The sequence below is a fragment of the Amedibacillus dolichus DSM 3991 genome (assembly GCF_000154285.1).
GTDB classification, from domain to species: Bacteria; Bacillota_I; Bacilli_A; order Erysipelotrichales; family Erysipelotrichaceae; genus Amedibacillus; species Amedibacillus dolichus.
The window spans coordinates 288357-345092 of sequence record NZ_DS483474.1 but is presented as its reverse complement, the minus strand read 5'-3'; the positions used below and the strand labels follow the sequence as shown (position 1 = coordinate 345092).

At 36.8% G+C, this 56736-nt stretch carries 64 protein-coding genes (1 of these 64 cut by a window edge); 21 read left to right on the top strand and 43 right to left on the bottom strand.

Features of this window, described 5'->3' with window-relative positions:
• The 5 genes from brnQ to EUBDOL_RS04690 form a co-directional block, all read left to right on the top strand.
• Positions 1 to 932, top strand: the 3' portion of a protein-coding gene (gene brnQ / locus EUBDOL_RS04705; RefSeq protein ID WP_004799028.1) for a branched-chain amino acid transport system II carrier protein. It extends 391 nt beyond the left edge of the window; 932 of the gene's 1323 nt are visible here — the last part of the coding sequence; its start codon lies beyond the left edge, outside the window; the stop codon is at positions 930 to 932.
• Between the two features lie 51 nt (positions 933 to 983).
• Entirely contained in the window at positions 984 to 1346 is a 363-nt protein-coding gene (gene crcB, locus EUBDOL_RS04700; RefSeq protein WP_004799025.1) for a fluoride efflux transporter CrcB, read from the top strand.
• A 107-nt stretch (positions 1347 to 1453) separates the two neighbouring features.
• A complete protein-coding gene (locus EUBDOL_RS11720) occupies positions 1454 to 2011 on the top strand; it encodes a helix-turn-helix domain-containing protein (protein ID WP_235713691.1) in 558 nt (185 codons plus the stop codon).
• Positions 1987 to 2664, top strand: a complete 678-nt coding sequence (locus EUBDOL_RS11715; protein ID WP_004799020.1) for a hypothetical protein — start codon at positions 1987 to 1989, stop codon at positions 2662 to 2664. The genes EUBDOL_RS11720 and EUBDOL_RS11715 overlap by 25 nt, the downstream gene beginning before the upstream one ends.
• 124 nt (positions 2665 to 2788) lie before the next feature.
• Positions 2789 to 3553 (top strand): class I SAM-dependent methyltransferase, encoded by a 765-nt coding sequence (locus tag EUBDOL_RS04690; RefSeq protein WP_022420002.1) that lies wholly within the window; start codon positions 2789 to 2791, stop codon positions 3551 to 3553.
• Positions 3554 to 3647: 94 nt separating this feature from the next.
• On the opposite strand, the gene rbr is transcribed toward EUBDOL_RS04690, so the two are convergent.
• From rbr to EUBDOL_RS10945, 4 genes are all read right to left on the bottom strand, one after another.
• Entirely contained in the window at positions 3648 to 4187 is a 540-nt protein-coding gene (gene rbr, locus EUBDOL_RS04685) for a rubrerythrin (RefSeq protein ID WP_022420003.1), read from the bottom strand.
• A gap of 18 nt (positions 4188 to 4205) precedes the next feature.
• The gene (locus tag EUBDOL_RS04680; RefSeq protein ID WP_004799013.1) at positions 4206 to 4592 is read right to left on the bottom strand and encodes a Fur family transcriptional regulator; all 387 of its coding nucleotides are present in this window, start codon (positions 4590 to 4592) and stop codon (positions 4206 to 4208) included.
• 70 nt (positions 4593 to 4662) lie between these two features.
• On the bottom strand, positions 4663 to 5148 hold the full coding sequence (gene ispF / locus EUBDOL_RS04675; protein ID WP_004799012.1) for a 2-C-methyl-D-erythritol 2,4-cyclodiphosphate synthase: 486 nt from the start codon (positions 5146 to 5148) through the stop codon (positions 4663 to 4665).
• A gap of 4 nt (positions 5149 to 5152) precedes the next feature.
• A complete protein-coding gene (locus EUBDOL_RS10945) occupies positions 5153 to 5824 on the bottom strand; it encodes a DJ-1/PfpI family protein (RefSeq protein ID WP_004799010.1) in 672 nt (223 codons plus the stop codon).
• 210 nt (positions 5825 to 6034) lie between these two features.
• Here EUBDOL_RS10945 and EUBDOL_RS04665 point away from each other — a divergent pair, with 210 nt between their 5' ends.
• Together EUBDOL_RS04665 and EUBDOL_RS04660 are read left to right on the top strand one after the other, a co-directional pair.
• Positions 6035 to 6805 carry an LptM family lipoprotein gene (locus EUBDOL_RS04665; protein WP_004799008.1) on the top strand — a complete coding sequence of 257 codons (771 nt, stop codon included), beginning with the start codon at positions 6035 to 6037 and terminating at the stop codon, positions 6803 to 6805.
• A gap of 193 nt (positions 6806 to 6998) precedes the next feature.
• Positions 6999 to 7559 (top strand): manganese efflux pump MntP, encoded by a 561-nt coding sequence (locus EUBDOL_RS04660; RefSeq protein ID WP_040463078.1) that lies wholly within the window; start codon positions 6999 to 7001, stop codon positions 7557 to 7559.
• A gap of 45 nt (positions 7560 to 7604) precedes the next feature.
• Here the strand turns inward: EUBDOL_RS04660 and EUBDOL_RS04655 are convergent, their stop codons facing one another.
• On the bottom strand, positions 7605 to 8051 hold the full coding sequence (locus tag EUBDOL_RS04655) for a hypothetical protein (RefSeq protein WP_004799006.1): 447 nt from the start codon (positions 8049 to 8051) through the stop codon (positions 7605 to 7607).
• Positions 8052 to 8080: 29 nt separating this feature from the next.
• Positions 8081 to 8461: a hypothetical protein gene (locus tag EUBDOL_RS04650; protein WP_004799004.1), complete on the bottom strand. Its 381-nt coding sequence runs from the start codon at positions 8459 to 8461 to the stop codon at positions 8081 to 8083.
• Between the two features lie 300 nt (positions 8462 to 8761).
• On the opposite strand from EUBDOL_RS04650, the gene EUBDOL_RS04645 reads away from it, so the two are divergent.
• The 3 genes from EUBDOL_RS04645 (at position 8762) to EUBDOL_RS04635 (ending at position 10941) form a co-directional block, all read left to right on the top strand.
• Positions 8762 to 10051 carry a replication-associated recombination protein A gene (locus tag EUBDOL_RS04645; protein WP_004799003.1) on the top strand — a complete coding sequence of 430 codons (1290 nt, stop codon included), beginning with the start codon at positions 8762 to 8764 and terminating at the stop codon, positions 10049 to 10051.
• A 62-nt stretch (positions 10052 to 10113) separates the two neighbouring features.
• The gene (gene msrA / locus EUBDOL_RS04640; RefSeq protein WP_004799000.1) at positions 10114 to 10647 is read left to right on the top strand and encodes a peptide-methionine (S)-S-oxide reductase MsrA; all 534 of its coding nucleotides are present in this window, start codon (positions 10114 to 10116) and stop codon (positions 10645 to 10647) included.
• Positions 10648 to 10650: 3 nt separating this feature from the next.
• Positions 10651 to 10941, top strand: coding sequence for a Dabb family protein (locus EUBDOL_RS04635; RefSeq protein ID WP_004798998.1), 291 nt, complete (start codon positions 10651 to 10653; stop codon positions 10939 to 10941).
• A gap of 170 nt (positions 10942 to 11111) precedes the next feature.
• On the opposite strand, the gene gpmI is transcribed toward EUBDOL_RS04635, so the two are convergent.
• From gpmI to mnmE, 7 genes are all read right to left on the bottom strand, one after another.
• The gene (gene gpmI / locus EUBDOL_RS04630) at positions 11112 to 12689 is read right to left on the bottom strand and encodes a 2,3-bisphosphoglycerate-independent phosphoglycerate mutase (RefSeq protein WP_004798997.1); all 1578 of its coding nucleotides are present in this window, start codon (positions 12687 to 12689) and stop codon (positions 11112 to 11114) included.
• 129 nt (positions 12690 to 12818) lie between these two features.
• A complete protein-coding gene (locus EUBDOL_RS04625; RefSeq protein WP_040463075.1) occupies positions 12819 to 13439 on the bottom strand; it encodes a manganese efflux pump in 621 nt (206 codons plus the stop codon).
• A gap of 233 nt (positions 13440 to 13672) precedes the next feature.
• Complete coding sequence (locus tag EUBDOL_RS04620) at positions 13673 to 14308, bottom strand: hypothetical protein (protein ID WP_235713690.1); 636 nt, start codon at positions 14306 to 14308, stop codon at positions 13673 to 13675.
• Positions 14250 to 14645 carry a hypothetical protein gene (locus EUBDOL_RS04615; protein ID WP_004798991.1) on the bottom strand — a complete coding sequence of 132 codons (396 nt, stop codon included), beginning with the start codon at positions 14643 to 14645 and terminating at the stop codon, positions 14250 to 14252. The genes EUBDOL_RS04620 and EUBDOL_RS04615 overlap by 59 nt, the downstream gene beginning before the upstream one ends.
• 359 nt (positions 14646 to 15004) lie before the next feature.
• Entirely contained in the window at positions 15005 to 15448 is a 444-nt protein-coding gene (rpiB, locus tag EUBDOL_RS04605) for a ribose 5-phosphate isomerase B (RefSeq protein ID WP_040463072.1), read from the bottom strand.
• A 62-nt stretch (positions 15449 to 15510) separates the two neighbouring features.
• Positions 15511 to 16278, bottom strand: coding sequence for a TatD family hydrolase (locus tag EUBDOL_RS04600; protein WP_040463070.1), 768 nt, complete (start codon positions 16276 to 16278; stop codon positions 15511 to 15513).
• A 117-nt stretch (positions 16279 to 16395) separates the two neighbouring features.
• Entirely contained in the window at positions 16396 to 17724 is a 1329-nt protein-coding gene (gene mnmE / locus EUBDOL_RS04595) for a tRNA uridine-5-carboxymethylaminomethyl(34) synthesis GTPase MnmE (protein ID WP_004798984.1), read from the bottom strand.
• A gap of 127 nt (positions 17725 to 17851) precedes the next feature.
• Between mnmE and EUBDOL_RS04590 the strand changes: the two genes are divergently transcribed.
• From EUBDOL_RS04590 to EUBDOL_RS04575, 4 genes are all read left to right on the top strand, one after another.
• The gene (locus tag EUBDOL_RS04590; protein WP_022419697.1) at positions 17852 to 18259 is read left to right on the top strand and encodes a hypothetical protein; all 408 of its coding nucleotides are present in this window, start codon (positions 17852 to 17854) and stop codon (positions 18257 to 18259) included.
• Positions 18260 to 18555: 296 nt separating this feature from the next.
• A complete protein-coding gene (locus EUBDOL_RS04585) occupies positions 18556 to 18861 on the top strand; it encodes a hypothetical protein (RefSeq protein WP_004798979.1) in 306 nt (101 codons plus the stop codon).
• Between the two features lie 124 nt (positions 18862 to 18985).
• Positions 18986 to 19366 carry a DUF3592 domain-containing protein gene (locus EUBDOL_RS04580; protein WP_004798976.1) on the top strand — a complete coding sequence of 127 codons (381 nt, stop codon included), beginning with the start codon at positions 18986 to 18988 and terminating at the stop codon, positions 19364 to 19366.
• Positions 19367 to 19420: 54 nt separating this feature from the next.
• Positions 19421 to 19894 carry a peptidylprolyl isomerase PrsA family protein gene (locus tag EUBDOL_RS04575; protein ID WP_004798974.1) on the top strand — a complete coding sequence of 158 codons (474 nt, stop codon included), beginning with the start codon at positions 19421 to 19423 and terminating at the stop codon, positions 19892 to 19894.
• A gap of 174 nt (positions 19895 to 20068) precedes the next feature.
• On the opposite strand, the gene EUBDOL_RS04570 is transcribed toward EUBDOL_RS04575, so the two are convergent.
• Genes EUBDOL_RS04570 through glmU form a run of 3 tightly spaced genes read right to left on the bottom strand, consistent with a single transcriptional unit; the run spans position 20069 to position 22774 of the window.
• The gene (locus EUBDOL_RS04570; protein ID WP_004798972.1) at positions 20069 to 20425 is read right to left on the bottom strand and encodes a DUF1622 domain-containing protein; all 357 of its coding nucleotides are present in this window, start codon (positions 20423 to 20425) and stop codon (positions 20069 to 20071) included.
• Positions 20426 to 20444: 19 nt separating this feature from the next.
• A complete protein-coding gene (locus EUBDOL_RS04565; RefSeq protein ID WP_022419698.1) occupies positions 20445 to 21398 on the bottom strand; it encodes a ribose-phosphate diphosphokinase in 954 nt (317 codons plus the stop codon).
• 20 nt (positions 21399 to 21418) lie between these two features.
• Positions 21419 to 22774, bottom strand: a complete 1356-nt coding sequence (gene glmU, locus EUBDOL_RS04560) for a bifunctional UDP-N-acetylglucosamine diphosphorylase/glucosamine-1-phosphate N-acetyltransferase GlmU (RefSeq protein WP_022419699.1) — start codon at positions 22772 to 22774, stop codon at positions 21419 to 21421.
• Between the two features lie 186 nt (positions 22775 to 22960).
• Between glmU and EUBDOL_RS04555 the strand changes: the two genes are divergently transcribed.
• The 3 genes from EUBDOL_RS04555 to EUBDOL_RS04545 all read left to right on the top strand — a co-directional run bounded on the left by EUBDOL_RS04555 (position 22961) and on the right by EUBDOL_RS04545 (position 26154).
• Positions 22961 to 23773 carry a Cof-type HAD-IIB family hydrolase gene (locus EUBDOL_RS04555; protein ID WP_004798966.1) on the top strand — a complete coding sequence of 271 codons (813 nt, stop codon included), beginning with the start codon at positions 22961 to 22963 and terminating at the stop codon, positions 23771 to 23773.
• Positions 23766 to 24983, top strand: coding sequence for an MFS transporter (locus tag EUBDOL_RS04550; protein ID WP_040463068.1), 1218 nt, complete (start codon positions 23766 to 23768; stop codon positions 24981 to 24983). The genes EUBDOL_RS04555 and EUBDOL_RS04550 overlap by 8 nt, the downstream gene beginning before the upstream one ends.
• Before the next feature lie 262 nt (positions 24984 to 25245).
• The gene (locus tag EUBDOL_RS04545) at positions 25246 to 26154 is read left to right on the top strand and encodes a PD-(D/E)XK nuclease family transposase (RefSeq protein WP_004798963.1); all 909 of its coding nucleotides are present in this window, start codon (positions 25246 to 25248) and stop codon (positions 26152 to 26154) included.
• Between the two features lie 61 nt (positions 26155 to 26215).
• Here the strand turns inward: EUBDOL_RS04545 and EUBDOL_RS04540 are convergent, their stop codons facing one another.
• Positions 26216 to 26596, bottom strand: coding sequence for a hypothetical protein (locus EUBDOL_RS04540; RefSeq protein ID WP_004798961.1), 381 nt, complete (start codon positions 26594 to 26596; stop codon positions 26216 to 26218).
• A gap of 185 nt (positions 26597 to 26781) precedes the next feature.
• On the opposite strand from EUBDOL_RS04540, the gene EUBDOL_RS04535 reads away from it, so the two are divergent.
• Together EUBDOL_RS04535 and EUBDOL_RS04530 are read left to right on the top strand one after the other, a co-directional pair.
• On the top strand, positions 26782 to 28149 hold the full coding sequence (locus EUBDOL_RS04535; protein WP_022420993.1) for an NAD(P)/FAD-dependent oxidoreductase: 1368 nt from the start codon (positions 26782 to 26784) through the stop codon (positions 28147 to 28149).
• A 167-nt stretch (positions 28150 to 28316) separates the two neighbouring features.
• Entirely contained in the window at positions 28317 to 28643 is a 327-nt protein-coding gene (locus tag EUBDOL_RS04530; protein WP_040463067.1) for a hypothetical protein, read from the top strand.
• A 65-nt stretch (positions 28644 to 28708) separates the two neighbouring features.
• On the opposite strand, the gene nrdG is transcribed toward EUBDOL_RS04530, so the two are convergent.
• The 9 genes from nrdG to EUBDOL_RS04485 form a co-directional block, all read right to left on the bottom strand.
• The gene (gene nrdG / locus EUBDOL_RS04525; RefSeq protein WP_004798957.1) at positions 28709 to 29242 is read right to left on the bottom strand and encodes an anaerobic ribonucleoside-triphosphate reductase activating protein; all 534 of its coding nucleotides are present in this window, start codon (positions 29240 to 29242) and stop codon (positions 28709 to 28711) included.
• On the bottom strand, positions 29235 to 31580 hold the full coding sequence (locus EUBDOL_RS04520) for an anaerobic ribonucleoside triphosphate reductase (protein WP_004798955.1): 2346 nt from the start codon (positions 31578 to 31580) through the stop codon (positions 29235 to 29237). The genes nrdG and EUBDOL_RS04520 overlap by 8 nt, the downstream gene beginning before the upstream one ends.
• 317 nt (positions 31581 to 31897) lie before the next feature.
• Positions 31898 to 33001 carry a redox-regulated ATPase YchF gene (ychF, locus tag EUBDOL_RS04515; RefSeq protein ID WP_022420996.1) on the bottom strand — a complete coding sequence of 368 codons (1104 nt, stop codon included), beginning with the start codon at positions 32999 to 33001 and terminating at the stop codon, positions 31898 to 31900.
• Positions 33002 to 33078: 77 nt separating this feature from the next.
• Positions 33079 to 33627, bottom strand: a complete 549-nt coding sequence (locus EUBDOL_RS04510) for a chromate transporter (RefSeq protein ID WP_004798949.1) — start codon at positions 33625 to 33627, stop codon at positions 33079 to 33081.
• The gene (locus tag EUBDOL_RS04505; RefSeq protein ID WP_004798947.1) at positions 33627 to 34166 is read right to left on the bottom strand and encodes a chromate transporter; all 540 of its coding nucleotides are present in this window, start codon (positions 34164 to 34166) and stop codon (positions 33627 to 33629) included. Before EUBDOL_RS04505 ends, EUBDOL_RS04510 begins: the two co-directional genes overlap by 1 nt.
• Positions 34167 to 34201: 35 nt before the next feature.
• Positions 34202 to 34414 carry a DUF951 domain-containing protein gene (locus EUBDOL_RS04500; protein ID WP_004798945.1) on the bottom strand — a complete coding sequence of 71 codons (213 nt, stop codon included), beginning with the start codon at positions 34412 to 34414 and terminating at the stop codon, positions 34202 to 34204.
• 6 nt (positions 34415 to 34420) lie between these two features.
• Complete coding sequence (gene folD / locus EUBDOL_RS04495; protein WP_004798943.1) at positions 34421 to 35275, bottom strand: bifunctional methylenetetrahydrofolate dehydrogenase/methenyltetrahydrofolate cyclohydrolase FolD; 855 nt, start codon at positions 35273 to 35275, stop codon at positions 34421 to 34423.
• Between the two features lie 12 nt (positions 35276 to 35287).
• Complete coding sequence (dtd, locus tag EUBDOL_RS04490) at positions 35288 to 35743, bottom strand: D-aminoacyl-tRNA deacylase (RefSeq protein WP_004798942.1); 456 nt, start codon at positions 35741 to 35743, stop codon at positions 35288 to 35290.
• Between the two features lie 9 nt (positions 35744 to 35752).
• Positions 35753 to 36622, bottom strand: a complete 870-nt coding sequence (locus EUBDOL_RS04485; protein WP_004798940.1) for a methionyl aminopeptidase — start codon at positions 36620 to 36622, stop codon at positions 35753 to 35755.
• Between the two features lie 148 nt (positions 36623 to 36770).
• Here EUBDOL_RS04485 and EUBDOL_RS04480 point away from each other — a divergent pair, with 148 nt between their 5' ends.
• Together EUBDOL_RS04480 and EUBDOL_RS04475 are read left to right on the top strand one after the other, a co-directional pair.
• A complete protein-coding gene (locus EUBDOL_RS04480) occupies positions 36771 to 38234 on the top strand; it encodes a sodium-dependent transporter (protein ID WP_004798938.1) in 1464 nt (487 codons plus the stop codon).
• A gap of 76 nt (positions 38235 to 38310) precedes the next feature.
• Positions 38311 to 38838 (top strand): DUF5662 family protein, encoded by a 528-nt coding sequence (locus tag EUBDOL_RS04475; RefSeq protein ID WP_004798003.1) that lies wholly within the window; start codon positions 38311 to 38313, stop codon positions 38836 to 38838.
• A gap of 132 nt (positions 38839 to 38970) precedes the next feature.
• On the opposite strand, the gene EUBDOL_RS04470 is transcribed toward EUBDOL_RS04475, so the two are convergent.
• From EUBDOL_RS04470 to EUBDOL_RS04390, 17 genes are all read right to left on the bottom strand, one after another.
• The gene (locus EUBDOL_RS04470) at positions 38971 to 39921 is read right to left on the bottom strand and encodes a carbohydrate kinase family protein (RefSeq protein ID WP_004798001.1); all 951 of its coding nucleotides are present in this window, start codon (positions 39919 to 39921) and stop codon (positions 38971 to 38973) included.
• Entirely contained in the window at positions 39918 to 41225 is a 1308-nt protein-coding gene (locus tag EUBDOL_RS04465) for a glycoside hydrolase family 32 protein (protein ID WP_004797999.1), read from the bottom strand. Before EUBDOL_RS04465 ends, EUBDOL_RS04470 begins: the two co-directional genes overlap by 4 nt.
• A gap of 1 nt (position 41226) precedes the next feature.
• Positions 41227 to 42123 (bottom strand): alpha/beta hydrolase, encoded by an 897-nt coding sequence (locus tag EUBDOL_RS04460; RefSeq protein ID WP_004797997.1) that lies wholly within the window; start codon positions 42121 to 42123, stop codon positions 41227 to 41229.
• A 1-nt stretch (position 42124) separates the two neighbouring features.
• Positions 42125 to 43012, bottom strand: coding sequence for an alpha/beta hydrolase (locus tag EUBDOL_RS04455; protein WP_004797996.1), 888 nt, complete (start codon positions 43010 to 43012; stop codon positions 42125 to 42127).
• Positions 43013 to 43067: 55 nt separating this feature from the next.
• Positions 43068 to 44465, bottom strand: coding sequence for a PTS transporter subunit EIIC (locus EUBDOL_RS04450; RefSeq protein WP_004798936.1), 1398 nt, complete (start codon positions 44463 to 44465; stop codon positions 43068 to 43070).
• Positions 44466 to 44559: 94 nt separating this feature from the next.
• A complete protein-coding gene (locus EUBDOL_RS04445) occupies positions 44560 to 45381 on the bottom strand; it encodes a PRD domain-containing protein (RefSeq protein WP_004798934.1) in 822 nt (273 codons plus the stop codon).
• A 9-nt stretch (positions 45382 to 45390) separates the two neighbouring features.
• Positions 45391 to 45873 (bottom strand): PTS sugar transporter subunit IIA, encoded by a 483-nt coding sequence (locus EUBDOL_RS04440; RefSeq protein ID WP_004798932.1) that lies wholly within the window; start codon positions 45871 to 45873, stop codon positions 45391 to 45393.
• Between the two features lie 232 nt (positions 45874 to 46105).
• Positions 46106 to 46402: a hypothetical protein gene (locus EUBDOL_RS04435; protein WP_004798931.1), complete on the bottom strand. Its 297-nt coding sequence runs from the start codon at positions 46400 to 46402 to the stop codon at positions 46106 to 46108.
• Positions 46402 to 47289, bottom strand: a complete 888-nt coding sequence (locus tag EUBDOL_RS04430) for a ParB/RepB/Spo0J family partition protein (RefSeq protein WP_004798929.1) — start codon at positions 47287 to 47289, stop codon at positions 46402 to 46404. Before EUBDOL_RS04430 ends, EUBDOL_RS04435 begins: the two co-directional genes overlap by 1 nt.
• An 11-nt stretch (positions 47290 to 47300) precedes the next feature.
• Positions 47301 to 48077, bottom strand: a complete 777-nt coding sequence (locus EUBDOL_RS04425; protein ID WP_022421008.1) for a ParA family protein — start codon at positions 48075 to 48077, stop codon at positions 47301 to 47303.
• A gap of 14 nt (positions 48078 to 48091) precedes the next feature.
• Positions 48092 to 48856, bottom strand: coding sequence for a nucleoid occlusion protein (noc, locus tag EUBDOL_RS04420; protein WP_004798926.1), 765 nt, complete (start codon positions 48854 to 48856; stop codon positions 48092 to 48094).
• Positions 48857 to 48867: 11 nt separating this feature from the next.
• Positions 48868 to 49578 (bottom strand): 16S rRNA (guanine(527)-N(7))-methyltransferase RsmG, encoded by a 711-nt coding sequence (rsmG, locus tag EUBDOL_RS04415; protein WP_004798923.1) that lies wholly within the window; start codon positions 49576 to 49578, stop codon positions 48868 to 48870.
• Between the two features lie 1047 nt (positions 49579 to 50625).
• Entirely contained in the window at positions 50626 to 51312 is a 687-nt protein-coding gene (locus tag EUBDOL_RS04410; RefSeq protein ID WP_040463065.1) for a LytTR family DNA-binding domain-containing protein, read from the bottom strand.
• A gap of 305 nt (positions 51313 to 51617) precedes the next feature.
• Positions 51618 to 52721: an ABC transporter permease gene (locus EUBDOL_RS04405; protein WP_022421013.1), complete on the bottom strand. Its 1104-nt coding sequence runs from the start codon at positions 52719 to 52721 to the stop codon at positions 51618 to 51620.
• Positions 52721 to 53623: an ABC transporter ATP-binding protein gene (locus EUBDOL_RS04400; RefSeq protein ID WP_004798914.1), complete on the bottom strand. Its 903-nt coding sequence runs from the start codon at positions 53621 to 53623 to the stop codon at positions 52721 to 52723. The genes EUBDOL_RS04405 and EUBDOL_RS04400 overlap by 1 nt, the downstream gene beginning before the upstream one ends.
• A 17-nt stretch (positions 53624 to 53640) precedes the next feature.
• The gene (locus EUBDOL_RS04395) at positions 53641 to 55248 is read right to left on the bottom strand and encodes an ABC transporter ATP-binding protein (protein ID WP_148495290.1); all 1608 of its coding nucleotides are present in this window, start codon (positions 55246 to 55248) and stop codon (positions 53641 to 53643) included.
• A 122-nt stretch (positions 55249 to 55370) separates the two neighbouring features.
• Positions 55371 to 56720: an ABC transporter permease gene (locus EUBDOL_RS04390; protein WP_004798909.1), complete on the bottom strand. Its 1350-nt coding sequence runs from the start codon at positions 56718 to 56720 to the stop codon at positions 55371 to 55373.
• Between the last annotated feature and the right edge of the window lie 16 nt (positions 56721 to 56736).

The window sequence follows — 56736 nt, the reverse complement described above, 5'->3', positions numbered from 1 at the left end:
TCGGAATTACATTACTTTTATCATTGCGAAAAGGAAAGGTTGTGGATATTGTCGGTAAGGTTTTAACCCCGATTTTATTACTATGTATCCTTACACTCTTTATCGGTGTCATCGTATCCCCACTAGGCGAGGTCGGTGTCCCTCGTGGTGATTATCAAAGCATTCCGTTTTTTAAGGGAGTCATTGAGGGCTACTTGGCACTTGATGGCTTTGCCGGCTTGGTATTTGCCATTTTGATCGTTCATTCCTTAAAAGCATTTCAAATCAGCGAACATAAACAGGTTGTAAAATATACGATTATCTGTACTTCGATTGCTGCTGTTTTACTCATTGCCGTATATACGATCTTACTAATCATCGGCATTCAAACCTCCTCCATGGAGCTTTTTGCTAACGGTGGTAATCTATTGACCTATGTAACAAACACCCTATTCGGCAAAACCGGTAATTTGATTTTAGCCTTAACCGTTACCTTAGCCTGCCTAACCACCTCCATTGGTTTATCCACTTCCTTTTCCGATTATCTATGCAATGAATATCCAAAGCTTAGCTATTTGCCAACTCTCATCGGTGTTTGCTTATTCTCCTTTATCATTGCCAATGTCGGTTTAAATCAATTGATTGTCATCGTTCAACCACTCTTGGTAACAATTTATCCGATCGTTACGATTCTGGCACTTGTTTCTTTGCTTACCCCTTATTTAAAGGAACATACAGCTAATGCCATGAAATGCGGAATGCTCTTTGTTTTACCGTTTTCCTTTATGGACGGCATGAAAACCGCCCATATCAATATTCCGTTCTTTTCCGATCTTATGAAAAATATGCCGCTGTTCTCTGTTGGTTTAGGTTGGCTGCTACCTGCCATCATCGGCTGTACGCTTGGATACTTCCTACATTATCGAGGGAACAAACGCACCCTTCCTCGATAATGATTTCTAACCTAATCATAAATATACTGTACAATAGTAGGAGAAATATCTATGATAGAATTTTTACTCGTTGGACTAGGAGGTGCCATCGGTGCAATGCTGCGCTATGGAATAACCTTGATTCCGATAAAATATGATTTTCCTTATATAACACTGCTCATTAACTTTATCGGAGCTTTGGCAATCGGTATGCTTGCGGCACTTGCCACAAAGCAAACGCTTTTATCCGATCACTGCTTATTGCTGCTAAAGAGTGGAGTATGCGGAGGCTTTACGACCTTCTCCACCTTTTCTTTAGAAGCTCTCACATTGCTGGAACAGCATAAAATACAAACAGGAATTGCTTATATCCTTACCTCTGTGCTATTATGCCTACTAGGTGTATATATGGGAAAGCATTTCATACACGCATAACAACATGAAAGAGTGATTCCTATAAACAGGCGGTAATCACTCTTTTTGTTTGTCCTATATAGTTTCTATGCTATATGAATACGAACACTACTTAAGGGAGAATGCTTATGCTATTAGATATATGCAAAACACACAGACAACGCTATGGCTATCTAATCCGACAAAAAAGAATAGCGCTTGGTATGACACAAAAGCGTTTGATTGAAAAAACAAATCATGCAATCTCGATAAGAAGTTATATTGCTTTGGAAAATGGCAAAGTCTTACAGGATATGGAAAATTATGACCTGCTCTTTGCTATTCTCCATATACAATATAACTACGAGTGCGATTTAGATCCTAAGTTAGAGCCGATATTATCCAAACTGTTTCATGGTTGGAATACCTATGACAAAGTTTTATGTGAAGCCTGTTATAAAAAACTTATTCAAATGCTAACTCCTTATCAACGATACAGCTGGGAAGCCGCCATGATTACCTGTTGTCAAATTCTACAACGAAATTTAAACAATGAGATTGAACTTTCTGCACAAGAATATGATTGGCTCTTATCCTTTTATTTGGCTTTCCCAAATACCATACAATCCATTCTTGCAACCGTTTTATATTCCTATCAGTATAATTTTCCTCATGATTCACAATGCTTGCACACCCCGATTCTGTAAGAAACTGCATCACCTTTGCTTTGCATCAAACCAATATTGAACATAACGATCTGCTCGCTTGGAAACAACTGCAAAAATTCAAAAAGCTGGCTTGGAAGGATAAGAATTGGACAGCTCTATTCGATATTTATCATTGGTTATGCTTAATCAGTGCCGATATCAATGTTCCGGAATTTGATACTTTACAGCTTACCTGCGAACAACTGTTAAACGAGCATGACATACCATTGGAACGAAGATCTACCTATTATTTTAATTTATCCATTGTTTATCATAGAAAGAAAGATTACAAAACAGAGGAGCGTTACTTGCAAGCATTTCTAAAGGAACGTAAACATGCCTTGCTTCCTTTCTTATTTTGGTATATCCACAACCAACGCCTACAAAATAAACCCATTGATACAATACTTGTGAAGAACTATCAGATAGACGATTGTAGTGAGCAGTTACAACATCTATGGAAATTTTATGAACTATTGCCTAACGCAGAAGCCAAAATCGCTCAACAATATCTAATGAAAACCTGTTTACCTATTCTTTCTACGCTCGCAGTGGAATTTCAAATAGTATTTCTACATGAATTACAGCTTTTAATTATCAAAACAAGAAATTACAAAGATTTACTGCTTTACATGAAATATTTAAAGCTATAAGCTGTTTTTCTTTGCAGCTTATAGCTTTTTTCCTGCTTTAAATTAGCTTTCTTATCCTATCTGCAAGATTTCCTTTTTTATCAGTTTTTCCTATACAATAATGGTAACTAATGGAGGAACTGATATGAATTTAGATGAACTTTATAATACTTTTCACGAGGAGGAACGACTGTTTCACGGATATGCCAGTCAAGTAGAATATTTAACCACATTACATTATATTTACACCTATGCAAAGCCCTCTATGCGTATTTTAGAAATCGGTGCAGGCTGTGGAGCATATTCTTTAAGGTTAGCTGAGGAAGGATTTCACATCACCGCAATGGATCCGGTAAAACGACATATCGAAATCATGAAAGCAAAGAAAAGAAAAGACACGGATATTACGATTATACAAGGAAATATCTTAGACCTACCACAAGCATGGAATGAAGTATTTGATATGGTACTTTGCCTTGGTCCGCTTTACCATATCGAAGATAACCAACAACAGTTTACTGCTATCGCAAACTGTTGTAGACTATGTAAAAAACAAGGTATTCTAATGTTTTCCTATATCCCTCATGATATGGTCATTGCCAGTGAAACCTTCCACGTTCCTAACTTTTTATTGAGTGAAGAGCTTTGCCAAGAAAGCTTACAGCTGAAAAACAACCCTTTCATCTTTCATGATGAACAACAAATAGAAGCCTTATTCCAAACATTCCCTTTGCGAAAAGAAAAGCATCTTGCTGCCGATGGACTTGCGGAGCTGATGCGAGAGCGTATAGATCGTTTTAGCAAACAGGAATTTGAAATATACATGAAGTATCATCTCCATACATGTGAAAAGCCTTCTTTTTTAGGTCATAGCAATCATAATCTGCTCATATTCAGCAAGACAGATTAAAAGAGGTAAACTTCTAAAAGCCTGCCTCTTATTTATATCTTACCATCGTGATTAAAAAAACTGTGGCTCTTTATCAACCACAGCTTTTTGCATCTTAGTAGTTTTTAGCTTCTTCAGCGAAGTGAGCTCCTGAATATCCGCATACAGGGCAAGCCTTAGGAGCTGATGTACCTTCATGACGATAACCGCAGATATCGCATACCCAAGTAGTAGCTTCTGCTTTTTCAAATACTTTACCGCTCTTAACATTTTCTAATAGAGCAAGGTAGCGTTCTTCGTGTGCTTTTTCGATTTTCGCAACCTGTTCCATCTGATAAGCGATTGCTGTGAAACCTTCTTCTTTTGCTGTTTCTGCAAATCCCTTATACATATCTGTCCATTCGTAGTTTTCACCAGCAGCTGCATCTTCTAGGTTTACTGCAGTTGTAGGAACTTTTCCACCATGTAGAGCCTTGAACCAAAGCTTTGCGTGTTCCTGTTCATTACGTGCAGTTTCTTCAAAGATATCTGCAATCTGTTCCATACCTTCTTCACGAGCCATCTGTGCATAGTATGTGTATTTGTTTCTTGCCTGTGATTCACCGGCGAATGCTGCCATCAAATTTTGTTCTGTTTTGCTTCCTTTTAATTCCATTTTCTTTTCCTCCATCTTTTACTTTTTCTTACCTGCACATTTTTCACATACACCTTCCGCCATAACGCTATGACTGGAAATAGCTAATCCGCTTTTAGCAATCAGCATTTTTTGTAATTCCTCATCGTAGGGAATCTCTAAATCCACGATGCGATCACACTTGATACAGTGCAAATGATAATGTGGTCGGCAAGTGATATCATAACGATATCCTTCATTAGAATGGGCAATCTTTTTAATTTCATTCATTTCCACAAGAATATTCAAATTGCGATAAACGGTTGCTAAACTGATTTTCTGACCACTGGCGTTTAAGTCTTTGAAAATCTGTTCCGCACTGACATGCTCACATGCTCCATACATGTAATTCATAATCATATCGCGTTGCTTTGAAGATTTTCGCATGGGATCACCCTTCCAAATTAAGAACCATTCTTATTATAGTTTCCTTGGGTTCATTTGTCAATCACAACACTCACGCATTTTCACTTTTTTGTAACAGGCAAATGCACTGTGCCAAAACACCTTCCTCACGTCCGACAAAACCCATCTTTTCCCCTCGTGTTGCCTTGATACTGACCTGCTCGATATCACAGCATAATGCCTGTGCAATATTGGCTCGCATGGTTGCAATATGCGGTGCCATTTTCGGTCGTTCAATCATGATCAAAGCATCTAAATTTCCGATGACATATCCTTTAGCAATCATCATATTATAAATTTCCTTTAGCATGTTCATCGAATCCATACCTTTATAAGTATCATCGGTATCCGGAAAATGCTTTCCTAAATCCCCCAATGCCAATGCTCCCAAAATACTTTCACCAATGGCATGAACCAAAACATCGGCATCGCTATGCCCATATGGACCTTTTTCATGTTCGATTTCCACACCGCCTAAAATCATTTTACGTCCTTCTTTTAGCTGATGAATATCTGTTGATTGTCCTATTCGAAACATTCTGTTATTCCTCCTGACCTTTTATCCTTTGATACTCTGCCTCAAACCAAGGGAGTATTTCATTTTCTAAGCAAAGTAAATCCTCTTTATCTCGTTTATACATAAAATCTTCTGGGCAATAATCATCGGAAAGCTCCTTCATTGCCTCATCTCGACAGGAAAAGCCACAAGCCCTTGCCATTGCAATCGCAAAACGACGAGGTGCTTCTCCTAGCGCTGTAATGATATTTCCATCACACACAACAGGTGCATACACAATATTTTCATATTCTACCCCATGAAAGCGTGCATTGAAATCATCACCCATGGAATTTATAAATTTCTTTCCTTTTAATAAGCCACTCATAGAAAGAAACAATGGTCCTGCACATATCGCACCGATAGGAAAATCTTTTTCTCCCTTAAATGAACGCAGAAATTGAAAAAGCTTCTCATCTGCAAAAGCATAGGCTAATTCCGCACCGCCTGGTATGATAAAACAGCAATATTCCTCTTTATGAAATTCCTCGAATGTTTTTTCCGGCTGAACCTGTATGCCCTCCTCCGAAACTACCGTCTTTTTAGAAGAAGCAAAGGTAACTGTCTGTATCTCATAAGACCAACGAAATAAATACATGAGATCCGCTACCTCACGCAGACTAAAATCGTCATATACCAATAATGCGACTTTTTTCATAGACAACCTCCTTTCACACTTTTGACTTTCTACTCATAGTATATCACAAGCAAATAAAACCATGGATAATTCAACATCAAAAATCAATTTCTTTTGCTTATAAAATCCTATCTTAATAAACTTACATATCCTGTTGTTAAGCGTTTACAACACTATGGAAGATATGTTACTATGATATTAACAAATGATACATAAAAGGAGGAAACAACGATGAAAAAGTTGATAAGTTTGGTTTTCTGTGTTGCGTTGCTATTTGGATTAACTGCCTGTGGTTCAAAGATTGAAGATGAGGCATTAGATGCTTTGGAAACTTCGATTGCCAATCTTCTTGAAATGAAGTCTTCAACATTCCATATCGACATGAAGGTAGATGCACCGGATATTACGGAGGAACAAGCAAATGCAAGTGTATTTGCGATTCATGGTGCTTATGATCTAAGAACCGCAAACCCGATGCTAAGTATGGAAATGGAAATGGAGGCAGAGGGAGAAAAGATTCCGTTCATGGCTATGTATCTTAAGGATAATACCTTATATATGAACATGATGGATATGATCAAGCAAAAACAATCGCTTGGCACTTCCGAAACTGCTCCACAGATTAGTCTTGAAAAGGATTCCTTCGAGCTTCCAAAGGAAGAAATGAAAGAATATTTGGAAAAGGCTTCCCTAGATGACAATGTCATTACGTTAGAATTTGATACAACGAAAATCGATCAGTCCGAGCTAAAGGAAATGGCAAAAGCCAATGGATTAGACAGTGTACGTCTTGGTAAGCTAGAGGTTGTGGTTACTTTAAAGGATAAGCACATTGAGAAAGCCGAGCTTACCCTTGGAATAAGTGCTACCTTAAAAGAAGAAACCGAAAGTGCAACCGTTACGATGAGCTTTGCTCTTGATAAGGTCAATACCGATCAGGAAATTGATTTCCCTGATTTCTCCGATTATACCGATGCCGCTGATACTGCTGTATTGGAATAACTCATTGCATCTTGCGAAAGACTAAAAAGTTTGTTAGAATAAGGACAATGTAAGGGAGTAGTCGGCTCTTTGGAGCTGCTAAGTCAACACAATGGTTCTTATTTGAATCTGGCTTATGCATGAAATGACGAGACTTGCATACGATGTTTTCGTATGTAGGTCTTTTTTATTCCTTTCCCTAGGAGGTACTGCAATGAATTTTCTTTCTTTGGTATTATTAGGTATCGGTCTTGCGATGGACGCATCTTGCGTTAGTATGGCAAAAGGTATGACGATGGAAAAATCACAGCGATTTCGCTATGCCCTTTCTTTAGGTTTAGCCTTTGGTTTTTTTCAAGGCTTTATGCCCTTTCTCGGTTGGTGGGCAGGCAGCTATTTTCAAGACTTTATTACCTCGATCGACCATTGGATTGCATTTTTGCTGCTTGGAATTATCGGCTTTCACATGATTAAGGAAGCCCTACACCCGGAAGAAAACGAAGAAGCCACTGTCTTGAATTTTAAAACCATTTTATTATTAAGCATTGCTACCAGCATTGATGCCTTAGCAGTTGGTATCAGCTTTGCCTTTTTAAAGGTAGATATTATGAGCGCCGTTAGTATTATCGGCATCACTACCTTTGTACTAAGCTTTATCAGTGTGTATATCGGCAATCGCTTAGGTGATATGTTAGAGAAATATGCCGGTATTCTCGGTGGAGCGATTCTTATTTTTATCGGTCTGAAAATACTAATTGAGCATCTGTTCGCATAAAACAGATGCTCTTTTCATATCCTATACATGATTATATGCCTACCATTATTCAACAATATATCCATATTCCGTATGTGGCAAATAGCGTACGGTTATCCGCTCTCCCACATCACTGCCACTCCCCCAATATTTCAAGGAATGCTCCTCACCTGTTCGATCATCTCTCACATGGATTCTTCTTTCACTACTTGAACCCTCCTGTGTCATAGCACCTTGTGTTACCTCGCCTGTAACCTCAATCAGATTATTCGATAACAAATAAGGAATATCTAAACAGCAAGGAATTGTTACCAAAACACCCATCACTACCAAACCTGCGATCACTATGACATTGATTCTTTTCTCCCACTTTTGATACTTACGCTTTTCTTCCTCATTAATAGCCTTTCGCTTAATAAATTTTCCGTTTTTCTTTCTATGCAAAAGATACATAACCAAAACAATCGCGAAGATAAGAATAATACCAAAAGTTCGAAACATTAACAGTGCCATAATAAGCCGCTCCTTTCTAATAAGACAAACTATTTGTTAATCGCTTTATCCACTAATCGTCTATCACCCCATGGTGATTTCAACAATGCTTCATGATCGATAATTCCCGCTCTTATAACTTCAATCGGTTTATCCAATTGAGAAATATGTTTGCCATCTATAAAAACGGCAGATTGAAATTCATCAAATTTTTTAAATACTCTATCCTGAAAGACAAAAGATATATTTTCTTTGCATTCCTCAGCATTCGCAGGCAACACACAAGAACCTATTGTATATTGTTTCCCATCATATAAAAATTCAATAAGTGCAAACGCCATATCCTCCTCATAATCGGACTTGATAATCTCTATAACATCGGTTCCCATTATCAATAAAGGCTTATTCTCCTTCTTTTTAAAACCAAACATAAAATTCCTCCTTTCCAACAAACAAAAAATTTAAAAGCTGTCTGACAATTTTATAAAACAATGATAGCATACTCCTTACCAATATTCATTACTTTTCACTCGTTATCCACATATTTCCGAAGTCAAAAAAAGGTTTGCTTATTTGAGAAGAATATCATTCCATAAAGCAATGTTGTGCTTTCATGCCTATATATCGTAGTAAAGAAAAAAGATAGCTCTATGTAAGCCATTTACGGCATACCATAGGGGATATACCACAATGTTATTTTCTTCGGTTAGGGATTATGCTAAAATAGAGTTATGGAAAAACGAGTAGAACCCCTAGCATTCTCGATGCGACCAAGTGTCTTAGATGAGATCATCGGTCAACAGCATTTAATCGGAGAAGGAAAAGTATTGCGTAAGTGCGTAGAAAATAATATGTTGTTTTCTATGATTTTTTACGGTCCTCCCGGAACCGGAAAAACAACCTTAGCTATGGTGCTTGCCAATACCTTAAACAAGCCCTATCGTCTATTCAATGCTGTGAGCGGAAACAAAAAGGATTTGGATCGTATCTTTGAAGAAGCCAAATATTTTCCCGGCTTAGTTGTCATTGTCGATGAGGTGCATCGTTTAAATAAGGATAAGCAGGATTTACTGCTGCCTCATATCGAAGATGGCTCTATCATTATGATTGGTGCAACCACCTCCAATCCCCTTCATGCCATTAACCCTGCAATTCGTTCCCGCTGTCATTTATTCGAAGTCAAGGCATTGACGCAAGAAGATATTAAGCAGGCTTTACGAAATGCCATACAATCTCCAAAGGGATTACAAAATGAAGTAAGCATTGAGGAAGATGCTTTGGACATTATTGCCCGTCATTGCAATGGGGATATCCGCTATGCTTTAAATATCTTGGAAATTTGTGCAATTGCCTGTGATGGCATAATCAGCAAGGATTTGGTTATGCAGTATTCCTCTATTCCGAATATGAGCATGGACCGTGATGGTGATGGCTATTACGATGTTTTAAGTGCCTTTCAAAAATCTATACGTGGCAGTGATGTCGATGCAGCTCTTTATTATTTAGGCATCATGATTGAAGCTAACGATATGGACAGCATTGAGCGAAGGCTCTTGGTTACTGCCTATGAGGATATCGGCTTAGGCAATCCTGCTGCGGTTGCACGCTGTGTTCAGGCGATTGATGCCGCTCGTCGTGTCGGATTTCCGGAAGGAAGAATTCCTTTAGCAGTTGCGATCATTGATCTATGCTTATCACCAAAATCCAAAAGCGGTGAAGCTGCGATTGATGCCGCTCTATCCACCATTCGTAAAAGCAGTTACAGTGTACCGGAATATTTGCGTTTAACTCCCGTTAATATGAAGGAAGAAGATCTTTATGACTATGATCGCTCAGATTTATGGGATAAAATCCAATACCTTCCAAATAAGCTGCGAAATGCACAATTTTATATTCCAAACACTAACAGCTCCTACGAAAAGGTCTTAGCTCAAAATCTTATGCGAATCAAAGCTCATACAAGAACCGACAATTTAGCCTCCTTGAAAAAGCACTACCCTCAGCCACCTAAAAAAAGCTAGGTATATGGCTGGAGTTTCCATAGGAAAGTCGCTATAATTGCCAATGAAACGGAGCTGATACTATGCGAAGACATGATATATATTTTGCCGGTGGCTGTTTTTGGGGCGTTGAAAAATATTTTTCTTTAATTCCCGGGGTAGTATCCACAAGAGTCGGCTATGCTAACGGAAGCGGAACTGCACCTACCTATGAAGAGGTCTGTGAAAATACCCGTGGCTTTGTGGAATGTGTGCATGTGATCTTTGATCCCGAGCAAGTTACCCTGCGTCATTTGTTAAATATGTTTTTTGCAATTATCGATCCGACAAGCATCAATAAGCAAGGAAACGACGAAGGGCTACAATATCGAAGCGGCATCTATTATACAACAAACATTGACTGCTTCATCATTCACGAAACATTGAACGAATTACAGAAGCAATACGAAGCAGCGATTGTGGTAGAGGCTCTTCCTTTGCAAAGCTTTTATCTTGCCGAGGAATATCATCAAAAATATTTAGATAAGAATCCAAATGGCTATTGCCACATTCCACAATTTCACTTCGAACAAGCAAAAAACAGTTGTGCTTTGAAAAAAAAGCAAAAGGAGGAATAAATAATGGTAAAACACGTATTATTTGTAAAATTAAAAGATAATAGTCCTGCCTCCTGTGAAGCAGTGAAAGAGCTTTTCTTATCTATGAAAGAACATATTGATTTCATTCGTGAGCTTCAAGTAGGAATTGACTATTTACACTCTGAACGCTCTTATGATGTCGTTCTTGAATTGGTGGTGGATAGTCCTGAGGATCTAGAACGCTATCAAAGCAATGACTATCACGTTCATAAAGTAAAATCCTATATTCATAAGGTACGCAGTGCTTCTGCTACGGTTGATTATATTTATTAAAAACTCAACACGCTAGATCAGCGTGTTTTATCTTTTAGCTATGCAATCACTGTAACATATAGATTATTTTAAAACATATAGATAAAGTATCCAATAGCCTATAATCCTTACATTTGTAATTGAAAGACCACTTGATACAACAAAAAACCGAGCATACACTCGGTTCATTTTTATTTCTTAATGATTGATGGATTCCAATGTTCATTCGGTTCAATACCAAGCAAGTCCGCAACCGTAGCGGCAACATTTGATAATCCCAAATTTTCGTCTTGTTTTAACTCTACATCTGCACCGTAAACAATAAATGGAACCTTATTTAACGTATGAGAAGTTTTTGCCTTAATCGGTGCATCTTCTTTTTTCTTCTTTTCATACATTTCATCGGCATTACCATGGTCAGCAGTAACAATCAGGATACCGTTTACCGCATCAACCGCTTTCTTCACACGTGCAAGCTGTAAATCCACAGACTCTACACCGATAACCGTAGCTTCAAAGTTTCCGGTATGTCCAACCATATCACCGTTTGGATAATTCGTACGTAAGAAATCGTAGTTTCCGGATTCAATAGCTGCGCATAGCACATCGGTAATTTCCGCAGCTTTCATCCAAGGACGCTGTTCAAAAGGTACTACATCAGACTTGATTTCAACATAATCCTCTAGTTTCTCATCGAATTTTTCAGAACGGTTTCCATTCCAGAAATACGTAACATGTCCGTATTTCTGTGTTTCACTGATTGCATATTCACGAATACCATGCTTGCATAGCTCTTCTGTCAAAGTATATTTAATCTTTGGAGGATATGTCAAGAAGTTATGTGGGATATTCAAATCAGCATCATACTGAAGCATACCTGCATACATTACGTTTGGTTTGCGAACACGATCAAATTTATCGAAAGATTCATCACCGTCAAATGCTAAAGAAATTTCCTGTGCACGATCCCCTCTGAAGTTGAATAAAACAACACTGTCTCCATCTTCGATCGTTCCTACCGCTTTGCCATCTTTTGTGATTACAAAGCCCGGAAGATCTTGATCGACAACACCGGTTTCTGCACGATATGTTTCGATTGCTTCGGTTGCACTAGCAAATTCTCTTCCTTCGCCTAATACATGCACATGCCAACCTTTTTCTACCATTGCCCAGTTTGCTTCGTAGCGATCCATCGTAATGCTCATACGACCTCCACCGCTTGCAATACATGCATGGAAGTTATCATCGTTTAATTCTGCCATGTAGTTTTCAATATCCTCTACATAAATCAAAGCACTGGTTTCCGGAACATCACGTCCATCTAGTAAAATATGTAGACGAACCTCCTTTACACCATCTTCTTTGGCACGCTTCATCAATGCCTTCAAATGATTGATGTGAGAGTGAACATTTCCATCGGATAACAAGCCTAAGAAGTGCATTTTCCCATTCGCACAGTTCTTAACAAGTCCGCTCCATGTTTCCGTTTCGAAAATCTCACCGGATTCGATATTTTCATTTACCAGCTTCGCACCTTGTGAATAAATCTGTCCACACCCAAGTGCATTGTGTCCTACCTCACTATTTCCCATATCCTCATTGCTTGGTAAGCCAACAGCCAATCCATGTGCGCTGATTTCCGTATTCGGACAGTTTGCCCAAAGCTCGTCTAAGGTTGGTTTATATGCTGCATTAACAGCATTTCCATATTCTGAATTATTGATACCTACGCCGTCCATAACGACAAGTACCACAGGTCGTTTACCCATACTATAAATACCTCCTATTTTCCTCTATAAATATAACACTTACCATTAAAATTAGCAATTTAAAACAGTGGAAAAGCCATGTTTTCGTACAATGTGATTTTACAGCTTGGTAATAAAAATCCTCAAGCCTTAGGATAAAAAGCGTGTCCCTGCCAAAAACAAGAAAAGCAGACCGCTCAACCACGAGCAATCAAGCTTATATTTTTTACCTATTCTTTCACCTATCGCAAAGCCGACAATAAGCGAAATCAGTCCAACGCTAAAGCTAACTACCAAGACATAGACCGGTTGTGTAATTTGAATACCAAAAGCAAAGCCACTCACAAGTCCATCAAGTGATAATGCGATTGCTAAATACACCGCTTCCTTAACAGATAAATATTTACTTTTATCCACATCAGCTTTCGTTTCGTCTAAATATATATCAAAAACAAGACGAATATTATGAAAAGAAAGAGTCATTGCTTTATTTCGGCGATGACGAAGGAATCGTTTAATCGCTCCCTCAAACAAAGCATGAAAACCCATTAAGAGAAAAATAATACAAGATATTCTGCGACATAGCATAGGTGATAAAAAATTATTTGCAATATCTGCACAGTATAACGAAATTCCTAAGAATCCAACACCTATTCCTGCAATTAAGCATGCACAACGAAACGGAATGCGTATGCCCTCACTGCTATATGCAAATGATGCTAAAAAACTGTCAATACTTAAGGCGCTTACCAAAATAATGACTTCAATCAATGTTCATACCCCTTTATTATCATATTAAAGCATCAAGTTTTGGTTCGATTGATCTTTCTTTTATTAGGGAATTGAATTTTATACTTTGTCATTATTTATTATTACAAGAGTAAATAATCATAATTCTTCCTTAATTGTAGATAAAAATAGAATGATAGATTTCAAGCATAAGTAAATGAAACGATTATATAGAAATCTATTTTTAATAACTATCCTAAAATTACGACTGTATCCTATATATTACTTTTGTTTTCTGTGGTATTGCTATGATTAAATTGTTGTATTACCTTTTCTTGCATATCCTTCTCGATTCCAAGCAATTCAAAAGCTTCCTGCATACTTAATTGCTTTTTCATCAATCTTTCTACATTTGCTGTTTGTGTCAAAATCTTTCCACGTCGTTCTCCGATAAGCATTCCTCGCTTTTCTCCAATCAACATGCCTTCCGTCAATCCTGCTTTCTTACCTTCCTGCTCATAATACATACATATATGACTCATTTCTTCTACCTCCTCTTCCATCGTTTCTGTTACCTTTATTCCAAACTGCTTCCTCAATATCTCCAACTTCTCCTCTACACTATGCTCATTCTTAAACAATACATTCATCAAATTTTGAAAGCTTGTATCCTTTGCATCATATTTTCCTTTCGGATACAACATGAAGATATGCATCATACCATAGTTCTCTACCTTCTCCTCCCATCTATTTCCCAAGCATTCTTCTTTCATGCTGTAATGATTCGCTACTCCTTCTTTCCTATTTGCATATTCCTGCATCAGCCATATCGAATGTACCCTTTGTATCTTCTTATATTCTTTCTGGCGTACGATCAATCGACTGCAATAGTATTCCGCTCGCTTTAGCAACGGGTATCCGGGGTCGATCATTCATCTGTATTTCGATATTGATCATCTGTTGCTTATCACTCTTGGGAATATCCGCTACAAACAATATATCATAGCGTACCAAAGAGCCTAATACGCTTTCGTCCTCCAAGTTGAGATTACTGATATACTCTTCTTTTTCATTCCCTAAGCATTTCATGATTTCTTTTAACGAAAGTGTTTTATACTCTGCAATATATTCCTTTAATAATCTTGCTAGGATTTGTTTATTGCTGAATATTCTTTTACAATAACGATCGTATGCTTTTTGTTTATCCTGATGATGAATCACTGATGCTAAAACTTCTTTACTTTTCATCACACACCTCCTCATTTTTTATGTGTTTTTAATATCTTACTTTATGTAAAGCTTAGCATATCCTTCTAGCATTCTCAATTCGATATATCATATATTTTTTCCTCCTTTCTAGGTCTTTCTTTTGCTTTGAAGTTCCCTTCACTATATCTAATACGTAAAAATAAGGAAAATATTTGAAAAAAGTAATTTATTTGTTTATTTTCATCACCCTATTACCTGCATTCAATTCTTTTTTGCTATGATTGAATAGAGCAATTAGACTTGTGAAAGCATTTCTATAAAATATACAAGCAAATTCTATATCATTAAAAAAATGATACAGCCTTTGCCATATCATTTCTTGTTTATCAATTTGCGTTTTATTCATTTTCCAATTCGCTGATTTTTTTGATTCTTCGAATATGACGTTCATCTTCGGAAAAAGGTGTTTCAACCCACACACGTACGATTTCCTTCATCATTTCTACACCAATGATACGTGCTCCCATAGCCAACATATTGGAATCATTATGTAAACGAGTAAGCTGTGCACTAACCGGATCACTACACAATGCACAACGAATGCCCTTTACCTTATTTGCTGTAATACTTACACCGATGCCGGTACCGCAAATAACGATTCCCCGATCATATTCTTTGCTTGCTACCGCTTTTGCACATGGTGCCGCAAAATCCGTATAATCTACCGACTGTGTAGAAGGACACCCGAAATCCTTTACTTCATGTCCCATTTCCAACAGTAAATCTTTCACAATTTCTTTATAATCATATCCGCCATGATCACAGGCAACCGCAATTTTCATAATCATATTCCTCCTAGTTACTCAAATAGTATAACATTATCGCTATCATAACGATAGTTTTTTTATCCCTCTTGATAGAATAAACGACAATAATTTTGTTCTAGCTGTTCTGCCAACACTTCTTTTTCCATATCGCGAATTTCACAAAGCTTTTCAAATGTATAGCTTATATATTTCGGTTCGTTTTCTTTTCCGCGAAAGGGGTGCGGTGTTAAATACGGACAATCCGTTTCAATCAATAAACGCTCAATCGGAAGCTTAACAGCTACTTGTGGGGCACCTCTTGAATTTTTAAACGTCAGCGGGCCTCCATACGAAATATAATATCCATGACGAATAAGAATTTCTGCCGTTTCATAGCTTCCGCTATAACAATGCATTACCCCCACACAAGAATGCTGCAAGAGAATTTCTACCGTATCCTTGGTAGCTTCTCGCATGTGAATAAGTACCGGCAGATGATATTTTTCCGCAAGCTTCAGCTGACGGATAAATCCTATTTTTTGATCCTCGACAGCCACATCGTCCCAATGATAATCCAAACCGATTTCACCAATGGCAATCAACTTTTTACAAGCTGCCAATTCTTCTAAATGTTGATAATCCGCTTCGTTGAATTTATATAAATCACAAGGGTGGAAACCCAAAGCAATATCTAGCGGATATCCTTTTTCTCGAAGCTGCTCAGCACGCTCATATTCTTCAAATCCCACACAAACCACAAGCATGCGTACAACTCCTGCCGCTTTTGCATTTTCCATTATCTCATCAATACGTGAAAATAATCGTTCATCAGTGATGTGGCAATGCGTGTCTGTCAATCCATACATAAAATCCCTCATTTCTGTCTTACGTATATTATTTAATTTTTTGTGTATAGTCTACAAGCTATTCTTCCTAAATATAGTCAAAGCATTCGATCTATTTCATCAACAATAAAAATCGCTCTATTTTCCTAAACAAAAATTAGAAAATAAAGTATCTAGCAAATCTTCATGATGTACTTCTCCTAAGATTTCCTTCAATGCCGTATAAGCATCTTGAATATCAATCGCAACCAAATCCAATGTCATTTGCATATTCATGGCTTGAATTGCCTGAAGCATACTTTGCTTTGCTTTCAGCATTTGTGAGATTTGACGCTCATTGGTAAGCAGCGGCTCTTCCACAACCAACTGATGATGATCGTATAATTCATGAATCTTATCCAATAACGGCTGAATTTCTCCCTTTGCGGCACTGATACAAATTCCTTCATGTTGCTTTAAGTCGCTTTTGTTATAAACAACAATATGTGTTTTATCCTTAGCTAATGCAAGCAACTTTTCATCTTCTGCATCAATTTCACGGCTTCCATCAAGCACCACAATAACCAATTGTGCCTCCTCAATTGCTTTTATACTACGTTGAATACCGATTTGTTCCACAACATCTTCGGTTTCACGTATTCCTGCGGTATCAATCAAATGCAATGTCAATCCGGATAAATGAATACGACCCTCTACAATATCACGTGTTGTACCGGCAATATCGGTAACAATTGCTTTATCCTCCTCCAACAAAGCATTCAATAAGCTGCTCTTTCCTACATTCGGCTTTCCGATAATTGCAGTTTTGATTCCTTCCTTTAGCATTTGTCCGCTGTTTGCTTTATCTAAAATTTCATCTATTTTTTTTAACCATACCTGTGCTTTAGGTAACAGCTTTTCATTCGTTAACTGCTCCACATCATCATATTCGGGATAATCAATATTTACTTCAATATTGGCAATCATATCCAACATGGTTGAAATCAACGGATCAAGCAATGCCTTTACGCTTCCCTTGATTCCATGCATTGCCAAACGTGCATTTACATTTGTATCTGCCATGATCATGTCGTTAATCGCTTCTGCTTGTGTCAAATCAATTCGTCCATGTAAAAAAGCACGACGTGTAAATTCACCGGCTTCCGCAAGACGTGCTCCCTGTGCTAAACAAAGCTGTAAAATCTTTTTGGTAATAAAGCGTCCGCCATGACAGTTGATTTCCACAATATCCTCACAGGTAAAGGTTTTCGGTGCATGAAAAACCGAAATCAAAACCTCATCTACTTCTTCCTTAGTGATTGGGTCAATGATAAAGCCATAAGAAATCGTATGTGATGCCTTTTTCGTTAAATCTATGGAAGTCAGCCTATCAGCAATATCAATCGCATCATTTCCACTCATTCGTATGATGGAAATAGCCCCATCTACTGCGGCAGTGCTGATTGCGGCAATCGTGTCTTGTAGCATAAAACGCCCCCTTATATAGTATCATTGTATCATAAGAAAACTTTGACTTCCAGCTGAAAGAAGCATATCCGTTTTTACAAAATTAAGAAACAATGGTATGATAATGGTCTTGGAAGGAGATGTTTTTATGCAAGCAAAAGGAAAAACATATTTATATATCGCAGGTATTTTTGAAATCCTACTTGGCGTTCTTACATTAGGACTTATTTTTTATGCAATGACTATGAATAATAGCGCATCTATAAAGGTATTTGGTACATATCCAAAGGATATGCCAAGCTTACAGCTTCTTGGTATTTATATTCAGATCGGACTTCAGATCATTGCCGGTCTGCTTGGTATTTTATTCGCTAATAAACGTGAAAAATACAAAATCTGTCAGCTGCTTGCCTTGTTTTTATTAGGTATTCTGATTTACAACTATATTCTCATGGAAGTAAATGCGCAAGCTATGATTTCTGCCTTCGTAAGTGTAATTCCACCACTTCTTTATTATATGGGGGCTTCTCGTAATAAAGATACCTTACTTAAATAAACTAAAGTTATCTTATTTAGGAGAGTATGTGATTTACAAGCTATTTCATCATCTAAAATGCTCATGAAATAAATACTTAAAATAATCGGTACTCGATTTAAAAGCCATGGCTTTTTCGCTGTTGGCTTTTTCTTTATTATGAAGAGTAGTCAAGCGAAAGGAAGCAAAAGTATGTATCTTTATTCCTTAGCAAAATGGTAATAATATGCTGATTTTTATTGTGGCTGATATATGGATTTGATATAATATGAGAAAGCATAATTATAGATTATATTTTGGTAAGAAGGTGCAATAAAATGTTTAAGTTCCAAAAAAAGAAATGCACCGATGAGGTCATGGGTAAAATAATAAAAAAAAAGAGGAATGGAAATGTATGGTTTTTAACTGCCGAATACATTGTCGAAGGCAAAGCATATAAACGAAGTGAACAGCTTCGTTATCAAAAAGTAAAAACGCATAAAATCGCTAATATTCCTATCGGAATGGCATCACAGGCTCCATTAGGAAATTTAAAAGAAGGTGATTCTGTACGCATCAAGTTTAATCCCCAAAAGCCTAAGAAAGCATATATGCCTGATAATGTCGGCATGCTACTAACATAAATAAAAATAGCTCTTTAATGTTTTATGAGATACAACATTGACCGAAAGAAAAATGAAAAAAGAACAAATAAAATGCTGTATATGGGCATAAAAAAGGATAGATTAAATCCAAGGAGAAAGCGATATGATTGTATTTTGGATAATTGGAGTTTTGTTTTTAATCGTAGGTTTAATGGTTAGTGTTCCTACAATTCTTAAATTCATCAAATGCAAAGAACATACAACCGGGAAAATTATAAGTATTGATAGTTCATCAAATGGAAATGCCAGAGCAGTATATGAATATATTGTATCTAGCAACAAATATACAAATAAAACAAATTGGACTCCACATCATATATTTCATCTTGATGGAGAATGTCATGTTATTTATGATAAGAATAATCCAAATTATTCTTATATCAAGCAAAGCGGACAATATATCCGTTGCATTGTAGGTACGCTTTTTACAATTATTGGATTAGGTGTATTGTTACTGGGGATATTTCTTAATACTGTTTTATAACGATACAATGGTTTTGATGTTGATAATATTTTAGAAATTGTGAGGTGTTTATTTATGAGAAGAAAAAAATTTTTATTTATAATTGCAATGGTGTTTATGCTGATGTTATCAGGGTGTGGGAGGAGTTCAACCTCTGAGCCAATTACTACCACTAAGTTTAAATCAATAATGGAAGAGAATGAGTTAGAAGTTACAGATAAAACAGACAGTGCAAAAGACCATTCTTATCAAGAAATATACGTTGCTGTAGATGAAGAGAAATATTCATTTGAGTATTATTTTATGAAAAATGAAAAGTCAGCAACTAATGTGTATAAATATGCAGTTGACAATCTAAACAAAACATATAAAGAAAATAGTTCTGCTAAAATTGCAGAAGAGGAAAGCAATACTCAATCTGTCTACGATGTTACGGCATCTGATTATTATTGCAAAGTTATAAGAAAAGAAAATACTGTTTTATATGTAACTGCTTATTCCGAATATAAGGAAAATGCAGAGAAACTTGTAAAAGAATTAGGATATTAGTAATTAAAAAACATGGGAGTTACGCAATAAATTTATAGTATCTCCCATGTTTATGTTAAATGTTATATCAAGGCACATTCAATCATGATAAAATGAATGTTTTTCTGTACTCAAAAATACATAAAAGTATAGTATTTATGCGTGTAATTAGAAATCAGATATAAAATTTTATATTTAATAATTATTTGCACTTGCTTCTGAATGAGTATCTCTTTCTTTTTCGGCTTTGATTTCAAAATGAATCATCAAAGATAACAGTGCTCTTAATAAGATAATTGCACCTAACACATAGATTTCTTCAAAGTTGCGGACAAGCACCGTTTTCAAAATCTCTGCACCCATTTTAAATTCTAATCCTAATGCAAGGGCATTTGCTAATTCAATACGAATCGGTGTATCACTTTCTACAAATAATGCTTTCACATAATAGAAGAAAGCTTTGGCAGCACCGATTGTAATAACAACGACACCGATAATCTCTAAAAGTGAAATAATTTCCGGAACGACATGTTCTAATAGTAGCTCTAACATTTATTATTTCCTATATAGATTATTCATTAAAGCTTGCAAGAACCTCACTAACCGGTCTAGCTTCCTCTACCGCTTTAATAACACTTCCCAATACCGGTCCTACGGATAATACCGTCATTTCCGGATACTGTGCAGCTTTGTCATCTTGAGGAATGGTATTTGTACAAACAAAGCCTTTTAGCTTCGCATCTTTCAAACGTTGGATTGCAGGTCCGGATAATACGCCATGCACACAGCTTGCATAAACATCAACAGCACCCTTATCCTTTAGCATCTGAATACCGGCAGTTAAAGTACCTGCTGTATCTACGATATCATCTACGATAATCGCTGTTTTTCCATCAACATCACCAATCAAATTCATAGCTTCCGCTACGTTTGGTTTTGGACGACGCTTATCAATAATTGCAAGTGGTGCATGTAAGATCTCTGCCAACTTTCTTGCACGTGTTGTTCCGCCATGATCCGGAGAAACGACAACAACATCTTTCAAATCTAAAGACTGGAAGTATTTTCCTAAGATACAAATAGCTGAAATATCATCGGCAGGGATATTGAAGAACCCTTGAATTTGTGTTGCGTGAAGCTCCATTGTAATTACACGTGTTGCCCCGGCCTTCTCCAATAGATCCGCAATCAGCTTAGAAGTAATCGGCTGTCTTGGTTTCGCTTTACGATCCTGACGTGCATAACCGAAATATGGCATAACAACGGAAATACTTTCCGCACTCGCACGCTTGCAAGCATCAATCGCAATCAAGATTTCCATGATATTGCTGGAAACAGGAGCGCATGTAGATTGAATGATATATACGTTTTTACCACGTACAGACTCTCCAAGCTCTACCATGATTTCCCCATCAGAGAAGTGCTTTACATCACACTGTCCCAAAGGAATACCGATTTCCGCAACGATTTCATTTGCCAATTCAACACTTGATGTTAAGGCAATAACTACTGTTTTGTTTTCCATTTCTACAATCCTCATTCTTTCTACTTATTTTTATATGCTGTTCCAAAGCCCTTTTTTATGCTTTGACGCATTCTGGCAATCCCCATATCTCCATCTTCAACAGAGTCTGTAATGGTAGAACCTGCTGCCAGTAATACGTTTTCGCCAATCGTAACCGGTGCAATCAAATTGCAATTGCTGCCAATGAAAGCACCATCTTTAACGGTCGTACGGTATTTATTTTTTCCGTCATAATTAACCGTAACTACACCACAACCAACATTGATCTTTTTACCGAAATCGGAATCTCCGATATAGGTTAAATGTGCACACTTGCTGCCTTCTCCGAAATAAGAATTTTTAAATTCCACAAAATTCCCAATACGACAATTTGCCGCAATTTCCGTATGATTGCGCAGATGCGACATCGGACCAACCGTTGCGTTTGCCCCAACCTTGCTTTCTACGATCTTACTGCTGTCAATTACAACACCATCTTCAATCACCGCATTGCGTAAGAAGGAATTTGGTAAAATCTCAACATTACTACCAATCACGCTATTGCCTTGAATGTGAACATTCGGATAAATGATCGTATCGGCACCGATTTCCACATCAACATCAATATAGGTATTCTCGGGATCGACAATGGTTACCCCATTGCGCATGTGCTTTTCGTTAATATGACGCTTTAACCAACGAGCAGCATTTGCCAAATCCACGCGGTCATTTACACCCATGGTTTCATCGCGATCCTTGACAATCATAGCATTGACCCGTTCGCCCTTTTTATTAAGAATTTCAACTAAATCTGTTAAATAATATTCATTTTGTGCATTATCATTGCGAATTTCCTTTAATCCCGCAAATAGCTTTTGATTATCAAAACAGAAAATTCCGGTATTGATTTCTGTTATCTTTAATTCTTCTTCACTACAATCCTTCGCTTCTACAATCTTTTTCACTGCACCTTGCGCATCACGAACAATACGTCCGTAATGTAAGCCTTCTTCCAATACAGATGTCAGCACCGTACAAGCATTTCCCTTATTTGCTTCAAATGCTGCCTGAATCGTTTCCGGCTGAATCAACGGTCCATCACCGCATAAGATAATGGTTTCCCCTTCAATGCCTTCCAAGGCTTTGGCCTGCATAACGGCATGCCCTGTTCCTAACTGTGGCTCTTGAAGTGCATATTCCACCTCATCGCCTAAATATTCTTTTACACTTTCTGCCCCATGACCGACAACCACAACGATGCGATCGACATTTGACTTCTTTAAGCTTGAAATAATGTGTCCAATCATCGGTTTATTCATAACCGGATGCATTACTTTGTTTAAGGAAGATTTCATTCTTGTGCCTTTACCGGCCGCTAATACTACCGCACATTTCATAAAATATACCTCCATTTATTATTTTAGCAAAAATCATGCTTAAATAAAAGCTATAAAAGGCTTTTCTATATGTTTTCGTAAAACTTTCCAACGAAAAAGAAAAACAATTGATTACAAGCTTTTTCCTCGTTTTATGCGTATGATTTGCGTTATAATAGTAACGATACAAATGAAAGGAGCAATTGCATGGTAACATCTGATATTTTCTTTTTTGATGTTGATGGAACGCTGGTAGATCCACTTACACATAGTGTTCCCGATTCTACAAGGTATGCCCTACAAGAATTAAAAAACAACGGACAGCTGATATGTATTTGTACCGGACGTTCTTTAGATGCCCTTGAAGATGCCGGCTTTGATAGCATCGCAAAATGGGATTACTATATTTGCTGTAACGGACAAATCAGCTATGACAAGCACAAGCAATGTATCCATCGTACACCGATCCCGCATGATATCGTTGTTTCATGTATCGCAAAAGCCGATGCTTTGCATGCTCCTTTACTGCTTCAAGGTGAAAAAACAATATTAACCAAGGAAGCAAATGCCCATGTAAAAGCAGCTGCCGCTTTTTTTAATGAAGCAATACCACCACATAGCATCTATGATGACTTTGATGTATATATGATGATTGCTTATGGAGAAGTAGGCTATGACTATCATGATTATAACGATCTTAAGGCTTTACAATTTATCCCCGGTCAATCAAGCTATGCCGATGTGGTTTTAAAGGGCATGAATAAATATACCGGCATCAAGGCATTGCTGAAGCAGCTTAACATATCAGATTATATTGCCTTTGGGGATAGTATGAACGATTTAGAAATGCTGGCACATGCCAAAATTGCTGTTGTTTTGGGAAATGGCTGTTTCGAGGCCAAGCAGATTGCCGATATAGTTACCGAATGTGTTTGTGAGCATGGAATTTATCATGCCCTTGTGCAAATGAAGCAAATCAAACCTCATGAAAGCTTTGAAAGGAGAACAATTTATGAATAGCAAACGAAACGGCTGTTTTCTTATAGCCTCACGTTTTATTAACTGCCTCGGTTCCGGGATTTATAATATATGTATCCCCTTATACCTTTTGGCAAATACACACTCTGTTTTAACAACCAGTATCTTTTTCAGCATTATTCAAATCCCTGCCATTGTGTTGCTACCCTTTTTAGGAGTTTGGCTGGAAAAGAAAAATCTGAAACATGGACTGATGCTTTCAAATGCTCTTTCAGTCTTATTATTTACCATCTTAAATGTTTTCTTAATGACAGAAGGATTTCATTTCTATTTCTTATTAGGAATTTCATTTTTAGAAAAAATCAATCATTCCGCTTTCCATGTTATGTCCTCAAGTATTTTTGCTCGCTTGATTGAAAAAGAGGAGCTAGTACAATGGAATGGAATACATAGCGTATTCGATAACATTGCCCATTTGTTAGCTCCGGCACTCGGTGCTATCCTTTATGCCCAAGCAGGCTTTGCTTGTGCAATTTGGCTAAATATTGTATCCTATGTCCTTTCTATTGCTTTAACCGCCTTATTGACCTATAAGCATAATAAGCACATAGCCGCCACAAAGCCACAACCTTACCGCTTGCGCCTTAAAGAAGGCTTCCAATTTATTCTTAAAAATAAACAAATCTTTTATCTATTTATTTTGATCATGACACTCAATTTTCTTGTTTCTCCTACCGAGGAAGTATTCTCTCCCGGCATTATGAAAACCGTTTACCACTTTAATGATTCACTTTACGGTTGGACAGCTTCGGCAGTGAGTGCCGGTGTCATTTTAGCAAGCATTATTCTTGGTATTAAAAACAGTAAAAAACTGTCTATGAAAACCTGTTTTTATGTGCAGGCCTGGCTTATGATCATCACCGGTATTTGTTCAATTCTTCTTTTAAAAATCAGTCCGTATGGCTTCTATGCACTTTATCTTGCACTATGCTTTTTATCCGGTTATTTTTCAACCTTCGTCAATGTCCCATTGACAGCCCAATTTCAGCTAATGGTTGATGAAGAATATCAGACACGTTTCTTTTCTATTTTATCTTTTTCAAGTAACCTTATGATTCCTTTAGGAACGTTGTTTGCCGGATTGATGTCTGATCTTCTTCGCAGTGATGTAGCCTATCTGTTTAATGGCTTCCTAATGATATTGGTACTGATTCTTGTATTTCGTAAACTGATCAGCGAAAAAGTAAATTAGCCTTTATACAAAGCTAAGCATACCCTTCTAGTGTTCTCCATTCGATATATCATATATTCCCCCTTTCGTTTTAGAGCTACTCTTAGGTATCTCACAAGGTAATACGATTACAGGTACTAGAAAAACAAAAAAAATTTAGTAATTTTTTGATTTTAATCTATCGAGCATTCTTTTTAACAAATTCTTTAAATTTTCACCGATTCTTCTTTTTCCTTCGTATGAGATATATGTAGGTATATTTCAGCGAAAGGAGAGGATCGATATGCTTACCAATACAACATGCAGTAATGAAGTGAATTACTGCAACGACTTTTTCTTTAAATATGCTCTTGGAAGTGAAGATGAGGATTCCACGTATATCCGTAACACCATCATTGAACGTGTTACCGGTATTCACCCAAAAGAAAGCATCGTTTTGAATCCCAATCTTGATCCAACACTGCTTGCGCAAAAGCAAAGCATCTTGGATATTCATGTCAAGGACGAGCAAGGTCATGAATATGACTTTGAAATGCAGACTACCTTCTTACAGGCATCGGAATGGAAACGATTTGAATACTATGGCGCAAACATGCTTAGCAAACAGCTCGTAGAGGGAGAGAACTATCGTCAGCTACAACCGATTTATCAGATCATCTTTGTAAATGCATGTCCGCAAAATGAGAAACGATTGATCAATCGCTATATTATGCGAGATCCATATGGAGAAGCAGAAAGCAAAGAGCCACTGTTACACAGAATCTATATTCAACTGCCGATGATTGATGAAATAGCGAAGGAAAAGGGAATGGAAGCAATGAATGATTTTGAACAGGTGTGCTACTTGTTTAAAAACAATGCGAATCATGCTATACTAAAGACAAAGGAAAGGTTGGTGAGAAAGCTAATGGAGAAGCATGAGAAATTCAAAGATGATGAAGGGCTGTGGTCGCTGGCAATGTCAAGGCAGATGGCAGAGTGGAGAGAGAAGAACAATCTGTTAGATAGCTATGATGAAGGCAAGAAGAAGGGTGTCATAGATTTATTATCCTTACAAATCAAACAGAAATTTGCTATTGATGCTAAAGAGTGGTTATCCACTTTAAGCTTATCCCAGCTATATGAGCTTTCCAATCAGCTTCTTACCTGCAATACTTGGGAAGAACTGCAAAAAAATTTATCAAACATTTAGCTTTCTAAAAAAAGCATGAGTAATTATCCTTACCCATGCTTTTATGATTTATGAAAGCTTATCAATCGAATAACTCCAAGAAAAGACTTCTTGGTTTTACTTCTGCCATACACATACTTTCTTCACGAAATTCACCATAAACCTTACCCCCTTTTCCATCTCCCTCTTTGATATGCAGTTTTCCCTTCCGCCACGCTACCTTTATATCCTCTTTATAAGCGAAATATGCTTTATTCTGCAACACAAGCGCGGTATGCGATTCCTTTTGAATACCATACACTAACTCATTGTAAATATCTTGGATTTCCTTTTTCACTATATAGGTATCCTTTGTATGACTATCAAAGCTAAGCACATACTCTAAATTACTATCCGCCTTTAAAGACACCATTCCCTGCAACAGCATTGCCCATACAATCATCAGCAGCATTGTCTTTTTCATGTATTCACCTCGTTGTGCAGTATGGACAATCCAACGCAGATTATGCAAAAAAGGACTCTTTTTCTATAAAAAGCATAATTCCCCTAAGTTTTACTAGCTTTTTTTCTATATTATGTTAGAATACCCTAGGAAACTTCACATTTCCCCTAAATTACGTTATGATGATAACGATGGAGGTAACTTATATGAATTATGATTTACTAATTGTAGGGGCTGGTCCCGGTGGTATTTTCTCAGCATACGAAGCATTAAAGCTTAATCCGGAATTAAAGATTGCTTTATTTGAATCCGGCAATGCATTAGAAAAACGTAAATGTCCGATTGACGGAGTAAAAATCAAATCCTGCATCAATTGTGCTACCTGTGGGATTATGAACGGCTTCGGTGGTGCCGGTGCTTTCTCTGATGGAAAATATAATATAACAAATCAATTCGGTGGTACACTGTATGAATATATCGGACGTAAAAATGCAATTGATTTAATGAACTATGTTGATGAAATCAATACTGCCAATGGTGGAGAAAACACCAAATTATACTCTACTGCCAACACCCATTTAAAGAAAATATGTATGCAAAACGATTTGCACCTGCTAGAAGCAAGTGTTCGTCATTTAGGTACAGATATCAACTACATTGTATTGGAAAACCTATACAACCAATTAAAGGATAAGATTGATATTTATTTCAACACACATATCGACGCAGTGGAAAAATTAGACAATGGCTATCGCTTACTTTCAAAGGAACAAGCCTTTACCGGAGAAAAATGTATCATTTCTACCGGTCGCAGCGGCAGTAAATGGATGGGAAAAATCTGTGATTCGCTTGGTCTGAAAACCAAAAGCAATCGTGTGGATATCGGTGTTCGTGTCGAGCTTCCTTATGCTATTTTCTCTAATTTAACAGATGAGCTTTATGAAAGTAAAATCGTTTATCGTACCCAAAAATTTCAAGATAAGGTTCGTACCTTCTGTATGAATCCTCGTGGTGTCGTCGTTAGCGAAAATACCAATGGTATTGTTACCGTAAACGGACATAGCTATGATGATCCATCGCTCTATACCGAAAATACAAACTTTGCCTTATTGGTTTCCAACCATTTCACAGAACCTTTTAAGGACAGCAACGATTATGGAGAAAGCATCGCCAGACTTTCTAATATGCTAGGTGGCGGTGTTATTGTTCAACGCTTCGGTGATTTAATTCGCGGTCAACGCAGTACCGAAAGCCGTATTACCGAAAGTTTTGTTACACCGACATTAACAGCTACTCCGGGTGATTTAAGCTTGGTTATCCCTAAGCGCCAGCTTGATGATATTATCGAAATGATCTATGCACTGGATAAGGTTGCTCCGGGAACTGCTAATGATGACACTCTATTATATGGTGTCGAGGTTAAATTCTATAATCTTGAAGTAGATATTGATGAGCATCTGGAAACAAAGCACAAAGGTTTATTTGTTATCGGAGATTGCAGTGGAGTTACACACTCCTTATCTCATGCCAGTGCATCAGGTGTTTATGTTGCACGCTATCTATATGGTAAATAAGAAGCTCCGGCTTCTTTTTTTATTTTTACTACTCTTATTCACTTATATCAAAAATATAAAAGCTTATTTCTTTATACTTACAAGTTTTATCAAGCTTGTACTTCCCATTCTATAAATACCAAGCTATAATGAAATTAACAAAGATAACCATAAAAGGAGGTTATCTTATGGAAGCATTATGGATCATTTATTGGGGGATTTTAATTTGCAGTATTATTTTTGGCATTATGACGGCAATCAAATACAGCAAAATAAGTGGATCAGTACAACTCCTATTATCTCTTATTCTTCCTTGTTGGGCTTTTATCTTTGCTTTAAAAAGAGATTATTTATCAACCGGTCTAGAATCTAATGAATTGCATTTTATTTACAGTAAGGTTATGAGCGGTGATATGGAAGCCATTTTACTTGTCAGCGGATTTCTTGTTTTAATTATACTTGCAATTTATAATATTTGCTTATTTAGAAAGCATCATCACTCTTCTAAAGCATAACTTTCAATACTCATATATGTAATAAAGGAGCATAGCTATTCGAGCTTGCTCCTTTTGTGTGTATTTTATTTTTGTTCTGCTAAAGCGATATTTTTATCATCATATTTAGATACTATCGGCTTACCTGCTTTTAAAGAGCTTTGCACATCAAGAATACGCTGATTGCTGCTGCCCTTAAATACTAAGCGATAATCCTTTAACTCCGCTTGAAATCTTCCATCAACCAAAACATCAAGATAGCTTAGTAGTTCTTTTTGTATCGGTTCTTTAACTAAATCTTCCCATAAAAAACCGCTGAATGCCCATAGATCATACCCTTTTTCCTTTGCTGCCTTCGCAAGCGGAATCAGCTTTTCTGCTTGTAAGAAAGGCTCACCACCGGAAAAGGTAATACCGGTTTGCAGTTGTGCTTCCTGTATTGCCTGTACCAAGTCATCGACTGCATACTCCGCACCGCCCTGCATATCCCATGTTTGTGGGTTATGGCAATCTTGGCAATGATGCGTACAACCCTGTGTCCATACAACCATGCGCACTCCCGGCCCATCAACGATACTATCGTATTGTAAAGGAGAAGCTAAGCGCAGCATATTAGCCATGCTTTACACGATCTCTTTCTTCTGCCGCTTTACCATTGTTGAAACGATCTACCGTACCTACAAGATAACCGGTGATACGACGAATTTTTTCAAATTTATATTCGCCCTTTGTTTCATCACGACCACACTTCGGACAAATGTGTCCTTCGATTACTCCGCTATAACCACAGCAAGGATCACGATCAACCGGGTGGTTGATACTTCCATAACCGATACCTGCTTCCTTCATACAGCGAACGATGGCTTCAAAAGCTTCTAGGTTATTGGTTGGATCTCCATCTACCTCAACATAGGAAATATGTCCACCATTGGTAAACTCATGGTAAGGTGCTTCCTTCTGAATCTTCTTAAATGCGGTAATATGGTAATACACCGGAATGTGGAAGCTGTTGGTATAGTATTCACGATCGGTAACACCCGGAATTTCGCCATAGATTTTCTTATCAATACGTGTGAAACGTCCGGATAAGCCTTCTGCCGGTGTTGCGATCAAGGAGAAATTCAAGTGATATTTTTCAGTTGCTTCATCACAACGCTGACGCATGTGTGAAACAATCTTTAGACCTAACTGCTGTGCTTTTTCACTTTCACCATGGTGTTCGCCAATCAAAGCTTTTAAACACTCTGCCAAACCGATAAAGCCAATCGTTAAGGTTCCCTGTTTTACTACTTCCTCTAGAGTATCCTCCCAACCTAATTTATCAGATCCGATCCATACTCCCTGTCCCATTAGGAATGGGAAGTTTTTCACCTTACGCTTCCCTTGGATTTCCATACGTTCTAATAGCTGCTGCACAACGACCTCGATTTTTTCGTCCAATTCATTAAAGAATGCCGTTTCATTAAAAGTACCGGTCGTTAACATACCATGCTTGATACCAAGACGTGGTAAATTGATTGTTGTAAAGGAGTTATTTCCACGTCCGGTTGCAATTTCCGGACCGTTTACATTTCCCATAACACGTGTACGGCAACCCATATATGTAGTTTCTGTTTCCGGGTGCCCTTCTTTATAATATTGTGCGTTGAACGGTGCGTCCATAAAGCTGAAGTTCGGGAACAAACGCTTTGCGGAAACACGCATTGCTAATTTAAACAAATCATAGTTTGGATCTTCCGGATTATAGTTGATACCTTCTTTTACCTTAAAAATCAGAATCGGGAAAATCGGTGTTTCTCCATTTCCCAATCCGGCTTCCTGTGCCAGCATCAGCTTTTCGCTAACCAAGCGTCCTTCCGGTGAAATATCAGTACCGAAGTTAATGCTTGAGAAAGGCACCTGTGCACCGGCACGTGAATGCATCGTATTCAAATTATGTACGAAAGCCTCCATTGCTTGGAAGGTCTTGCGATCTGTTGATTTCATCGCTTCCTTATATGTGAAGGCATTGATCTTTTCGATGATTTCATCACTTAAAGCAAATTCCTTTTTCAGCATCTCATTTAATGCACAAACAAATTCATCTTCGATTTCAATCTTAGGTGATTTTCCACATGCTTCCTCGACTGCCAAGAAGCGCTCTTTAATATCCATATCCGGATCCACATAGATTTCCAAAGCACGATTTAGGTTTGCCATATATTCCTTACGGAAGGATTTCGCAACCCCCTTTGCCAAATAGAAATCAAATGCCGGAATACTTTGACCGCCATGCTGATCGTTTTGATTGCTTTGAATAGCGATTGCTGCCAAAGCCCCATAACTCGTAATATCCTTTGGTTCACGCAAGTGTCCATGTCCGGTAGAAAAGCCGTTTTCAAACAGCTTGTCCAAGTCAATCTGACAGCAAGTTAAAGTTCCCATATTCATAAAGTCCATATCATGAATATGAATATCACCTTTTTCATGCATCTGCGCATGTGTTGGATTCATCAGCTGGGACATACAAAATTCTTTGGAAACCGCACTACCATATTGCAGCATCGTACCCATAGCTGTATTTCCGTCGATATTGGCATTTTCACGTTTGATATCTGCATCATTACTATCCGAGAATGTGATTTCACCGATGGATTTCATTAAACGTGTTTTCATATTGCGGATTTTAGAGCGCTCGGCACGATATAAGATATATGCCTCACTTGTTTTCGCATGACCGTTTTCAATCAATACCTTAACCACCATATCCTGTACCTCTTCAACGCTCGGCACCTTATCCTGATAGCAGTTATTCAACAAGCCAACAACCTGCTCACACAAACGCTCCGCAGTTGCATAATCCGCTACCTCTCCACTGTCCTGTGCAACATGACTGGCAGCCAGAAAAATTGCTCGTGTAATCTTTTCCGGTGAAAAATGAATCTCACGACCGTCTCTTTTTTTAATTACCGTAATCATACTCTTACCTCCTTGAATTTTCCATATATCGACATAAAAAAAGGAAATATATTGCTTCTTGATCCTTCGACATTGTGTCTATATTTTATAATGATTTCTTGCATACGTAAACGTATTTGCCTATCTTCTGCTTATGTGCTTGTTTATTATACATCACTTTTCATGTTTTGGGCATTGTAAATCATTTACATTTTTGAAATATTGTTTCTTTCGTTTATCGCTGTATATTTTTGTAAAATCGTATCAAAACAAGCAGTTAAAAAGCTGTGCTTCCTGTCCTTACCGGCACACTTCAACACAGCTTTTATAATACTTTTTTATACATTGAAACGGAAGTGCAGCACATCGCCGTCCTGTACCACATAATCCTTACCCTCTAAACGCAGCTTACCGGCTTCCTTGATTGCCTGTTCGCTTTCCAAGGCATCAATATCTTCAAATTTATAGCATTCTGCACGAATGAACCCTTTTTCAAAATCGGTATGAATAACACCTGCGCATTGCGGTGCCAACATGCCCTTACGGAAGGTCCATGCACGACATTCATCTTCTCCGGCCGTTAAGAATGTGCATAGATCAAGAATATTGTACGCTGCTTTGATTACGCGATCCAAGCCACTCTCCGCAATTCCCAAGTCATTTAAAAAGACCTTCTTTTCCTCCGGCTCTAAAGAGGATAGCTCTTCTTCGATTCTGGCACAAACTGCCACAACCTGATTATGCTCACTGTCCGCCAATTCCTTAACCCTTTGATAATACACATTGGCTTGCGGATCGGATATTTCTTCCTCGGACATATTCGCAACATAGATCATCGGCTTTAGCGTCAATAAGCTAAATGCCTTTAACATTGCCAGCTCATCTTCATCAAGTTCAACGCTACGGGCCGGTTTTCCTGCTTCAAAAGCCTCTTGCAGCTTCTTCAAGGTTGCGACCTCATGCAGTGCGTCCTTATCCTTATTTGTCATTGCTTTACGTTCGATCTTGCCTAAGCGATTTTCAATCGTCTGTAAATCTGCCATGATTAGCTCCAAATTGATGATTTCAATATCACGAATCGGATCTACGGAGCCTTCCACATGGGTAATATCCGCATCATCGAAACAACGTACCACATGGCAAATCGCATCGGTTAAACGAATGTTGCTTAAGAATTGGTTTCCCAATCCCTCGCCCTTACTGGCTCCTTTTACAAGTCCGGCAATATCGGTAAATTCAAAAGTTGTATAAATAGTTTTTTTCGGGTGGAACAACTCACTCAAACGATCCAAGCGATGATCGGGTACCTCTACGACTCCCACATTGGGCTGAATGGTCGCAAAAGGATAATTGGCAGCTTCCACCTGTGATTTTGTGATTGCATTAAACAATGTAGATTTACCAACGTTCGGTAAGCCTACGATACCTGCTGTTAATGGCATATACATACCCCTTTCATTCAACGCATCTATTTTATCATTTTTACTATACAAGTGCTATGCTTATTTTCATATTTCCCTTACATCTGAAGCAAACAGCCGACAAATGCACTAAGGGCAATACACGCTAACGGGTGCAGCTTATATTTACGTATGAGAACATATAAGCCCAGTGCAATCCCCACTGCAAGTAAAGAAAATCCTTCCATAGTTACTCCGTTAGGAAAAAACGCCAACTTGGCGACACGTAAGCCTGCTGCGGCAATCAAAGCCGTAGATGCCGGACGTAAGCCTTTAAATATACATTCAACCGTCTTTGAATTTTTAAAGCGCTCCATTCCCTTGGCAATGATAATAATAATGATAACGGAAGGTGTAACAAGAGCTAAGGTTGCCAACAATGCACCTGATATGCCATCTACCAAATAGCCTACATAGGTGGACATGTTAATGCCCATAGCACCGGGCGTAGATTCGGATATGGCAATCATATTGGAAATATCCAGATGTGTGAACCACCCGCTCTTATCTACCATGTCATAAATAAACGGCAAGGTTGCCAAGCCACCGCCGACAGCAAATAATCCCGTTTTGAAAAATTCAAACATCAAACGAAATAATGTTTTCATCACTTCATCACCGCCTTATGATAAAGCATATATCCCACAGCACCACAGCTTACGACCAAAATGATTGGGGAAACTCCTGTACATACCGCAAGCACAAGAATAATCGCAAAAATAACAAGTGAATAGGCATCGATAATACTTTTCTTGCCAAGCTTGATAATAGCATCGAAAATCAGCACTGTAACACCTATGCGAATGCCTGCGAAGGCATGCTTGACGATTGGCAGCTCAGCATAGTTTTGCATAAACATGGAAATTAACAAAATAATGATGAGTGATGGGGTTAAAAAACCGAGTGTTGCGGCCAGTGCTCCGCGTAACCCCTCTTTTTTATAACCGATGAAGGTGGCGGTATTGATGGCAATAATACCCGGCGTGCATTGTCCGATGGCATAATAATCCATCAGTTCCTCCTCACTTGCCCAATGATATTTTTCTACTACCGTTCGTTGCAACAGTGATAACATGGCATAGCCACCGCCAAAGGTACAAAACCCCACCGAACAAAATACCTGATATAGCTTCCATAGAGATTGCATAGCGTTTCTCCTTTCACTCAAAAAGAAGCGAATGACTATTCTTCGCTTCCTTGATCTGCTTTTTCAATAACACGCTTTAATTTCTTTTCAAATTCTACACGTGGAAATAATACACTTGTTCCACACCCCAAGCATTTGATGCGAATATCCGCTCCCATGCGAATGACTCTCCAATATTTCGATTTATGGCAAGGGTGCTCTTTTTTCATTTCCACAATATCGTTTAAATCGTAGTTCTTATCCACCATTTCGCATTATCCTTCCTTCTTTTCATAAGCCTCTAAGGTATTTTCCAATAACATCGCAATCGTCATCGGTCCAACTCCTTTGGGAACCGGAGTAATGTATGCCGCCTTTTCCTTTACGGCTTCAAAATCCACATCACCGCACAGCTTGTTGTTTTCATCACGATTGATACCAACATCAATAACCACTGCACCTTCCTTTACCCAAGAAGCATGGATATAGCGTGGCTTGCCGATCGCCGCAATCAAAATATCTGCTTGTGCGGCAATTTCTTCTACATTTTTCGTACGGGAATGGCATACTGTTACCGTCGCATGCTTATTCATCAACAGCTGTGCAACCGGCTTTCCGACAATATTGCTACGTCCTACCACAACTGCTTTTTTGCCGCTTAAATCATCGTAGCCGATTTCCTCTAGGATACGCATGATGCCTTTGGGAGTACAGGAGATAAACGTATCCTCTTGCAACATCAGCTTTCCTAAGCTAATTGGGTGAAAGCCATCGACATCTTTAGCGGGATCAATCGCAAACAGCACCTTATGCTCATCAATATGTGCAGGCAGTGGCAGCTGTACCAAAATTCCATCGACTGCATCATCAACATTTAACTTTTGAATAAAATCCAAAAGTGCTTTTTCACTGATGTCCTGTGGCAAACGAATCAAATCGTTTTCCATTCCGATTTCCCTACAAGCCTTTTCCTTTCCTGTTACATAAGAAAGACTTGCCGGATGATTGCCTACCAAAACAACACATAGCTTCGGCAATCGCTTACCTTCCTGTTTTAAGGCTTGCATTTTCGCTGCTAATTTTGCTTTTATCTTCTTGGCAATTTCACTTCCATATACAATTTCAGCCATATCTTTCTCCTTTTATTTTCCAACCCATTCATAACTGTCAAGCAAAATGGTAACCGGTCCGTCATTTAACAATTCCACCTTCATATCCGCACCGAATATGCCTGTTTCTACAACGATACCATAGCTTTCCAATTCCTTATTAAACAGCTCATACAGCGGCTTGGCGATTTCTCCCTTTGCTGCCCTATCAAAGCTTGGACGTCTGCCCTTACGACAATCCGCATAAAGTGTGAATTGTGAAATTGATAAAATCTTACCCTTAACATCTTGCAAACCTTGATTCAGCTTTCCGTTTTCATCTTCAAATACACGCAGTTGTGCACATTTGCTTGCCAGCTTCTTTACGATTTCTTCCGTATCGGTATCCGTAATTCCCACAAGCAATAAAAAGCCCTGTTCAATCTGTCCGCAAACAGTATCATCAACCTTTACGCTTGCATGTTTTACCCTTTGTAGTAATACTCGCATATATTCTCCTTAATATGTTAAAATTTCGACTCCCTTTTCGGTAATCAAAACGGTATGCTCCCATTGTGCAGACAGCTTTCCATCTTCGGTATAGCTTGTCCAACCATTATCCGCATCAATATATAAATGATAATCTCCTTCATTGATCATCGGCTCAACAGTTAACACCATGCCCGGTGCTAACACCATGCCTGTATCGGCTTTCCCAACATGGGAAACAATCGGGTCCTCATGGAACTCCTTACCTACCCCATGCCCTGCAAAGTCAATAACCACACTGTATCCGTTCTTCTTGGCATGTGCCATAATCGCCGCACCGATATCACCTACATGTCCCCAAGGCTTGATTGCCTGAATACCGATTTCCAAACATTCCTTGGTAACCTCTACAAGACGGCGGGCATTCTCACTTACCTCACCGATCATAAACATACGAGAAGCATCGGAGTAGTATCCATGAAAGATCGTTGATACATCGACATTTACGATATCCCCCTCTTGCAAGATGATATTTTCATCGGGAATCCCATGGCATACCTCATCATTGATCGAAGTACAAACACTTTTCGGAAACCCCATATAATTTAACGGTGCCGGAATCGCTCCGTGAGAAACCGTATAATCATACACCAACTGATCAATTTCTGCTGTACTCATACCGGCATGAATATGCTTTGCGACATGATCCAATACACCGGTATTGATCTTAGCGCTTTTCTTAATGCCTTCAATATCCGCTTTGTTTTTAATTAAGGAACGATCGGGAATCACATGCCCCTCTCTTGCCATTTGCGATAGTCTTTCATCAAACTTCTCATGACATTGCTTATATTTTTTTCCACTGCCACACCAGCAGCGTGTATTTCTACCCATTTCCATTTCTATACACCTCGTTTTCTTTCCTTAGTATATCATTATTCCCTAAAAATTTCATATCTTGACTCTTATTTTCTTTTTTTATCTGTCATATACGTTGATAATTCCTTATAAATCCGCTAAAATATCAACAAATGAAAGAGGGATTTATATGAAAAACAGAGAGAAATTCTCGTCGCGTCTGGGCTTTTTGTTAATTAGCGCAGGCTGTGCCGTAGGTTTGGGAAATGTATGGCGTTTCCCCTATATCACCGGTCAATACGGCGGAGCTGCATTTGTACTGCTCTATTTAATCTTTTTAGTGATTCTCGGCTTACCGATCATGGTTATGGAATTTTCGGTTGGACGTGCTTCACAGAAATCATCGGCACAATCTTTTGATGTCTTAGAGCCACCCAAAACCAAGTGGCATGGCATCAAATATTTTGCAATTGGAGGCAACTACCTTTTGATGATGTTTTACACAACAGTCGGAGGTTGGATGCTGAATTATTGTTTCAAAATGTTGAGCGGACACTTTAATGGTTCTTTGCATACGGAAGAAGTCAGCGCAACCTTTAGCAACATGTTGGCAGATCCGTGGCAAAATATTTTTTGGATGCTAGCTACCATCATCATCGGTTTCTTCATTTGCAGCCGCGGTTTGCAGAATGGAGTTGAAAAGGTATCGAAATACATGATGTCATGTCTATTCATCGTTATGTTGGTGCTTGTCGTTCGTGCTTTTACCTTACCAAATGCAATGGAAGGCTTGAAGTTTTATCTGGTTCCCGACTTCCATAAAATGATTGAAAACGGGATTGGCAATGCAGTATTTGCGGCAATGGGACAAGCCTTCTTTACCTTAAGCTTAGGTATCGGTTCTTTGGCAATCTTCGGTTCTTATATCGGAAAAGAGCATCGTTTAACACAGGAAAGCTTAAATGTTTGTATCTTAGATACCTTGGTTGCTTTTATTGCCGGCTTGATCATCTTCCCATCTTGCTTCTCCTTTGGAGTGGCAGCTGACAGTGGTCCGGGATTAGTATTTGTAACCTTACCAAATGTATTTAATTCAATGGCAGGAGGAAGTATTTGGGGCTTTTTATTCTTTTTGTTTATGTCTTTTGCGGCACTTACAACCATTATCGCCGTGTTTGAAAATATCGTTGCCTATGCCATGGACAGCGGTTGGACAAGAAAAAAGGCCGTTCTCGTAAATTTTGTATTGATTATTGTACTATCACTTCCTTGTGCTCTTGGTTTTAATATCTTATCGGATATTCAGCCACTCGGTGTTGGAACAACCATTCAAGATTTGGAAGATTTCATCGTTTCCAACAACTTGCTTCCACTTGGCTCCTTGCTGTATCTAATGTTTTGTACACATCGCTATGGCTGGGGCTGGAAAAACTTTATTAACGAAGCGAATACTGGTAAAGGGAGAAAATTCCCGGCAAAACTATTTAGCTACTGTGCCTATATTTTACCGGTAATCATTCTGGTAATCTTCTTCCAAGGCTACATCGAAAAATTTACATGGCCTTTGAATTTCATTCTTGCGACAGTGATCTTGGCAATCGTCTTGTATTTTCCGATACAGGCATGGGTTGCCAATCGCAGAAAAGCAAAATAAGAGCTTAGCAATAGGCTCTTTTCTTTTGTCCTTTTCATAATCCATGATACAATATTATTATTGAGAGGTGTTGCGAATGGCAAATATATGGGGACATTTAAAAACCATTACAAAGCATAAGATTGCGGTAACCAAGCTTTGCTTTCGCTGTGGTTTATATAAACAAGGGCTTCTGCATGATTTATCCAAATATTCTTGGGTGGAGTTTTCCGCCGGTGCTCGTTATTATCAAGGCAATCGCAGTCCGATCGATCGGGAAAAGGAAGTCAAGGGGTATTCGCTTGGCTGGCTGCATCACAAAGGAAGAAATAAGCATCATTGGGAGTATTGGTTAGATAATGCTGCCGATGGAATTCAGCCTTTGGAAATGCCCTTAAATTATGTTATCGAAATGTATTGTGATCGTACCGCTGCTTCCAAAATCTATATGAAGGACGCTTATCATGATGGCAGTGCTTATGAATACTTTATGCGTGGCTATCACCATGTTCTTATGCACCCCAACACCAAAGCATTGTTGGAACATATTTTAATTTATCAACGAGATCATGGTACGGATCAAACGATTGCTTATATTCGCAAAGAGCTGTTAAAAAATAAATAAGCGGGCAATTCACAGAGGTATGTTGAATTGCCTGCTTATTTATTACGAAATATACTATTTAAAATATTATTTATGATGTAACTATATTTTGATTTTATACTTGCTTTAACCATTCAAAGTATTCTAAATTTCTTATTTTAATTCTTCAAATGTTGGATAACTTGCTATGGCACCTTCTTTTGTAACAGAAATTGCACAAAATTTATTTGCGATATCCAGATAATGCTTTAATTGATTTTCTTTAAGCCTTTCAAGATCCTCTAATTCTACTTTATCTTTTGCCAATTGATATAATAAACAACCAATAAAGCCATCTCCTGCTCCCGTTGTATCTACTGCCTTAACCCTTTTTCCTTCTGAATAAACTTTTACATGTTTTGTATATGCTGTTGCTCCTTCTTTACCTGCTGTATAAATTATTAACTTTACGCCTTTTTCAAATAAAGAATCCAAAACATCTTCAATATTTTTACTTTCAAAGATAAATTCCACTTCTTCATCACTAATTTTTAATATATCTGCATAGTTAATGTATTCGTTAATTGTTTTTCTTAGATATCCATAATCTTCAAATAACGGTAAACGGACATTAGGGTCAAATGAAATAACAATATTCTTCTCTTTAGCAATTTCTAATGCCCGATCATGCGCTTTACGCATTGGAAATTCCCCCAATGATACGGAACAAAAATGTAACGCGTATGCATCTAAAAACCACTCTGGATTTATATCTTTTTCAGACAACAACATATCCGCACCCATTTTTCGATAAAAAGAAAATTCACGATTCGCTTGTTCATCTAAAGCCACAAACGCTAAAGAAGTATTTGCCAAATCTGTTCTTTTCACATAATCTACATGCACATTAAAATCTTCCAATTCTTTAATAATTTTGTCTCCAAACGAATCGTTTCCTAACATTGTAATAATATTGCTAACTCCTCCAAGCTTTGAATATGCACCACACACATTCAAAGGAGCACCACCTAATTTCGGAGAAAAACTGTTTACATTCATAATTTTTCCAACATTTGAAGGAATCATATCAATCAGCGCTTCTCCAATAGCTAACAGCTTTTTCATAAAATTTTAACCCCCTTCATTTCATAAGTTATCATCTCTTTAATGCCTTCTGTTTTTATATTTAATTGATTATTGGAATCATAAAACCTTGAAGTCATAGTATATCTTCCATCATTAATAAAAATCTCAAGTACCGTCTCATCTATAAATATCGACATTTTATTCACTTTTATATTTTGAATATATCGTTTATTTCTATTACAGTTACATTTAGAAAGATCTAGACATAATTCGTTTTTCTTATATACCATTTTTATATCATTTAAAGACAAAACAAATTCATTATCAGCTTCAAATTCAATATTGCTTGATTTCGAGATTGCAAAAGAGCGACAATATTTCTTCTTCTCTTTTCGCAAGCTTAATATTTCATCAATCGGTTTTTGTATCATTCTACCTTCCTTAAATTCTATTTGCCTTGGCATACTTAATGTTTGATTCCAATCATCATATATATCAAGATATTCATTATCCGGCATTCCTATCCACGCCATCATAATCAATCGTTTTGAATTATAAAATGTTTGCGGAGCATAAAAATCGAACCCGTAATCTAAAGCTTGATATTCAACTAAATCTTTCCCCTTAATTTTATAGTACCCACAATCATAAACATTTTTAAATATCTCTTGCTCTTTAACAAAGCCTTGTGGACAACACATAATAAAACTATTGCTTTCATTTTTAAGTAAATCAGGACATTCAATCATATACCCTACATCTTTTTTAGGAGTATATCGTTGAAAGTATTTCCACGAATTAAGATCCTTACTAATATATTCTAAAACACAGCTTGTATCATCATGCAAACGTGCCCCTAATAAAAGATGATAATTCCCCTCTGAAATAAATAATTTAGGATCTCTCACATGCTTCGTGCAATCTCTTGGATAATCTTTATTCGATAAAAGACAGCGCTTGTTTTTAAAATTGAATCCATCTTTACTTTCTACACAAATTAAATTTTGTTCTCTTCCCGAGTGTATATAATCATGATTTCCTGCATATCGTACATTTCCCGTATAAAACAAATACAATGTATCTTCTTTAATGATTGCACTCCCTGAATAAGCTCCGTTCATATCATATTCAGAATCTGGTAAAATAGCCAGCTCATGCCTTGTATATGTTACAAAATCAGTGGTTGAATAATGTCCCCAAGCTTTATTCATACGTCCTTGTAAGTCATCTTCGTCAGCTTGATAAAATATATGATACCTGCCATGAAAGAAAACTAACCCATTGGGATCGTTTAACCAACCTTTTCTAGGCATCAAATGATAATTTAGTTTTTTGGCTGCCATATCATTCTAGAATCTCCTTAATAAAATCAGCCATTACACACCATGCTTCCTCTGCTTCTTGTGGCATATACTCATCAAAGCATTCATGTGTAAAACCATGACGACAAGAAGAATATTCGATATATTTTACATCACCGCCAGCTAGTTTCATTTTTTCCGCGAAAGCTTTTTCTTCATTTTTTAATGAATCAAATTCCGCGCTTATCACTAACATTTTAGGTAAATTATGAAGATCTGCCAACAATGGCGATGCTAATTCTTCATCTAACTCATCAAAACTATTATAGTACCAATTGATATATTGCAGCATTCTATTTTCTGAAATTGCTTTGGACGGATCTTGTACCTTTCGAAGATCTGCGCTTATCTCTTGTCGTAGAGGAGGATAATCTAAAATAGCACCCTTAATTCCGATTTCTTTTCTATCACGATCGATTAAAGATAAGCATGCTGAAATATATCCGCCTGCGCTATGTCCCATGACCATAACATTTTCTTTATCAAGCAATAATTCTTCGTTGCGTTTCAGAACTTCCACTATTGCCTCATAGCTTGAAAATAACGGTTTGGGATACTTAAATTCCGGTGCTAAAACATAATCTACATTCAAAATAGCACAATTTGTTAAATCTGCTAATTTCCGACAGTATTTTCCATCTTGCTCATAGTATCCTAAAACATTTCCTCCTCCATGAAAATTGAATACAGCTTTCAATGGCGTTTTTCCATTCCAATTCAGTGGTCTATAAATAGATATATCTACATATCCAGCAGTTTCTGTCTTTACACAAATTTTTTCAAATTTTCCATGTAACCGTTCTTCGTGTATCATATCTGCATATTTAATTTCTTTTCCCATACGATATTCAAAAATTGTATAATCTTCTTTTCTCATCATATTACTTTCTTCCCATCCTGTTCATCCAATAATCTGCCAAAAATACCCATTGATTCAAATGACAATCAATCTCATCATCTATATGAGTCAACCTATTATCCAACGCTTTTCCATGTTCACCATGACCAAATAAATGATATTCTACTTGCACATCAAATTCTAATAATTTTGCGATGAATTTCGTAGAATTTCGAGAATCAACAACCGGATCATCTATAGAATGCCAAATGAACATTGGTACAGTATCTGTTGAAATATAGTTTAATAAATCCACTTTATATATTTGTTCCAATAAAGGTGTATTCGTTTGATATAAGACATAATTCATTATCTTTTGGACTTTCTTTACACTTTCTAACTTGTGTTGCACCATAAATTCTTCACTATTCGGTCTTAAGAAAGGATAACCCAATATAATTCCCTTTGCTTTTAATTCGTTTTCTTTCGGTTTAAAACTTAATTCTTTTATGATACTAGGATCATTCCAACGAACCCCGCAAGATGCGCAAACATGACCTCCAGCTGAAAATCCCATCATAAATATACGATTCACATCAATTTTCCATTGTTCTGCATTTTGTTTTATGATATGTAATGTTTCAAACATCTCAACAACTTGGAGCGGATACTTTGCAGCTTTTAAAATACCTTTTTCTGGATGTTCACGATCCGAACCAACAGAATATTTTAATACAAACATTTGGTATCCCATTTTCATGAATTCAAGCGCAATAGGTTCCCCTTCTTTCGTAGCATGAATTGCATACGCACCACCTGGTGCAACTATAATAGCAGGTCTTTTTCTAAATTCACGATAGTTTATTTCTGAATCCATGATATATGTATCAAAATATGCTCCACTAGGCAAATAAATTTTTGAATTTATCATATAAACACCTCTTTATTAAATGACTTGAGGGGAGCTATTCCCCTCGTTTTCTATATTAACCTTGAATATCTTTTTCGTTTTTATCAAAACCAAAGAAATATACAAATACGGCTGTTGCTACAAATGCAATTACACATGCAATAATCCCATTAACCACATTAGCTTGTGATTTACCAAGGAAACATAATGCCGCAAATATATTGGAAGATGGAACAAGAGTAGCATCAATAACTCCGGTTAATCCTGCGTATGCACCACCTAAGAATCCTCCGGCTAACAGACCAATGAATGGTTTCTTGTATTTTGTGCATATACCATAAATTGTCGGTTCAGATGTTCCAGCAACAATTGCGGTAATTCCATAAGATAACGCAAGTGCTTTCTGTTCTTTATTTTTCAAACGTAAGAAGGCACCGATGCCAACACCCATAATTGAAAAACTAGAAACAGAAACTGCAACTGCTGCAAAACCATCAAATCCCTTGGTAGCAAAGATCTGGAACAACGTTGTAATCAATACCATGTGCATACCGGTCATTACCAAAACAGGATATAAAGCAGCGATTAACCCAATACCAATAAATCCAGCAATACCTTCTAATGAGAATAATGCAGCTACTACATATTCCCCAATAAACGCTCCTGCTGGTCCAAACACACATAATGCAATTGGTAACATAGCAGCAAGGGTAAATGCCGGTGAGAATACGGAACGAATAGATCCGGGAATGATACGATCAAAGAAATGAGCAATATATGACATTACCCAATTTGATAAAATGATTGGTACAATTGAACTAGCATAGCTTTGAACATTGCATGGGATTCCATAAACTGTAAATTCTTTTCCAACTAAACCTACAAATGTCGGGTGGATTAGAATAGCCCCCATTAAAATACCTAGTACCGGATTCAAATTAAATTTCTTTGCACTCGTATAACCAACAATTACCGGGAAGAAATAAAATGCTGCATCTCCTACAAATGTGAATAATGTGTATAAATCATTTCCTTCATGTAATACATCTAATACATCTGGCCCCAATACAGCAACAAGCATTTTAAAGAATGCAGATGCCACAATTGCTGGAATAGCTGGACCCATACTTCCGGAAATGGCATCTAAAATCCCATTTCCTATTGATTTGATAGTGATTTTTTCTTTCTTTACCGGAACAATGTCTTTATCTGTATTTTCAAAATTTCCTATTTCACAAATTTCTCTATAAACATCTTTTACTTCTGTCCCAACAACAACTTGTAGCTGACCACCTGCACGTACTACACCTAATACACCAGTAATTGCTTCAATCTTCGCATCATCTGCAATACTCTCATCTTTCAAGTTAAATCGTAAACGTGTTTGACAATGTAATACTTTAGATACATTATCCTTTCCACCTATTTGTTTTAAAACATTTTCTGCAATTTGTATAGCTTTTTCTTTTTTCATATCTCTTTATCCTCTCATAAAACAAAAACCTTTACGCAATATGCACTTATAGATGCAAATTATGTAAAGGTTATGCCGATTCTATCGTAACACCCTAATGTGAACATAATCTATTGACGTGAAGAATTAAATATAAAATTTCTTCATCGCCAATATTCCAATTAAATTTATCAAAAATCAGTTTTTTAATCAATAATACACATTGATATGTTTCTGTGTATTCATTTTTTAATACTTCAAATAATTTTTTATTTGCACTACTTATTTCTGTGCATTCGTTTTTTCTTCTGAATAAATACTGCATGTGTGAAGCAAATCTCGAATAATTGAATGAATGCATATCTATCGAAACGTTCATTTGCGCTTCTATTACGTGAACAACTTCACGTATAAACTCTGATTTAAGCTTAACATTACCTGATACTGTTATATTTTCTTCTGAATTGATAATATTCATTGCGATTGCATACATTTCTTCTTCTGGCAAATCAATATTCCGTCTTTTTTTCATTAATCCTAAGGTATATTTAGCAATCTTTACTTCCACCGGATATAAATCTCTCAATTCATTTGAAATCGGGGTTGAAAAAATCATACCTTTATCCATACGTTCAATTGCAAAATTCAAATGATCTGCCAATGTATATTGTGCATTATGTTTTAATGGTACACTTAACATTGTTGTAGCTAAATCTATCACATCTGCTGCAATACTAAAAATTTCAGAATCAATATATTCAAACAAATTCAAATACTCTTTATCAACGTTATAGAAAGTACGATCAATCTTACTTAAATCTTCCAATATATACGGACATTTAGGAAAACCAATTCCTAATCCGATAGCAATCAATTCTCTTCCGCTATTATCTTTACATATAGCTGCATTATTCCCTAATTTTTTTATTACTTCCATATACTATCACTACTTCTTTTCTAAGGTAATCACTACTTCTGTATTTGTTGATACATTTGCAAGTTTATTTACTTTCACATAAAATTCATCTGAATTTGTTATAACCATAGGCGTTTCTATTGCATATCCTTTTTTTTGAAGAAATACAATATCCACATCTAAAATAAGATCTCCTTTTTTTAGCCTTTGCCCTTCTTTTGCAACCTGTTTAAAACCTTTGCCTTCTAATTGAATCGTGTCCAATCCAAAATGAATCAAAATTTCTGCTCCATTGTTAGCTTTAATTCCAATTGCATGCTTCGTTGGAAACACAGTTATAAGCTCACCATCACATGGAGAATAAATCTTGCCGTCATTTGAAATAAATGCGACTCCCGGCCCCATCATTTCCGAAGCAAAAACTTTATCAGGTACTTCTTTTAAATCAATCATCTTCCCATTCACCGGAGATGCTAATTCGACGATTCTTTCTTTTTTCTTAAATCCAAACATCATTTGCTCCCATCGTGAGAAACAAAAAAACTCTTTTTCTGCTCCCCATCTTCTTACTACATAGTAATTGAATAAATCGCTGGTTAAGCCTCAAAAGAGTTACTCTCATTGATTTCAACTTAATTTAATCATAAAAGAATAGTTATGTCAATATTTTTCGAAAACGATTTCATTCTGCTATTCGTTTGCTTAATTGTTCATTTTAATAAGATAAAACCAACGATTATTTTAGTTATTTCATAATCTTACTCATTGCTAAACGAACATATACGGCAATCGGTATGACACTTATCCAAATAAAAATTTTCAAAAATCCAGGATAGATCCACTCTCCGATTTCACACACCAACAGCATTCCCGCAATTAACAAATACAGATTTCCCATAAGCTTGCAAATTAGGGGAATATCAATCTCTTCTCGATGCTTTTTTGCTCCCGGTACAAGCACTAAGACATGATATTTCTTAATCGCAAGTGCCATGATCGAAAATATCACGATTAGGCTGATAAGCAGGATATGCAGTTTCATTATACTTCTTCCTCTATTCCGCCTAATAGCTCTAAGATGCGGTTCAAATCATTATTTCCTTTATAATGAATCGTGATTTGCTTTTCACTAACCTGCACTTTTGTTTGAAAGCGATTTTGCAAGCGGTTTTCCACACTGGTTAGATTAACATCTTTTTCTTTCTTTACTGTTTGTGGCTTCGGTGTTTGTAATGCCTTTACATACGCCTCAATAGCACGTACACTCATACCCTCTTTGATAGCTTTTTTTGCTGCCTCTTCCATTTGCTTTTCATCATTCAATGCCAACAAGGCACGTACATGTCCCATGCTTAATTCACCATTTGTTACATGCTCCTGCACCTTTTTTGGAAGTCTTAGTAAGCGTAACATATTCGCAACATGTTCTCGAGATTTTCCGATACGCTTTGCAAGCTCCTCTTGGGTATAGCCAAGCTTTTTAATCAGCTTTTCATAGCCCTGTGCTTCCTCGATGGCATTCAAATCCTCACGTTGTATATTTTCCAACAAGGCAATTTCCATCATTTGCTGATCATCAAAATCCATTAAAATTGCCGGTATGTTTTTTAATCCCGCAAGCTTAGCGGCACGCAAGCGTCGCTCACCGGTAATCAGTTCATAGCCCTTGATTGTTTTCTTAACCAAAATCGGAGTAAACACTCCATGCTGTTGAATGGAGTGTGCTAATTCTTGGATTTTTTCATCATCGAAAACCTTGCGGGGCTGATATGGGTTCGGCTTTACTTCACTGACAGCGACTTCAAATTTTGCATCGCTATGTACTTCGCTTTTTCCCTGTTGGATATCCTCCAATACGGAATTGACATCTTCACCGAAAATCGCAGATAATCCTTTTCCAAGTCTTGGATTGCTTTCTTTCTTCGCCATAACTAGCCTCCTTATTTTGTTTTCTTATTCATTCTTTGTACCTCGCTGGCAAGTCCGGCATACGCCTTTGCGCCCTCGCAGCGTACATCATATTCAAATACGGACATTCCTCTTGATGGCGCTTCACTCAACTTAACATTACGGGGTATGTAGTTCTTATATACTCTTTCTTTAAAGTGGCGGCGTACCTCCTGCTGTACCTCAACGCTCAGCTTTGTTCTCGCATCGTACATCGTCAATACAACACCTTCAATCACCAAATTCTTATTGAATAGCTGCTGTACCAAACGAATGGTTAATAACAGCTGTGTTACACCCTCTAAAGCATAATATTCACACTGCACCGGAATAATGACCGAATCGGCAGCGGTTAAAGCATTGGTGTTCAATAAGCCAAGAGATGGCGGACAGTCGATGATGATGAAATCATATTCGTCCTTTACCTTATCTAGCTTATTTTTCAACAGCTCTTCCTTACCGGCTTCAAATTTCACCATTTGCAAGTCTGCACCGGCAAGTGCGATATTGGCAGGAACGATATCAATCGGCGGAGAGGATAGCTTTTTACAAATATCGCTTACCTCATAATCCTCCATGATCAGATTATAAACAGATAGCTTGTCATCACCAACCTCAGCGCCTACTCCTTGTGTAGCGTTTCCCTGTGGATCAAAGTCCACCAATAAAACACGGTTTCCCAAATAGCCTAAGCCGGCTGCCAAATTGATGGAGGTTGTTGTTTTTCCGACACCGCCCTTCTGATTGGATACTGCAATTATTTTTCCCATCTTCATCGTCCTTTCTACTTCGGTATGCGAATGGTGATGATCACATCATCTTCAAGCTCTTCCTGTGATACCTTTGCATCGACACCGGCACGCTTTACCATTGCTACTGCCTGATGAATCGTATTAACGGCAATCTTTACATTCTTACTGATACCCTTCAGCATCACCTTTTTCTTTTCTTCTTTTGGTAGCTTTTCTTGCTTTACAGCCTTTTCCGTCTGTGAAACATTTAAGCCCTTTTTCACAATCGTATCTAACATCTTTTGCTGCTTATCACTATCCAAGCCCAACAGCGCACGTGCATGACGCTCTGTGATCTGATGTGCGGATACTGCATTTTGTATGTTTTCATCAAGCTGCAAAAGGCGAATCTTATTCGCAATCGCCGACTGTGATTTTCCTACTCGCAAAGCCAGCTCCGATTGATTGACACCGGTAAAACGCATAATATCGACATAAGATTTTGCTTCTTCGATCGCACTTAGATTTTCACGCTGAATATTCTCTACAAGTGCCATCTCCGCCATTTGAATATCATTGGCGTCCATAATTACGACCGGTACTTCCACCATACCATTCATCTTCATCGCACGATATCTTCGCTCACCGGCAATGATCTGATAGCCGTTCTCTGTTTTACGTACACTAATCGGTTGAATCAAACCATTTTCACGAATGGATTGGGCTAACTCCATTAGTGCTTCATCGTTAAATTCGATACGTGGCTGATAGGGATTAGGTTCTATCTGATCAATGGTAACCATTTTCGTTTCTCTCATACTACTCTCCTTTATAAAGGGTTCTTCTTTATCTTCGCAAATGCTCTTGGATAGCATTTCGGTGTTTTCTTAACCTTCGCAAATCCAAAGTTGATACGCTTTGAACCATCGCTCAAGGTTTTTTCATCACGCTGTGCCAGTCTACAGCCGAGAATCTCGATTGCATGCTTGGCATTTTCATATTCCTCATCGCCGTTTGCACCCTTGAGCGCTAAAAACGTCCCATTCAGCTTTACCAAGGGAATACACAGCTCTGATAACATTGGCAAATTCGCTACAGCTCTGGCACTTACGATATCAAAGCTTTCCCGATGCTCCTTGGCATAATCCTCCGCTCGTGCATGCACAAGCACTACGTCCTTCAACCCCAGTTTTTCACATAAGGCATTTAAAAAAGTGATTCGCTTTCCCAAGGTTTCTACGATTGTAACCTTTAGCTGCGGATATACGATTTTTAATGGGATACTGGGAAAACCGGCTCCCGCTCCCACATCACAAAAGCTTCCGTTTATTTCCATATCAAAAGAGGGCAACAGACTATCCAAAAAATGTTTTTCGTAAATTTCATCAATTTCCGTAATAGCGGTTAAATTCATTTTTTTGTTCCATTCCACAAGCATCTGCGCATACTCATCAAACTGCTGTTGCTGCTGATCATTTAATACAATTCCTTGCTTGCCCAACGCATCAAAAAAATCCTGTTTATAAAACTGCTTTGTCATGATATCCCTCCAGTATTTTATATTATACCAAACTTACCCTTTGAAATGAATATTTACTTTTGTTTTTCCCCTACATCACCCCATACATTACAATCATTTTTACATAGTAAAGAAAGGGGTGAGTAGATGTTTTTCTTTCTTTTCGCTTTGATTATCGCCTATTTGGTATATGTATTGTTAATATATCCAAGCCGCTGCTGCCAAAAATGCAAACGACGAAGATAACCTAAAAAAGATAGTTAAAAGCAAGCTTATTGCATATTCCCTTATCTTTGTGTTTATTATCTCTTATAAATTTTATGGTACTTGAGCTTTCATAACACAAATTTCAATATTCATTCAAAAATAGCGAGGCATTTGTCTAATCCATTTCTGCCTCGCTTGTTTATGCTATTCAATTTTACCAACAATATCCTTATCTTTGCATGCGATATCTCATCGGATTGCAATACATCGGATACCTTTATCTATCTTATGACGATTATTTCAGACAATTTTTTTACATTTGTATGTTACAGGTTCACTCGCCTATTTTCCTTTCTTCATCTGAAATATCTATGAACTCATCTCTATGATAACCGATTGTATGTATTTCTAATATTTTGTATTTTTCGATTACTTGTATTTTGTTTTTTCATCGGTTATACGAATGACTTTCAACATTAGCTTCTGTCTTTCCTTTACCTAGTTAGCAATTCCTCACCAGATATCACTTCCTTTTGTCTTTCCCAACAGTCGCTAGATGTATTTTCATCATTTGATCGATATGGCTTTGCTTCCTAATACATGAGCCTCTTTCACCGACTTTTCTTTAGGCATCTTCACTTCGATGGTTTCCACACCGTATGTTTTATGGTCCGCTATTATTATGATTATTTCCCTTTCATTCATTCCTTTACAAGAAATGCTTTCACGTATGAATGAAATAATCTAGCCTCTAAAACTTCCCATTTTCTCACCGCTCTCTTTCTTTACACCTTTATTATAGTCCATCATTTGAAATTGTAAAGCGTTATGGAAGAATTGGTATATTTTTGGAAAAATCGGTTATCTCAGGCGTACATACTTCCGTATTTGTTCACTTACCTCGTTTTTTCTCGCTCTTGCAATCGGTAATTTTATCTTTTGTAAATATACCGTATCAGGTGTCATTTGCGTAATATGCTGCATATTCACAAGATAGCTGGCATGAATCCATAGAAAGTTATTTTTCGCAAAATCATGACTTGCCACCTTCATGCTCTTTCGTTCACGAAACTCTCCTCGCTTGGTATGATAAACCAAAAACTTATCCTCCTTTTCAATATAAAGAATATCCGCAATGCGCAGTGGTATTTCCACATTGTTATAGGCAAACATATACTCCTCTTGATTACTAAGCATACGTTCAACATGTGGCATAATACGTGCAATTTCTTCCTTTATATGATGCTTATTAAGATAAAAAATACGAGCAAATGGCAGAATGATTTTCTCACATTCCGTCAGCTCCTCTTTCATATATATAACAATGCGCTGAGGGTTGTTTAAAACAAAGGATTGTGTAATACGCGGAATCTCGAATTTTTGATGAAAAACAATGATATGAAATTCTTTTTCCTCCTGCGCAGTTGCCAGCTCTGATATTTTTCTAAATGCATGAAAAGCAAATTCCTGTTTCTGATGAGCAGATGCTAATTCAAACATAATGTCTTTTGCAACTTCTTCGGTTTCCAGAATTGCCACTCGCAGCATATAATCACTCCTGTCATCTACATATATAGTAAAAATATTATCTTTATTATACGCTATAAGCATACTTTATGAAAGCTTTGTTGTTACTATCACAACCCTTCGTGCTTACTAACTTATAAAACAAAGCATTCTCTTATCCTGCAAAAGAATGCTTTGTATTTCTATTATTTAATTAAAATACGGATTGATACAACGCTTTTTGTAATCGTCTAAGGACTCAAAGTATTCCATATCTGTGTAATCTAAGCTTTTCTCTTTAATCAATGTGATATTCTCTTGCTAAAAAAGGTATCCATAGCCGCTTACTATTCAACAAGCAAATCCTTTTTTCGATAATATAACACAACCATCAAAACTACTATCATTCCAAAACTAATGCAATAAATAATTGCTTCATGAATTGAAATACCCAATGCATTTGTCAAAATATTTTCTACATTCAGATAAAAAATCGGAATATAGCGAAAAAAGCTCAAAGTAATACGATAGGTTAGAAAGACATAGGTTATTGCGATAAATAAACTAAAATAAGTAATCGCATCTACCTGCTTTTTACATATATAGGATAATGCAAAAAGAATAGAGGCAAAGAAAAATAAGACAGCTGCGAATAGCTTGATACTCTCAAATAAATAACTATCTGCTGTTATAAGCATACCATTGCTCAATAAATATGGGTAATCACTTATTCCTAAGCCAAAGACTGCTCCCGTAACAAGCGATGTTATTCCAACCGATAATAAAAGCATGGCAAGTGGAAGAATCACAGAAATTCCAAACTTGGTAAGCATGATAGTTGCTCTTGATGCTTTACTCGTATATACATATTTATATGTGTGTACCTCAAAGTCCGAGCAAACGATCATCGGAATTATACTTAATGCTAAAAGAAGAAGAATAATGACTGAAATCGTATCATTCATAATTAAATATAAGAAATTGAAGGTTTGATTATCATAAGGTGTCGCATAAGGAATATATTTTTTTGCTTCTAAAGCTTCATACCATTTCATTTCTTGTTTAATTTCTTTCACTGTTTTGGGTGAAAGTAAATCCTTCCCTTGTTCGGCGCGCAAGAGCTCTCTCTTTAATATATCATATTCTGTATTTGTCTTAATTGAAACATTTTGTTCATACTGCTTGGAATTATAAACCTGATAGAGAAAGTAATAATCTTCAAATTCTTCATGATAAAAGGTGCGATCTTCCTTAGTTTGTGTCATTTCTTTATAGGATTCTGCACTATCGGCAATAGTATATATCTTTATTCTTGTATTCTCAATATATTTCTGTGCTTTCCACATATGGAAAGGAATATGCAAAAGAAGAAAGATCGTCATACTTAAAAAAATGATGATAGTAAATTTACTCGCAAGATGTCTTTTTAGCTCAATAAAAAAATATCTCATCATGCTTCTCCTTTAAAAATCTGACGGTAAATATCTTCGATATTTGCAGTCTTTTTATAAATATCACTAATCTCTATACCTTGCTTTTCCGCTTCAACCAACACTTTCTGCAGAACATTCAGTCCACTTGTTTCCAATAGTATTTGATACTCTCCTATCTTCTGATATTGACAGCTTGTTTCCCTATTTGCCAAAGTTTGAATAAGTGCATCTATTTGCTTTGATTCTAAGATATAAAACTTCTTTTGCACAAGTGCTTCATTATAATCTGCCACTTCCCCATGGTTCAAGAAAATAACTCTTGATGCCATTTTTTCAATTTCTCCCAATTGATGGGAAGAAATAAGAATGCTCATTTTCTTTTCCTCAACAAGATATTTCAGGCTTTCACGCAAAGAAATGACACCATCGGGATCTAAACCGTTCATCGGCTCGTCCAGGATTAAAAATTTCGGCTCTGACAACAACGCAATTCCTAAACCCAGACGCTGTTTCATTCCTAAAGAATATTCCTTTGTTTTCTTTTTTAAAGCATCGCCAAGTCCTGTAAATTCCTTTACAAATTGATACTGCTCCTCACTACAGCCTCTGAGTTTCGCAAAATAGGTAAGATTTGCATCTCCTGACATATTTGGATACATTCCTGGCATTTCAATCAATGAGGATTGAACGGAAAGCGCATGTTCACGTTGCTTTTGTATATCATATCCACAAATCTTAATTTCCCCTTCTTGAAAAAACACCAAGCTTGTCAAACATTTCATAAGTGTTGATTTCCCAGCACCATTGGGACCAATTAAACCTACAATCTCTTTTTCTTGTATCTTCAAAGTAACATTTGATAGCACCTTATTTTTTCCGTAAAACTTTGTTAGATTATTTACTTCCACAATTGTTTTCATGATATCCTCCCTATCCTTTATTTATGTTCACCTTCTGCTAAATACATTTTTTTGTAAAGCCCTTGGCTTCGAAGCAGCTCATCATGTGTTCCTTCTTCTACAATACAACCGTCATCTATCACGTATATATTATCCATACACTTCAAATAAGACAATTTATGAGTTATAAAAATTACTATTTTATCTTTACTTATTTCATCAAAAATATGATAAAACTCATTTTGTGAAAAAACATCAAATGCGCCTGACGGCTCATCAAGCACCAAAATAGATGCTTTTTTCAGTAAAGCTCTTGCAATAGCAATTTTTTGCAATTCTCCTCCTGATAATAAAACTCCTGCTTCATCATATTCCGAATCAATAATAGTTTCTAATTTCTTAGGCATTTGACGAATTTTATCTGCTAATCCAACCATTTCCAATGCTTCCCACACTTTTATTTCATCACTGCTTCGCTTTCCGCTTTCTTCTATGCAAATGTTATCAAAAATGCTCATAGAATAAATACAGAAGTCTTGAAAGACAACAGAACTATTTGCTAACAAACTAGATTGACTTTCACTTATCTCTCCTGAATCCGGTGTATATAGACCACATAAAATCTTTGCTAATGTACTTTTTCCGGCACCGTTCTTTCCGATAATCGCGATCTTTTTTCCCCGTTCGACCTTCATATTGATATCATGCAAAATCTCTAAATGCGCTGTAGTATATTTGAAACATACATCTTTTAAAACTATCTTATCAATATCAGCTTTACCTTTACCATAAATCATTGCTTCTTTTTCATATAGGAATTCATCTATTTTTTCCAAATATAACTCATTTTCAAAGATTCTGGGTATCAGCTGTATCATAGCATCTAACTGATTTTCTATTTCCAATATGCTATTAAATAAAACCACAAAATCACTGATTGCTATTTTCTTACTTATCGTTTTAAATGACAACAACAATATTACAATCCCCTGAAAAGATATTTGAACAAAGTGCTGCATTGTCTTTAATCTTGTCTGCTTTTTCCCTGTATCTTCTTGAACTTTTACTTTTTCTTGATATTGATAATTAAAACGTTTTTTAAGCTTAAGAAATAAGTTATAAATTCTTAACTCTTTTGCATATTCTTTTAAATACATGACTCGATGAATGTAATCTAAATCACGTTCTACCTCTGCCATTTCTACATTTGCATTATAGTATTCCTTTGACAAGCAATAATTTAAATAGGAAAGAATGCAGACACAAATAACAGCAATTATTAAAATATACAAATCATAAACAATAACCAACCCTATCAATGAAAGCATAGTAAGCAACTGTTGTAATAGTAAAATTACATGATCATACAGATTCAAAACATTGGTTACACCTTGATTTAAAACAAAGTAAAAATCACTATATTCCCTCATATCATCTAAACTTTTCAAGCTTCTGGCAAGTGATTTTTCATAGATACACATGAGTAAACCTTTTTGTAGTTTGATCTTTTCTATTGGAATACTTTTATTTATAATCTGATTTAACAGAAATTGCAATGTCAAAGTAATCATCATAAATATCCCAACAAAAAATAAGATTTTACCAAAATTGCCCTGTAATAAATTATCCAGAACAAGTTTTAACAATAGAATATCAAAAATATTAAAACAAACCTGTATCAATAATCCCAGGATACTAAGGAAGAAAAACCTTTTGCTATTTCTAACTCCATAAGAAAGCCAATAGAAAATCGTTCGTATCTTCCTTTTCACGATATATCCTTTATTTTGAAGAAAAACACACTTATTCTATTAACCAAAAATGTGGCAAGCAACAAAACAATTGCCGCAAACAAGAAAGAATAACCTGTATATCCTGTAATTGCATAAATTGGATTTCGATGTGTAAACGGATTTAATACATTATAAACAGCACATGCATTTTCAGGCATTGATATAAGTACACCAAATCCCGCAATAACCAAAAAGCTCAATGCTGCAATGATTGGATTCGATATCAATGTATGCAACAACAAATTTAATGAAACATAGAAGCATATCAATAGTATTGTAAAAACCGATGCCGCTAATAATAATTTCCAAAAAGGAATCAATTCCATTTCATCTTGCGGTTCCATATCCTCAGGATTATCCGGATTAATTAAAACATTTGAAAAATATATTTTTTTATCATAGCCATATACATAATGAATATCATCAATATGATTATCTATGTTTTTTAAATTAGTTAAACCTCTCTCATAAGCAAGAACAGGAGAAGAAAGCGTTTCGAATCCACTTTGTACACCAATACATGCAAAAGTGAATGCAAGCGGTATAAAGATAATCAGTGCTGTTTTTTTAGCATATAGCTTCCCCTTATTCATCAAATATACACTGCGTTTCTTTGGTTGAGTTAATAGTAACTTTAATGTTCCTTGTTTACGATCACTATCTACCATATCAAGACATACTATCGCCACTATAAGAATCAAAAAATATGGCATCAATTCTTCCAAAATATGCATTATGGAAGAAGCACTATCAGAAGAACCGGAAGATAAAGGGGGTAATCCTTTTTCATATTGTTCATAGTACAAAGATGCCCGTAAAACGATACCGGGATATTCCCATATAAGTATCCTAGGTGCATGATATAAAGGATCTTTCACTAAAAAATAGTAATCATCTTGATTCAATCCTACTTTTTTAAATAGTGAATCTGCCAATTGTTTTCGCTCATTATATAATTTATGATCTACATTACTCGTTTCCTTATGATCATAATACACTTCATAAACATACAGCGAGTGTAGTAAACATAATTTTGTCGCATTCAAATTATATTCTTTATAATTCCTTTTTGTTAGCGCCTCATTCGCTTGCTTGTAAATCTTATCAAATTCAGCTAACGATTCTTCTATCTTCCATTTATCTTCTACTGACATAGTCTCTTCTGCATAATGCAAATCAGGCATCATTAAATCATAATTCAACATTGTAAATCGCTCATTCGCAATAGTTTCCTCTTCTCTACCAACAAATGAATAACAAAAAGATAGGAATATCAAAAATATAAAAATCATAATTATTATTTCCCTTTTGTTTATTTTTTTCATTAAATGTCCCCCTCCT

What these genes read in the sequence shown, in the direction of transcription:
- crcB (WP_004799025.1), top strand. Translation starts at nt 984, where the DNA reads ATGATAGAATTTTTACTCGTTGGACTAGGAGGTGCCATCGGTGCAATG.
- EUBDOL_RS11720 (WP_235713691.1), top strand. Translation starts at nt 1,454, where the DNA reads ATGCTATTAGATATATGCAAAACACACAGACAACGCTATGGCTATCTA.
- EUBDOL_RS11715 (WP_004799020.1), top strand. Translation starts at nt 1,987, where the DNA reads ATGCTTGCACACCCCGATTCTGTAAGAAACTGCATCACCTTTGCTTTG.
- EUBDOL_RS04690 (WP_022420002.1), top strand. Translation starts at nt 2,789, where the DNA reads ATGAATTTAGATGAACTTTATAATACTTTTCACGAGGAGGAACGACTG.
- rbr (WP_022420003.1), bottom strand. Translation starts at nt 4,187, where the DNA reads ATGGAATTAAAAGGAAGCAAAACAGAACAAAATTTGATGGCAGCATTC.
- EUBDOL_RS04680 (WP_004799013.1), bottom strand. Translation starts at nt 4,592, where the DNA reads ATGCGAAAATCTTCAAAGCAACGCGATATGATTATGAATTACATGTAT.
- ispF (WP_004799012.1), bottom strand. Translation starts at nt 5,148, where the DNA reads ATGTTTCGAATAGGACAATCAACAGATATTCATCAGCTAAAAGAAGGA.
- EUBDOL_RS10945 (WP_004799010.1), bottom strand. Translation starts at nt 5,824, where the DNA reads ATGAAAAAAGTCGCATTATTGGTATATGACGATTTTAGTCTGCGTGAG.
- EUBDOL_RS04665 (WP_004799008.1), top strand. Translation starts at nt 6,035, where the DNA reads ATGAAAAAGTTGATAAGTTTGGTTTTCTGTGTTGCGTTGCTATTTGGA.
- EUBDOL_RS04660 (WP_040463078.1), top strand. Translation starts at nt 6,999, where the DNA reads ATGAATTTTCTTTCTTTGGTATTATTAGGTATCGGTCTTGCGATGGAC.
- EUBDOL_RS04655 (WP_004799006.1), bottom strand. Translation starts at nt 8,051, where the DNA reads ATGGCACTGTTAATGTTTCGAACTTTTGGTATTATTCTTATCTTCGCG.
- EUBDOL_RS04650 (WP_004799004.1), bottom strand. Translation starts at nt 8,461, where the DNA reads ATGTTTGGTTTTAAAAAGAAGGAGAATAAGCCTTTATTGATAATGGGA.
- EUBDOL_RS04645 (WP_004799003.1), top strand. Translation starts at nt 8,762, where the DNA reads ATGGAAAAACGAGTAGAACCCCTAGCATTCTCGATGCGACCAAGTGTC.
- msrA (WP_004799000.1), top strand. Translation starts at nt 10,114, where the DNA reads ATGCGAAGACATGATATATATTTTGCCGGTGGCTGTTTTTGGGGCGTT.
- EUBDOL_RS04635 (WP_004798998.1), top strand. Translation starts at nt 10,651, where the DNA reads ATGGTAAAACACGTATTATTTGTAAAATTAAAAGATAATAGTCCTGCC.
- gpmI (WP_004798997.1), bottom strand. Translation starts at nt 12,689, where the DNA reads ATGGGTAAACGACCTGTGGTACTTGTCGTTATGGACGGCGTAGGTATC.
- EUBDOL_RS04615 (WP_004798991.1), bottom strand. Translation starts at nt 14,645, where the DNA reads ATGAAAAGTAAAGAAGTTTTAGCATCAGTGATTCATCATCAGGATAAA.
- rpiB (WP_040463072.1), bottom strand. Translation starts at nt 15,448, where the DNA reads ATGAAAATTGCGGTTGCCTGTGATCATGGCGGATATGATTATAAAGAA.
- EUBDOL_RS04600 (WP_040463070.1), bottom strand. Translation starts at nt 16,278, where the DNA reads ATGTATGGATTGACAGACACGCATTGCCACATCACTGATGAACGATTA.
- mnmE (WP_004798984.1), bottom strand. Translation starts at nt 17,724, where the DNA reads ATGCTACAAGACACGATTGCCGCAATCAGCACTGCCGCAGTAGATGGG.
- EUBDOL_RS04590 (WP_022419697.1), top strand. Translation starts at nt 17,852, where the DNA reads ATGCAAGCAAAAGGAAAAACATATTTATATATCGCAGGTATTTTTGAA.
- EUBDOL_RS04585 (WP_004798979.1), top strand. Translation starts at nt 18,556, where the DNA reads ATGTTTAAGTTCCAAAAAAAGAAATGCACCGATGAGGTCATGGGTAAA.
- EUBDOL_RS04580 (WP_004798976.1), top strand. Translation starts at nt 18,986, where the DNA reads ATGATTGTATTTTGGATAATTGGAGTTTTGTTTTTAATCGTAGGTTTA.
- EUBDOL_RS04575 (WP_004798974.1), top strand. Translation starts at nt 19,421, where the DNA reads ATGAGAAGAAAAAAATTTTTATTTATAATTGCAATGGTGTTTATGCTG.
- EUBDOL_RS04570 (WP_004798972.1), bottom strand. Translation starts at nt 20,425, where the DNA reads ATGTTAGAGCTACTATTAGAACATGTCGTTCCGGAAATTATTTCACTT.
- EUBDOL_RS04565 (WP_022419698.1), bottom strand. Translation starts at nt 21,398, where the DNA reads ATGGAAAACAAAACAGTAGTTATTGCCTTAACATCAAGTGTTGAATTG.
- glmU (WP_022419699.1), bottom strand. Translation starts at nt 22,774, where the DNA reads ATGAAATGTGCGGTAGTATTAGCGGCCGGTAAAGGCACAAGAATGAAA.
- EUBDOL_RS04555 (WP_004798966.1), top strand. Translation starts at nt 22,961, where the DNA reads ATGGTAACATCTGATATTTTCTTTTTTGATGTTGATGGAACGCTGGTA.
- EUBDOL_RS04550 (WP_040463068.1), top strand. Translation starts at nt 23,766, where the DNA reads ATGAATAGCAAACGAAACGGCTGTTTTCTTATAGCCTCACGTTTTATT.
- EUBDOL_RS04545 (WP_004798963.1), top strand. Translation starts at nt 25,246, where the DNA reads ATGCTTACCAATACAACATGCAGTAATGAAGTGAATTACTGCAACGAC.
- EUBDOL_RS04540 (WP_004798961.1), bottom strand. Translation starts at nt 26,596, where the DNA reads ATGAAAAAGACAATGCTGCTGATGATTGTATGGGCAATGCTGTTGCAG.
- EUBDOL_RS04535 (WP_022420993.1), top strand. Translation starts at nt 26,782, where the DNA reads ATGAATTATGATTTACTAATTGTAGGGGCTGGTCCCGGTGGTATTTTC.
- EUBDOL_RS04530 (WP_040463067.1), top strand. Translation starts at nt 28,317, where the DNA reads ATGGAAGCATTATGGATCATTTATTGGGGGATTTTAATTTGCAGTATT.
- nrdG (WP_004798957.1), bottom strand. Translation starts at nt 29,242, where the DNA reads ATGGCTAATATGCTGCGCTTAGCTTCTCCTTTACAATACGATAGTATC.
- EUBDOL_RS04520 (WP_004798955.1), bottom strand. Translation starts at nt 31,580, where the DNA reads ATGATTACGGTAATTAAAAAAAGAGACGGTCGTGAGATTCATTTTTCA.
- ychF (WP_022420996.1), bottom strand. Translation starts at nt 33,001, where the DNA reads ATGCCATTAACAGCAGGTATCGTAGGCTTACCGAACGTTGGTAAATCT.
- EUBDOL_RS04510 (WP_004798949.1), bottom strand. Translation starts at nt 33,627, where the DNA reads ATGAAAACATTATTTCGTTTGATGTTTGAATTTTTCAAAACGGGATTA.
- EUBDOL_RS04505 (WP_004798947.1), bottom strand. Translation starts at nt 34,166, where the DNA reads ATGCAATCTCTATGGAAGCTATATCAGGTATTTTGTTCGGTGGGGTTT.
- EUBDOL_RS04500 (WP_004798945.1), bottom strand. Translation starts at nt 34,414, where the DNA reads ATGGTGGATAAGAACTACGATTTAAACGATATTGTGGAAATGAAAAAA.
- folD (WP_004798943.1), bottom strand. Translation starts at nt 35,275, where the DNA reads ATGGCTGAAATTGTATATGGAAGTGAAATTGCCAAGAAGATAAAAGCA.
- dtd (WP_004798942.1), bottom strand. Translation starts at nt 35,743, where the DNA reads ATGCGAGTATTACTACAAAGGGTAAAACATGCAAGCGTAAAGGTTGAT.
- EUBDOL_RS04485 (WP_004798940.1), bottom strand. Translation starts at nt 36,622, where the DNA reads ATGGAAATGGGTAGAAATACACGCTGCTGGTGTGGCAGTGGAAAAAAA.
- EUBDOL_RS04480 (WP_004798938.1), top strand. Translation starts at nt 36,771, where the DNA reads ATGAAAAACAGAGAGAAATTCTCGTCGCGTCTGGGCTTTTTGTTAATT.
- EUBDOL_RS04475 (WP_004798003.1), top strand. Translation starts at nt 38,311, where the DNA reads ATGGCAAATATATGGGGACATTTAAAAACCATTACAAAGCATAAGATT.
- EUBDOL_RS04470 (WP_004798001.1), bottom strand. Translation starts at nt 39,921, where the DNA reads ATGAAAAAGCTGTTAGCTATTGGAGAAGCGCTGATTGATATGATTCCT.
- EUBDOL_RS04465 (WP_004797999.1), bottom strand. Translation starts at nt 41,225, where the DNA reads ATGGCAGCCAAAAAACTAAATTATCATTTGATGCCTAGAAAAGGTTGG.
- EUBDOL_RS04460 (WP_004797997.1), bottom strand. Translation starts at nt 42,123, where the DNA reads ATGATGAGAAAAGAAGATTATACAATTTTTGAATATCGTATGGGAAAA.
- EUBDOL_RS04455 (WP_004797996.1), bottom strand. Translation starts at nt 43,012, where the DNA reads ATGATAAATTCAAAAATTTATTTGCCTAGTGGAGCATATTTTGATACA.
- EUBDOL_RS04450 (WP_004798936.1), bottom strand. Translation starts at nt 44,465, where the DNA reads ATGAAAAAAGAAAAAGCTATACAAATTGCAGAAAATGTTTTAAAACAA.
- EUBDOL_RS04445 (WP_004798934.1), bottom strand. Translation starts at nt 45,381, where the DNA reads ATGGAAGTAATAAAAAAATTAGGGAATAATGCAGCTATATGTAAAGAT.
- EUBDOL_RS04440 (WP_004798932.1), bottom strand. Translation starts at nt 45,873, where the DNA reads ATGTTTGGATTTAAGAAAAAAGAAAGAATCGTCGAATTAGCATCTCCG.
- EUBDOL_RS04435 (WP_004798931.1), bottom strand. Translation starts at nt 46,402, where the DNA reads ATGAAACTGCATATCCTGCTTATCAGCCTAATCGTGATATTTTCGATC.
- EUBDOL_RS04430 (WP_004798929.1), bottom strand. Translation starts at nt 47,289, where the DNA reads ATGGCGAAGAAAGAAAGCAATCCAAGACTTGGAAAAGGATTATCTGCG.
- EUBDOL_RS04425 (WP_022421008.1), bottom strand. Translation starts at nt 48,077, where the DNA reads ATGGGAAAAATAATTGCAGTATCCAATCAGAAGGGCGGTGTCGGAAAA.
- noc (WP_004798926.1), bottom strand. Translation starts at nt 48,856, where the DNA reads ATGAGAGAAACGAAAATGGTTACCATTGATCAGATAGAACCTAATCCC.
- rsmG (WP_004798923.1), bottom strand. Translation starts at nt 49,578, where the DNA reads ATGACAAAGCAGTTTTATAAACAGGATTTTTTTGATGCGTTGGGCAAG.
- EUBDOL_RS04410 (WP_040463065.1), bottom strand. Translation starts at nt 51,312, where the DNA reads ATGCTGCGAGTGGCAATTCTGGAAACCGAAGAAGTTGCAAAAGACATT.
- EUBDOL_RS04405 (WP_022421013.1), bottom strand. Translation starts at nt 52,721, where the DNA reads ATGAGATATTTTTTTATTGAGCTAAAAAGACATCTTGCGAGTAAATTT.
- EUBDOL_RS04400 (WP_004798914.1), bottom strand. Translation starts at nt 53,623, where the DNA reads ATGAAAACAATTGTGGAAGTAAATAATCTAACAAAGTTTTACGGAAAA.
- EUBDOL_RS04390 (WP_004798909.1), bottom strand. Translation starts at nt 56,720, where the DNA reads ATGAAAAAAATAAACAAAAGGGAAATAATAATTATGATTTTTATATTT.